The following is a 54,436-nucleotide window of genomic DNA, read 5'->3' on the forward strand; positions in this document are numbered from 1 at the left end:
CGTTGCGCGAGATGAGCGTCGAGGTGTCGACCGCGTTGGGCAGCACTTCGGATGCGCCCGGCAGCAGCAGCACGTCGTCGTATGTCAGCCCGAGCGTCGCGAATTTCTCGGGCACTCCGTCGACGTTTGCAGTCATGACACCTTCCCCAAATGGCCTTGATCGGTGCGGATGTCCATGCTAACGGCCTCGGGAGGCGTCTCATTCCACGAGCAAGATCACCCGCAGGTTCTGTAGCTTCCTACGGTTGTGGCCCACGTCTCCGAGGGGCCCAACCCACCGCCGGGCTCACTGTTCCGCGAGGGCCCGGAGGCGGCTCAGCGCCCGGTGCTGGGCGACCCGGACGGCGCCCGGGGACATGCCGAGCATCTGGCCGGTCTCCTCGGCGGTCAGCCCGACGGCGACGCGCAGCACGAGCAGTTCGCGCTGGTTCTCCGGAAGGTTGGCCAGGAGCTTCTTGGCCCAGGCGGCGTCGCTGCTGAGGAGCGCGCGCTCCTCGGGCCCGAGCGAGTCGTCGGGACGCTCCGGCATCTCGTCGGAGGGCACGGCCGTCGAGCCGGGATGCCGCATCGCGGCGCGCTGGAGGTCGGCCACCTTGTGACCGGCGATGGCGAAGACGAAGGCTTCGAAGGGCCTGCCCGTGTCCTTGTAGCGCGGCAGCGCCATCAGGACGGCGACGCAGACCTCCTGCGCCAGGTCCTCCACGAAGTGGCGGGCGTCACCGGGCAGCCGGTTCAGCCGGGACCGGCAGTAGCGCAGGGCGAGCGGGTGGACGTGGGCCAGCAGGTCGTGAGTGGCCTGCGCGTCGCCCTCGACGGCGCGGTGCACCAGGGCACCGATCACCGTCGTCCCGTCGTCGCGCATCGAACCATGGTGCCCCGGCCCCGCTTCATCCGCGGCACCGCGTCCGTAGTTGTGCACCGAAGCGTTATGAGCGGGTGCGCCGGAAGTCATGTCCTGCGCCCTCCCCTTCCGCTCGACCGAATCGTTCCCGAGGAACTCCACGTCTCAAGGATGCGGCATCGGCCGGGAAGCGTCACATACCGCCGGATCGGCGGGGTACGGCGGCTCGCGCCGCACCCCTGTCCGGGCCCGCGGGCCCGGGCCGACTGTCAGCGCACCAGGCCCCACCGGAAGCCCAGGGCCACCGCGTGGGCGCGGTCCGAGGCGCCGAGCTTCTTGAAGAGCCGCCGGGCGTGCGTCTTCACCGTGTCCTCGGAGAGGAACAGCTCGCGGCCGATCTCCGCGTTGGAGCGGCCGTGGCTCATCCCCTCCAGCACCTGGATCTCGCGCGCCGTGAGCGTGGGCGCCGCACCCATCTCGGCCGACCGCAGCCGACGCGGGGCGAGCCGCCACGTCGGGTCGGCCAGCGCCTGGGTGACGGTCGCCCGGAGCTCGGCCCGGGAGGCGTCCTTGTGCAGATAGCCGCGGGCACCGGCGGCGACCGCGAGCGCGACGCCATCCAGGTCCTCGGCGACGGTCAGCATGATGATCCGGGCGCCCGGGTCGGCGGAGAGCAGCCGGCGGACCGTCTCCACCCCCCCGAGCCCGGGCATGCGTACGTCCATGAGAATCAGATCCGAACGGTCGGCGCCCCAGCGGCGGAGGACTTCCTCGCCGTTGGCGGCCGTCGTCACCCGCTCGACGCCGGGCACGGTCGCGACCGCGCGACGGAGCGCTTCTCGGGCAAGCGGGGAGTCGTCGCAGACGAGGACGGAAGTCATGACCGCCCTCCGCAGCTGATGCGCGTCACCTTGAGCCTCCAGGCTGTTACAAGTCGTCACCTGTGCGGTTGACGCTCTCGGACATCTGCCCGATCGCTCTTTCTGCCAACCGCCTCCGCACTCTCAACGATGGTCACTCGAAAGAGTTACGGGTCGGAAGACCGAGTTCGGCACTCTACGTGAGTAAGCGCTCACGGAGGAGAGCGCCACGGGTCGTCCAGTTGTCAACCGAAACTTTTGGCGGCTCCGTGCCCCATTTAGCGGGATTTCTTCCCTTTTGGTGGTGTCTGTGGCTAGATTCGCAATCAGTCATATTTACATCTACTAACACCGTAGATGTACGGTCTTGTACGCGGTCATCGACGAGCACCCACCCACGACGAACACGACGTTTCCGACTCAGCACGGTTTCGAGGGGACAAGCAATGGCCGATTTCTCCCGACTTCCCGGACCCAACGCCGATCTGTGGGACTGGCAGCTGCTGGCGGCCTGCCGCGGGGTCGACAGCTCCCTCTTCTTCCATCCCGAGGGGGAACGCGGAGCGGCTCGGAGCGCGCGTGAGACCTCCGCGAAGGAGGTCTGCATGCGGTGCCCCGTACGCGCGGAGTGCGCGGCGCACGCCTTGGCCGTCCGCGAGCCCTACGGGGTGTGGGGCGGGCTCACCGAGGACGAGCGCGAGGAGTTGATGGGGCGTGCGCGCAATCGGCTGATCACGGCCGCGGCGCCGGCGTCGCCGCCGGGGCAGGGGTGACCTTCGCTGCGCGCATCGGGGGAAAAACGTTTCTGCACCCCACCCCGCCCCTTCCCGAAACCTGGGGCTCCGCCCCCGGGCCCCCGCGCCTCAAACGCCGGCGGGGCTTGAGGTGGCGCCGGAAGAGGCCAGTGCCAGATGGTCCAGGGTGGCCGCCACCGCCGGGACCCTTGCCAGGTCGGGCAGGGTCAGGGCGACGATCTCGCGTTCGATGGCCGGTGCCACCGTGAGGGTCCTGGCTCCCCTCGGGCGTACCGACTCGATGGCCAGGGCGGGCAGTACGGCGACCCCCAGGCCCGCGCCGACCAGGCCGATCACCGCGGGGTAGTCGTCGGTGGCGAAGTCGATGCGCGGGGTGAATCCGGACTCCTCGCACACCTCCACCAGCTGCCTGCGGCACCGGGGGCACCCCGCGATCCAGGACTCCCCGGCCAGCTCCGCGATGCCGACCTCGTCCCGGTCCGCCAGCGGGTGCCCTTCGGGGACCAGGCCCGTGAGCCGGTCGGTGAGCAGGGGGCGGACCACCAGGTCGTCCCATTCGGCGCCCGGCTCCCCGTAGCGGAAGGCGAGCGCGATGTCGCAGTCGCCGTCGCGCAGCATCTCCACCGACCGGGGCGGCTCGGCCTCCACGAGGGAGACCCGGGTCCCGGGGTGGGCGGCGCGCAGGGCGGCGAGGGCGCCCGGGACAAGCGAGGAGCTGCCGCTCGGGAACGAGACGAGCCGGACCCGCCCGGCCCGGAGCCCGGCGATCGCGGCGACCTCCTCCTCGGCGGCGGTGAGCCCGGCGAGGATGCCCGACGCGTGCCGCACCAGTGCCTCGCCCGCCTGGGTCAGACGCATCTCGCGGCCGGTCCGGATGAGCAGCGTGGTCCCGGCGGAGGACTCCAGGGCCTTCATCTGCTGGCTGACAGCGGGCTGGGTGCAGCCCAGCTCCCGGGCGGCGGCGGAGAAGGAGCCGGTGGAGGCGACGGCGCGCAGGACGCGGAGGTGGCGGGCTTCGATCACCCTTCCAGCATAAGCAACGCTTGGGGCGATCGCGGGATATTCACGCGCGGCTTTGGGGTGGGCTTGGATACCGTTCCGGTATGACCGCGATGACTGTGCTGACCGTGAACGCGGGGCGCCCCACGGCGGCGTCCTACACCGACGCCCCGGGCGGCATGACCGGGATCGACAAGCACCCCGTGGAGGGGCCGGTGCTGGTGTCGGACCCCGGGCCCAGGGGCGAGGGCGGCAGCGGGGTCGCCGGGGACGCGGTGTGCGACCTGCGCCACCACGGCGGTTCCGACCAAGCGGTGTACGCATTCGCGCGCGAGGACCTGGATGCCTGGGAACGGGAGCTGGGCCGCCCGCTGCCCAACGGCTCGTTCGGCGAGAACCTGACCACGGCGGGGCTGCGGGTCGGCGAGGCGCTGATCGGCGAGCGCTGGCGGATCGGCACGGAGCTGGTGCTGGAGGTCGCGTCGGGCCGCATCCCGTGCCGCACGTTCCAGGGACACCTCGGCGAGGCCCGCTGGGTGAAGCGGTTCACGCGGGCGGCGGCGCCCGGGGCGTATCTGCGGGTGGTCGTGCCGGGGTCCGTCCGGGCGGGCGACCCGGTCGAGATCGTGCACCGGCCGGACCACGAGGTGACGGTGGAGCTCCAGTTCCGGGCCGTCACCACCCGGCGCGACCTGCTGCCGCTGCTCCTCCCGGCCGGCGAGGCGCTGACTCCGTCGACGCTGCGCAAGGCGCGCGCGTACGCGGCGGAGCTCACCGCGTCCTGAGCCCGCGGGAGCGCCGGGAGGCGCCGTTTCTGGATGCTCTACCGTGCCGCGTATGACGACTGCACTGATCACGGGCGCGACGGCGGGTATCGGTGCCGCCTTCGCCCGGCGGCTCGCCGCCGACGGGTACGACCTGGTCCTGGTGGCCCGGGACGCGGAGCGGCTGCGCGAGCAGGCGACCGAGCTGCACGACCGGCACGGCATCGAGGCGGAGGTGCTGCGGGCCGACCTGTCCGAGGACCTGGGCATCCGCGCGGTCGAGGAGCGCCTCGGGGACGCCCGGCACCCGGTGGACCTGCTGGTGAACAACGCGGGCTTCGGCAACAAGGGGCGCTATCTGGAGGTCCCGATGGCCGACGAGCTGTCGATGCTGAAGGTGCACTGCGAGGCGGTGCTGCGGCTGACCTCGGCCGCGGCGGCCCCGATGCGGGAGCGCGGCCGGGGCGGCATCGTCAACGTTGCCTCCGTCGCGGCGTTCGTCCCGCGCGGCACGTACGGCGCCTCGAAGGCGTGGGTCGTGCAGTTCAGCCAGGGCGCGGCGAAGGACCTGGCCGGGTCCGGGGTGCGGCTGATGGCGCTGTGCCCGGGCTTCGTGCGTACGGAGTTCCACCAGCGGGCCGGGATGGGCACGGACAACATCCCGGGCTGGATGTGGCTGGACGCGGACAAGCTGGTGACGGCGGCGCTCGCGGACCTGGCGCGCGGGAAATCGGTGTCGATCCCGGACCCGCGCTACAAGGTGCTGATGGGCGCGGTGAAGCTGGCCCCGCGCGGCCTGCTCGGAGGGCTGACCTCGCGAACAGGCCGCAAGTACGGGCCGCAGTAGGGCCTTTCCTTTGGGCCCTACTTCACGCCGGGCCCCGCGTAGGCGCCGATGTTGGGGGCGCCGGGCTTCAGGCGGTTGCCGAAGTAGTCCTTGCCGCCGTTGTCCGCGACGACCGCTCCGGCGGCGAGGGCCGGGGAGCCTGCGCCGAGCCGGAAGTCGTCCCGCAGCAGCGGGTCGGCGGTGATGCCGCCCGGGTTCGGGCGGGTCATCTCGGCGCCGTGGAAGGCGTTGTGGTCGAAGGCCAGGCCGGGGGTCGGGCTGGTGAAGCCGTAGCCGCCGGTGCCTTCGCTCACGAAGAGGTTGTTGGTGATGTGCTGCTCGTGGACGGTGGTGCCGGGGCTGCTGTTGTCGTCCTGGACCAGGTACTTCGGCACGGTGTCCTTCGAGTTGACGAAGGTGTTGTTGTAGACCTGGGTGTTGAGGATCGGGCCCCAGCAGTTCTGGAGCAGCCGCTCGCCGTCGTTGCGGCTCACGTTGTAGCGGGCGACGGTGTCGACGGTCCTGGCACCGCTGTACGGGCAGACCAGCAGGAAGCCGCCCTTGTTGTCGTGGCTGTAGTTGTACTGGAAGACCGTGTGCCGCGAGGCGCCGTCGGCGTCGAAGGACATGCCGTCGTGGGTGTTCCCGCCGCCCGACACCTCGTTGTACTCGATGGTGGTGTCGTCGGTGTTGAAGGTCCAGATGCCCGCGTTGGCGGAGGGCGAGCGCAGCTGGAAGCCGTCGACCCGGTTGTGGTCGACACGGGCACCGGCGGTGGTGTCGAGCTTCATGCCGTCGCCGCCGATGGACCGCAGGGTGTTGTACGAGATCCGGACGTGCGTGGAGGGCGTCCAGTCGCCGGGGTAGGCGGCGGGGTCCTGCTGGTTGCCGACCAGGTCGCGCTTGGAGTAGGTCGACTTGAAGTAGACGCCCTCGCGGTCGACGTCCTCGATGAGGTTGTGGTGGATGTCGAGGCCGTCGTAGCTGCTGGCGCGGGTCGTGCCCTCGACGGCGATGTGGATGGCGCTGGACCCGGTGAGGGTCTTGGAGTCGCCGCCGCGTACGTCGTGGATGTAGAGGTGGTCGAGCTCGAAGCCGCGCGCGGTGCCGTAGTCGGTGAGGCGCAGCCGGATGCCGTTGCGCTCGGTGCCGGGGTCGGCGGCGTTGGTGATCTCCAGGTCGGACACGCGGTAGTGCTGGGTGTCGGCGAGGAGGATCGCGTCGTGCGCTCCGGCGCCGTCGATCACCGCGCGGGAGGCGTGGGCGCTGCCGTAATCGGAGATGGTCACCGGCGCCGAGGCCGAGCCCGCTCCCCGGGGCGCGAGCGTGCCGGTGCAGGTGGAGCCGCGGTGGAAGAGGAGGCGGTCGCCGGGGCCGAAGGTGTGGGCGTTGGCGTCGGCGAGGCCGGTCCACGGGTGGTGGCGGGAGCCGTCGCCGGGGGCGGTGGCCGCGCAGTCGACGTGGAAGGTGCCGGGCCGGTGGTGGGCGGCCTGGGCCGGGGCTGCCAGTGCGGTGGCGGCGAGGGCGGTGAGTGCTGCGGTCGCGAGAAGGGTGCGTCGGCGGCTCATGATTCCTCTGATTCCTCCGGAAGGTGGAGTACGGCGGTGGTGCCGTCGTGCCAGGTCACATGGATCTCGTGGGGGCTCGGTACGCGGATGGCCGCGAGGGCGTCGACGGGGGCCGGGTCCGCCTCGCCGGTGAGCGAGGCGAGCGCGACGAAGAGGGACCGGGGTCCGGCCGTGACGCCGTCCACGGCGAGGAGTTCGGAGGTCTCGTCGAACATGGTGTCCCCGCCGGGCAGTTCGCGGACCCCGCCCTCGTAGCCGTGGACCGGGTGGAGCTGGGCGGTGAGTCCGGGGTCGCCCGTCGCCCACCCCGTCTGGCGGACGGGCGTGCCCTCGGGCGCGCCGATGACCAGGTGCGCGCGGACCTCGGCGCGGCCGTGGGCGAGGGTGGCGGAGACGACGCGGACGCCGGGGAGCGGGGTGTGCGCGGAGGCGGCGGGGCCGAGCGGGTCGGCGGTGCGGCGGGCGGTCGCCGTCCCGTCGGGGAGGAGCGCGAAGTGGTTGTCGCGTGCGGCGTCCCCGTGCGTGGGGCCGGTCCGGGTGGAGTACGCGAAGCGGGCGTAGCCGGGGTCCTCCTCGTCGCCCACGTGGTTCGAACCGTGGTTGTGGAGCCGGACGAGGCCGTCCGCCGCGGTGGACTGGAGGAGCATCCCGGTCGGGCCGAGGACGGTCACGGCGTCCGCGGTCTCGGCGGGCAGCGGCTCCTCGGGGTCCGTCCAGACGGGGTGGTCCGGGGGCATCAGGAGTCCGAGGAAGCCCTTGGCGGCCCAGTACGGGGAGGCGGGGCCCGAGTAGCTCTGGAGCATGGGCGCGTACGGGCGGTGCCAGCCGAGGGTGAGGAGGCCGTCCCGGTCGACGGCGCCGTGGTCCAGGAAGTGGCGGAGGGTGCCGGAGGCGAGGCGGCGGGTCGCGCCCGGGGTGAGCGGGGTGTGGCCGGTCATCGCGCCGAGCCAGGGGGCGGCCGCGGCGGCGAAGCGGTAGATGAGGGAGCGGCCGAACGGCATGGGTGCGCCGTCCGCGCCGAACATGCGGCCGTAGTCGTCCAGGTGGCGGTGCAGGCGGGGGCCGTAGCGGTCCAGGAGGTCCCGGTCGCCCGCCAGGTGGGCGTGCAGGACGGGGTAGAAGTGCATCGCCCAGGCGTTGTAGTGGTCGAAGGAGCGGTTCGGGCCGTCGCTGTACCAGCCGTCGCCCAGGTACCAGTCCTCGACGTGCTCCAGCGCGCGGTCGATGGTCCGCCCGGCGCGGTCGGTCTCGATGCCGGCGTCCTGGAGGAAACCGGCGACGGTGAGGCCGAAGAACCACCAGTTGTTGTTCACCGGGGGTGCGCCGAGGGCGGGGAGGAGCCAGTCGACGGCGCGCTGCCGGGTGGCGTCGTCCAAGGCGTCCCAGAGCCAGGGGCGGGTGAGGCGCAGGCCCAGGGCGATGGACGCGGATTCCACGATGGCCTGGGGGACGTCCGCGATGCGGGGCCAGGCGTCGGGGCTGCCCGCCGGGTCCGACGTACCGGCGGCGAGCCCTTCGGCGTACCGCCCGAGGAAGCCGTGCGGGTCCTCGCCGCCCGCCCCGGCGGTCCGCAGCGCGGCGAGCAGCCAGGTGCGGGCGTAGCCTTCGAGGCCGTCGGAGAGGGGCCCGGACCAGCTCGGCCGGGGGCCGGGGAGGCCGATGAGGCCGTGGCGGGGCGAGGCGTGGGGGCGTACGGCGAGCAGGAGCCGGTCGGCCGTGCGCTCCCAATCGGCACGGGTGTACCCCGTGTACGGACTCGTCGTGGGCATGATGCTCCCAGGGGAGGCGGACTTCGGCGTCGCCGGGAATCCTGAACCGCTGATTGATCGAACGTCAAGGTTTGGCGTAGCGAATGATCGAAACTTCCGTCGATCGATCAAAGTGGATTAGGGTCTGGCGAGCCGAGCCACCACATCGCGATTTACAAGGGGACTGCCGCCGTGCGCGAGAGTGCAGCTGAACGTCACGACCGACTTCTGGCCCTGGTGCGGGAGCGCGGCTCGGCCCGTGTCTCCGACCTGGCCGGCCTGCTGGGGGTCTCCCCCGTCACGGCCCGCCGCGACGCCGAGGCGCTGGCCGAGCGCGGCCTGCTGGACCGGGTCCACGGCTCGGTCTCCTGGCCCCGGGACGCCGCGTCCCCCGCCGGTCCCGGACCCGGTGCCGGCCCGGTGCTCGGGCTGATCGCGCCCTCGGCGACGTACTACTTCGCGGAGGTCATCCGGGGCGCGCACGAGGCGGCCGCCCGCGCCGGGGGCCGCCTGGTGCTGCGGATCTCCGACTACCGGCCGGAGGGGGACCGGGCGCGCGCCGAGGGGCTGCTCGCCGCCGGGGCGGAGGGGCTGCTCATCGCCCCGGGCTGGCGGGGCGCCGAGGACCAGGCGGCGTACGGGGACTGGATGGCCGGCCTTCCGGTGCCCGCCGTGCTCCTGGAGCGCACCCCAGCGCCCGGGTCCCCGCTGGACGGTCTGGACCGGGTCTGCTCCGACCACCGGCACGGGGTGCTGCTCGCGGTGCGCCATCTGATCGGCCTCGGTCACGGCACCCCCCTCCTGGTGGCCCGCGCCGACAGCCCGACCGCACTCGCGGTGCGCTCCGGCTACGAGGACGCGCTCGCGGTGCTGGGGCTCGCCGAGGGCGCGCCCGCGATGATCGGGACGTCCGGGCCCGAGGTGGACCCGGCCCGCTTCGAGGAGGCGGTGCGCGAGGTGCGCGAGGCGGTGGGCTCCGGCCGGGCCACGGCGGCGCTGGTGCACAACGACGTGGACGCGATCCACCTGGTGCAGCGCCTGTCCGAGCTGGGCGTGCGGGTGCCGGAGGACCTGGCGGTGATCGCGTACGACGACGAGGTGGCGGCGCTGGGCGACATCCCGCTCACCGCGGTCAGCCCGCCCAAGCGGCACGTCGGGCGGTACGCGACGGAGCTGCTGACCGGGCGGCTCGGGGCCGGGCGGGACGGTTCGGGGCCGGACGCCGACGAGCCGGGACGGCATCTGGCGCTGCTGCCGCGGCTGCGGGTCCGGGCGTCGACCGCTCGATAACTTTCTGATCTTTTCTCGATCAATCAATCTTTCGCTCTTGACTTCGGTCATCGGTGGACCAAGGATCACGCCCAACGTCCCTGTCACCGTCGACTCAGGAGCCCGCCGTGAACCGCAGTTGGAGCAGAACGACTCTTTCCATAGCCGGAGCCGTCACCGCCCTCGCCGTCGTCACTGCCTGCGGCGGGAGCGGGGACGACGGCGAGGGCGGCGGCACCGGCAGCGCCGCCAAGCCCGTGACCATCACCTTCTGGGGCTGGGCCAAGGGCACCAAGGAGGTCGTGGACGCGTTCAACGCCTCGCACAAGAACATCCGTGTGAAGTTCGAGGAGACCCCGTCCGGGAACGCCGGCGGCTACGCCAAGATCTCCAACGCGATCAAGGCGGGCAACGCCCCGGACCTGGTCTCCGTCGAGTACCCGCAGCTCCCCGAGTACGTCAGCCAGGGCGGCTTCCAGGACATCGGCAAGTACCTCACCGACGACGTCAAGAAGAAGTTCCTCCCGCAGGCGATCGAGCAGACCACGCTCGGCGGCAAGAGCTGGGCGGTGCCCTTCGACGCCGCACCGCAGGCGTTCTTCTACCGCAAGGACCTCTTCACGAAGTACGGCATCGACGTCCCCAAGACCTGGGACGAGTTCAGGTCCGCCGCCGAGAAGGTGAAGAAGGCCGACTCCAAGGCCCGCATCGGCACCTTCTTCCCGGACGACCCGACCACCTTCGAGGCGATGGTCTGGCAGGCCGGCGCCCAGTGGTTCAAGGCCGAGGGCGACACCTGGAAGGTCGACACCACCGACGCCGCCACCACCAAGGTCGCCGACTACTGGCAGGGCCTGGTGAAGGACGGCCTGGTCCGCTCCGACGCCTCCTTCTCGCCCGCCTGGACCAACTCCCTGAAGACCGGCGGCACCATCGGCTACCTCGGCGCCTCCTGGGGCGGCGGCGTCCTCGGCTCCACGCTGCCCGAGCAGAGCGGCAAGTGGGCCGTCGCCCCGATCCCGACCTGGGACGGCGAGCCCGCGGGCGGCATGCTCGGCGGGACCACCTTCGCCGTGCCGAAGAACAGCGAGAAGGCCGCGGCCGCCGTCGAGTTCGCGACCTGGATGACCACCACGGAGGAGGGCATCGAGGCCCGCATCTCCTCCGGCACCTCCAGTGCCTTCCCGGCCGCGCTCGCCCTGCGCCCGGCGGCCAAGAAGGCGTTCGACACCAAGTTCTACGGCGGCCAGGACATCTACCAGGTCTTCGAGGACGGCGGCGCCGCCATCAAGCAGGGCTGGACCTGGGGCCCCGCGATGGGCACCACCAACACCACGCTCAAGGACCGCTTCGGCAAGCTCGCCGGAGGCGGCACCACCATCCCCGACGCCGTGAAGGCCGCCCACGACGCGACCGTCGCGGAGCTGTCCAAGCGCGGACTGAAGGTCGAGGGCTGACCGGATGAAAGCCCGCACCCGCGCCGCCGCGATCCTGCTGACCCCGTTCTTCGTCCTGTTCACCGCCGTGATGCTGATCCCGATCGGTTACGCGGTCTGGCTCAGCCTCTTCACCGAACAGCAGTCGGGGCTCGGCTTCGGCGGCTCCGAGACGGTCTTCACCGGGCTCGGCAACTACACGGCGGCGCTGGGTGACCGGGTCTTCCGCGACGGCTTCCTCGTCCTCCTCGGCTACTGCGCCGTCTACATCCCGCTGATGGTCGGCGGCGCCCTCGGGCTCGCCCTGCTGCTCGACTCGGCGCTCGCCCGCGCCCGGCGCTTCTTCCAGCTCGCGCTGTTCCTGCCGCACGCCGTGCCGGGCATCATCGCCGCGATGATCTGGCTGTACCTCTACACGCCGGGCCTCAGCCCCGTCGTCTCCGCGATGCACTCCGGCGGCATCGGCTTCGACTTCTTCTCGCCGGGCGGCGCGCTGCCCTCCGTCGTGAACATCGCGCTGTGGGAATGGCTCGGCTACAACATGGTGATCTTCTACGCCGCCCTTCAGGCCATCGACCGCTCGGTGCTCGAAGCGGCCACGGTGGACGGGGCGAGCGGCGGGCGCATCGCGTTCAGCATCAAGCTCCCGCTGATCCGGTCCTCGGTCGTGATGGTCGTGCTCTTCACGATCATCGGCTCGCTCCAGCTCTTCACCGAGCCGCTGATCCTCAACACCGGCTCCGGGTCCGCCGTCTCCTCCTCCTGGACACCGAACATGTACGCCTACACCGCGGCCTTCGCCCGCAACGACTTCGGGCTCGCGGCCGCCGCCTCCGTGCTCCTGGCGCTCACCGCGGCGCTGCTGTCCTTCGTCGTCACCCGCCTCACCGGCCGGAAGGGCGCGCACGCATGAGCACCACGACCCGCAAGAACCCCTGGCTGTCCAAGGCGGCCGTCAACGGAGCGCTGCTCCTGGCCGTCCTCTACATGCTCTTCCCGCTCGTCTGGCTGGTCACCGCCGCCACCAAGGACACCGGCTCGCTGCTCGCCGGGGACACCTTCTCCTTCGAGGGCTTCGACCTCTCGAAGAACCTCTCCGACATCGCCTCGTACGGGGACGGCGTCTACTTCCGGTGGTACGGGAACAGCCTGCTGTACGCGGGAGTGGGCGCCGCGGTCTGCTCGCTGATCTGCGTCGCGGCCGGTTACGCCTTCGACAAGTACGAGTTCCGGGGCAAGGAGAAGCTGTTCGGGCTCGTCCTGCTCGGGGTGCTCGTGCCCACGACCGCGCTGGCCCTGCCGATGTACCTGCTGGCCAGCAAGCTCGGGCTCGTCAACACGTACTGGTCGGTGCTCATCCCCGTACTGGTGAACCCGTTCGGCGTCTATCTCGCCCGGGTGTTCTCCGCCGGATACATCCCCGGCGAGGCGCTGGAGGCCGCGCGCATCGACGGGGCGGGCGAGCTGCGCACCTTCTTCTCCATCGGGCTGCCGATGATGATGCCGGGGTTCGTCACCGTCTTCCTCTTCCAGTTCACCGCGATCTGGAACAACTTCTTCCTTCCGCTGGTGATGCTCTCCGACCGCGAGCTCTTCCCGCTGAGCCTCGGCCTGTACTCCTGGAACACCAACACCCACAGCGAGCCGGGCTTCTACCCGCTCGTCGTCACCGGGTCCCTGCTCGCCGTCATCCCGCTGATCGTCGCCTTCGTCTCCCTGCAACGGCACTGGAAGGCCGGACTCACCGCCGGCAGCGTCAAGTAGCGCCCACCACGAGGGAGTCGTTCACCCCATGCAGCCCACCACCGATCCCCGGCCGTCCGTCCTGCTCGCGATGGGCCCGAACATCTACGAGCGCCTCTTCGAGCCGCGCCACCGCGTCCGGCTCGCCGCCCTCGCCCGTACGGACCCGGCCCTCGTCGCCCACGACCTGGCCGACCCGGACCCCCGCGTCGCCGCCGCGCTCGCCGAGGCCGACGTCCTGTTCACCTGCTGGGGCGCCACCCGGCTCACCCCCCGGGTCCTGGCCGCCGCGCCCCGGCTCAAGGCGGTCGTCCACGCGGCCGGCTCCGTCAAGCACCACATCACCGACGCCTGCTGGGAGCGCGGCCTCGCCGTCTCGTCGGCGGCCGGGGCCAACGCGCTGCCGGTGGCCGAATACACCCTGGCCACGATCCTGCTGGCCAACAAGCGCGTCCCGCACTCCGCCCACGTCTACCGCGAGGTCCGCGCCGACCACGACTGGCGCGCCGAGCTGGACGGGGCCGGCAACTACCGCCGCACGGTGGGCATCGTCGGCGCCTCCCGCATCGGCCGCCGCGTCATCGAGCTGCTGCGCCCCTTCGACCTGGCGGTCCTGCTGTACGACCCCTTCGTCACCGCGTCCGAGGCGGCCCGCCTGGGCGTCGAGCCGGTCGCCCTGGACGAGCTGTGCGCCCGCGCCGACGTCGTCTCCGTGCACGCCCCCCAGCTCCCCGAGACCCACCACATGATCGGCGCCCGCCAGCTGGCGCTGATGCGGACCGGCTCGACGCTGATCAACACGGCCCGGGGCTCCCTGCTCGACGAGGCGGCCCTGCTGCGGGAACTGGTCCCGGGCCGCCTGCACGCCGTACTCGACGTGACGGACCCCGAACTGCCTCCCGCCGACTCCCCGTTGTACGACCTGCCGAACGTCCTCCTGACCCCGCACGTGGCCGGCTCCCTCGGCAACGAGCTGCACCGCATGACCGACCACGCCCTGGACGAGCTGGAACGGTACGCGCAGGGCCGGCCGTTCGCGGACCCGGTGCATCCGTCGGCGCTGGACCGGTCGGCCTGAAATCCAGCCCCTCCGGCGCTTGAGGAGCGGGGGTCCGGGGGCAGCGCCCCCGCGCAAACAGAGAGGCCCGGCCCCACATGGGGACCGGGCCTTCCGCTTGCGCGGAGCGCTACGCGTCAGTGCGAGTGACCGTGGCCGTGGCCCGCGGCCTCCGGCTCCTCCTCGGCCGGCTTCTCGACGACCAGGGTCTCGGTCGTGAGCAGCAGCGACGCGATGGACGCGGCGTTCTCCAGGGCGGAGCGGGTGACCTTGACCGGGTCGATGACGCCGGCCTTCACCAGGTCGCCGTACTCGCCGGTCGCGGCGTTGAAGCCCTGGCCCTTGTCGAGCTCGGAGACCTTCGAGGTGATGACGTAGCCCTCGAGGCCGGCGTTCTCGGCGATCCAGCGCAGCGGCTCGACGGCGGCGCGGCGGACGACCGCGACACCGGTGGCCTCGTCGCCGGTCTTGCCGAGGTTGCCCTCGAGGACCTTGACGGCGTGGACGATGGCGGAGCCACCACCGGAGACGATGCCCTCCTCGACCGCGGCGCGGGTCGCGGAGATGGCGTCCTCCAGACGGTGCTTCTTCTCCTTGAGCTCGACCTCGGTGGCGGCACCGACGCGGATCACGCAGACCCCGCCGGCCAGCTTCGCCAGGCGCTCCTGAAGCTTCTCGCGGTCCCAGTCGGAGTCCGTGGCCTCGATCTCGGCCTTGATCTGGTTGACGCGGCCGGCGACCTCGTCGGACTTGCCGCCACCGTCGACGATGGTGGTGTCGTCCTTGGTGACGGTCACGCGGCGGGCGGTGCCCAGCACGTCCAGACCGGCCTGGTCGAGCTTGAGGCCGACCTCCTCGGCGATGACGGTCGCACCGGTGAGGGTGGCGATGTCGCCGAGCATGGCCTTGCGGCGGTCACCGAAGCCCGGCGCCTTGACGGCGACGGCGTTGAACGTGCCGCGGATCTTGTTGACGACCAGGGTCGACAGGGCCTCGCCCTCGACGTCCTCGGCGATGATCAGCAGCGGCTTGGAGCCACCGGCCTGGATGACCTTCTCGAGGAGCGGCAGCAGCTCCTGGATCGAGCCGATCTTGCCCTGGTGGATCAGGATGTACGGGTCGTCGAGGACGGCCTCCATGCGCTCCTGGTCGGTCACCATGTACGGGGACAGGTAGCCCTTGTCGAAGGCCATGCCCTCGGTGAAGTCGAGGTCCAGGCCGAAGGTGTTGGACTCCTCGACGGTGATGACACCGTCCTTGCCGACCTTGTCCATCGCGTCCGCGATGAGCTCGCCGACCTGCGGGTCCTGCGCGGAGAGCGCGGCGACGGCGGCGATGTCGGACTTGTCGTCGATCGGGCGGGCGGTCGCGAGGAGCTCCTCGGACACGGCCTTGACCGCGGCGTCGATGCCCTTCTTCAGGGCGGCCGGGGAGGCGCCGGCGGCGACGTTGCGCAGCCCCTCGCGGACGAGCGCCTGGGCGAGGACGGTGGCGGTGGTGGTGCCGTCACCCGCGACGTCGTTGGTCTTGGTGGCGACCTCCTTCACCAGCTGGGCACCGAGGTTCTCGTACGGGTCGTCCAGCTCGACCTCGCGCGCGATGGTGACACCGTCGTTGGTGATGGTGGGGGCACCGAACTTCTTGTCGATGACGACGTTGCGGCCCTTGGGGCCGATCGTCACCTTGACCGTGTCGGCAAGCTTGTTGACGCCGCGCTCAAGGGCGCGACGGGCGTCCTCGTCGAACTTCAGGATCTTCGCCATGGAGCTGAACTGTTCCTCTCAAAACAAAGAACTGCGCCCCTGCCGCCCGGCTGGTTAGTTCGCAGGGGGCCAGGGGCGCAGAACAGAAGCAAACGTGGGTGAATTACTTCTCGATGATCGCGAGGACGTCGCGCGCCGAGAGGACGAGGTACTCCTCGCCGTTGTACTTCACCTCGGTGCCGCCGTACTTGCTGTACAGCACGACATCGCCGGTCTTGACGTCGAGCGGCAGGCGCTCGCCGTTCTCGAAGCGGCCCGGGCCCACGGCCAGGACGACGCCCTCCTGGGGCTTCTCCTTGGCGGTGTCCGGGATAACCAGGCCGGAGGCCGTGGTCTGCTCGGCGTCGAGCGGCTGGACCACGATGCGGTCCTCGAGCGGCTTGATCGCAACCTTGGAGCTGGCGGTCGACACGATCCGGTCTCCCCCTTCGGAGATCTCACGGGGTTTAACAGTCTTTGGGGTGGCGACCAGGTGAGCCCGTCGTCGCGGGTGCCGGACCTGCCGGTCGCACAGTACTGCTGGCACTCTCCAGTGGGGAGTGCCAGCACTGAGACTATGACCGTGATTAGCACTCGGTCAAGCGGAGTGCCAATTCACGCCCCTCGTGGCGTACCCGGGGGCCGTACGGCTGCGGCCGGGCAACGTTCCGGACACCGTAGGGACAACGCCGGGGCCGCCCGGACCGTTCCGGTGGACGGTGGGGGCATGCGCATACGAACCTCCGGCCGCCCGGCCCCCTCGCGCCCCGGCCCGGTGCTGACCGGCTGCCTCGACGCGGTGCTCGGCCTGCTGCTCATCGCGCTGGAGGCGGTGGTCAGCGGGGTCCTCTTCTATGCGTACACGGGCTCCGACCCCCGGCCGCCGAACCCGGACATGGCGGAGGCCGGACCGCCCGGGACGGACTGGTCCGGCACTCTCGTCCTGGCGGCCATCACGGCGGTGGCCTGCCTGATCGGCGTGGTGCTGCTGCGCCACGGGCTGCCGATCGCGGGGGTCGTCCAGCTGACCGGCGCGTGCCTGCTGCTGGTCCTCACGCTGACGGCCTGGCACAGCGCCCGCGAGGACGCGCACCGGGAGCCCGGGGCCGCCCGCGCGTACGCCGCCTCCTATACGTAGTCCTCCAGGCGGGCGACGGAGTAGCCCTGGTCCGTGATGACCTTCATGACGGAGCGGATCAGGTCGGGCATGCTCCCCTTCCAGTCCGCCTTGCCGCGGAAGTGCGTGAGGATGATGTCGCCGGGGTGCAGCTTCCGGTCCTCCTCGCGCCACTCCATGTGGTCGGGGAACGCCTCCGCCTCCCACAGCGGCACGGCGGTGATGCCGCAGGACTTGGCGACCTTCAGCGTGTCGGTGTTGTAGTTGCCGTACGGCGGCCGGAAGAGCCGGGGCCGCTTGCCGAACTGCTCCTGCAGGATGTCCTGCTGGTCGCAGATCTCGCGCTTCTGCTCGTCGTGGGAGAGGCCCGGCAGGTAGCGGTGGTTGAGCGTGTGGTTGCCGAGCACGGTCCCGCGCGACTGGGCGTCCTTGAAGTACGTGTAGTCGTCGCGCACCAGATAGTCGGTGAGGAAGGCGCTGTACGGGATGTTCAGCTCCGACATCATCTTCAGCAGCTCGGGGTCCTTGTCGTCCCCGTCGTCCATGGTCAGGAAGACGACCTTGTCCGTGGTGGGGACCCGGGTGAAGACCGGCGGCAGCGAGTCGTCCTGGCCGGAGACCTCGAAGCCCTTGCGGGTCGTGATGTGCGGCTTCTTCGCGGGCGGCACGGGCGCCGCGAGCGGCGTGCTCGCCAGGCCCCACTTCTTGGCGGCGACCGCACGGGCCGCCTGGGCCAGCTTCGCCCGCTCCGCCTGCGCCGCGCGGGTGCCGAGCGCCCCGGCCGCCGGTTCCGCCTGCGGGCCCGCCTGACCGGCCTGGCCGGCCTGGAGCTTCGCGCTCCGGGCGGCGGTGTCCGTGTCGCCCCCGGCCGCGCAGCCGGACGCGGCGGCGGCGACCAGGAGCGCGGCGAGAACCGCGTAACCCGGTCTGCGCCGCAGGCGGTCCCGCCCTCGCCGCCGCACGCCCGTCACTGCACCCGTTTCACGCCCATTCATGGCCAATTTGTCCTTTTGTCGTACTGGCTGCATGGCGCCGGATCCTGCCAGTACGTGACGGGGCATCGGCTCCGACACCGCCGCCGGGCGCGCGCGGTCCCCCGGCTGGCTCACACCGGGGCGGCCGAAAGGCCTTCAGCGGTGGGCGCCGCCGCCCTGCGCGACCGGCGGGGGCGGTGCGCTCGCCCCGGCCAGCGTCCGCACGATCCAGCGCCGGTGCCAGAACGCCTTGAAGACGCCGACGAGCCCGACGAGCCAGGCCAGCAGCCCGAGCCCCATGATCAGCGCCATCAGCCCGTACGTGTCCTCGCCCCGGACCGCCCCCGCGGGCACGACGACGCAGAGGTAGAGGCCCAGCGCGCCGAGCGCGAAGGAGGGCAGCAGCCACCCCAGCGTCGTGCCGGGGAGCCGGAGTCCGGCGTCGCGGGCGGGGTCGCGGTCCAGCTCGCCCCACTGCGTGAGCAGCCGGCGCAGCGCCACGTCCCGGCGCAGTCCGGACACGAGCAGGATCACCGCCGGGATCAGGGCGGCGGCGCCCATCGCGAGCAGCACCACGCCCAGGATCGCGCTGATGAAGTCGTACGACTCCTCGAAGGTGATGATCGCCGTCCCGATGAACGACCAGCCGATCGCGCCGAGCGCCCCCCACAGCCACAGCATCCCGAGCCGGCCCGGTCCGGTGTGCGCCTTGACCAGCACGCCGAGCAGGAAGGACCGGTCGGCGAGCAGCGCGTCCCGGTCGGGCCAGGAACGTATCTCCACGGGCGGCGGGGGCGGCGGCAGCACGAAGCGGGGCGACATGGGGCCGACCCTATCGAGCACCCCTGGCCCCAATTGCCGGGCGGGGATCAGGCGTTGCGGATGGCCTCGATGTCCAGGCGCTTCATGCCGAGCATGGCCTTCATCGCGCGGGCGGCCTTCTCCGGGTCCGGGTCGCCCAGGGCCTCACCGAGGCCCGGCGGGACGATCTGCCAGAAGAGGCCGTACTTGTCCTTGAGCCAGCCGCACTGGATCTCCTGCCCGCCGCCGGAGGTGAGCTCGTCCCACAGCCGGTCCACCTCCTCCTGCGAGTCGCACTCGACGGAGAGCGAGGCGGCCTCGTTGAAGGTGAACTCGGGCCCGCCGTCGAACGCGACGTACTCCGCGCCGTCCAGCTGGAACCTCACGGTCATCGCCTTTCCGGCCTCGCCGGGGCTCGCGGCGGTCCAGCGGGTGGTCTCCAGGACGCGCGAGTCGCCGCCGATGACGGAGACGTAGTAGTCGGCCGCTTCCTCGATCAGGTCCTTCGGGAACCACAGGAACGTGGTGACCTTCTGCATGGTCCTCTCCTCACGTACAGGGGCAAAGTGCCGTGAAGGGTAGACCGCGGAAGCGTCCGGAACTCATCGACCTGCCGGGTCCCCCAGCGATTCGAAGCGCCAGCGGTGGACCGGCCGGGTGACGAGGCCCGGATCGGGCTCGGGCAGCTCCGGCAGCTCGTCGGCGTACGAGCCCCGCCACCAGGTGATCACGAGGACCCGGTCCTGCGGGGCACGCAGCAGCTCGCTGCGGAGCGGGGGGCGGGGCAGCCCGGCGGCGCGGGCGCGGGCCCACTCCGCCAGCTCGCCGCCCCGGCCCTCGGCGGCGCGGGCCTCCCACATCAGGGCGGTGACCGGGGCGCTCATGAGTAGAGGTTGTCCTTGCTGATCTCGTGCACGTGGTCGTGGTCGTGCGTGTGGGCGCCCGGGACGTGGGTCTCGGTGACGGGGAGCGAGGAGTCGGCGGACAGCTCCAGGTCGGAGGCGGGCCGGTTGCGGGCGACCATCTCGGCGCCGAGCGCGGCGACCATCGCCCCGTTGTCGGTGCACAGCTTGGGGCGGGGCACGCGCAGCCGGATGCCGGCCCGCTCGCACCGCTCCTCGGCGAGCGCGCGCAGCCGGGAGTTGGCCGCGACGCCGCCGCCGATCATCAGGTGGTCGACGCCCTCGTCCTTGCAGGCGCGGACGGCCTTGCGGGTGAGCACGTCGACCACGGCCTCCTGGAAGGACGCGGCCACGTCCCGGACCGGCACGTCCTCGCCGGCCGCCCGCTTGGCCTCGATCCAGCGGGCGACGGAGGTCTTCAGGCCGGAGAACGAGAAGTCGTACGCGGGGTCGCGCGAGCCGGTGAGCCCGCGCGGGAAGGCGATGGCGGCCGGGTCGCCCTCGCGGGCGAGGCGGTCGATGACCGGGCCGCCGGGGAAGCCGAGGTCGAGGACCCGGGCGATCTTGTCGAACGCCTCGCCCGCCGCGTCGTCGATGGTCGCGCCGAGCGGCCGCACGTCGTTGGTGATGTCCGGCGCGAGCAGCAGCGAGGAGTGCCCGCCGCTGACCAGGAGCGCCATGGTGGGCTCGGGCAGCGGGCCGTGCTCCAGCTGGTCGACGCAGATGTGGGAGGCCAGGTGGTTGACCCCGTACAGCGGCTTGTTCAGCGCGTACGCGTACGCCTTGGCGGCGGAGACGCCGACGAGCAGGGCGCCCGCGAGGCCGGGTCCGGCGGTGACCGCGATGCCGTCGAGGTCGCGGCCGCTGACCCCGGCCTCCTTCAAGGCGCGCTCGATGGTGGGGACCATCGCCTCCAGGTGGGCGCGGGAGGCGATCTCGGGGACGACGCCGCCGAAGCGGGCGTGGGTGTCGACGCTGGAGGCGACGGCGTCCGCGAGGAGCGTGGTCCCCCGGACGATGCCGACCCCGGTTTCGTCGCAGGAGGTCTCGATGCCGAGTACGAGGGGTTCGTCAGCCATCAGTGGGTCCCGTTTTCTTCTGCTTCTTCGTGTACGTGGAGGCGCATGACGAGCGCGTCGATGTTGCCCGGCTGGTAGTAGCCGCGGCGGAAGCCGATCGGTTCGAAGCCGAAGCGTTCGTAGAGCTTCTGGGCGCGGGTGTTGTCGACGCGGACCTCCAGCAGCACCTCGGCGCACTCGAAGGCCGTGGCGTGCCGGAGCAGGTCGGTCAGCAGCTCGGAGCCGAGCCCGCCGCCCCAGTGGTCGCGGGCGACCGCGATCGTCTGTACGTCGGCGAGGTCACCGGCGGCCGCGAGGCCCGCGTATCCGACGATCCGGCCGGTGCCCGGCTCCTCGGCGACGACGTAGCGGCGGGTGGCCGCCGGGCCGCGCGCGTGGGCCAGCTCGGACCAGAACATGCCCGCCGACCAGGCGTCCTCCGGGAACAGCTCGTGCTCCAGGGCGAGCACGGGGTCGATGTCCCACCAGCGCATCTCGCGCAGCACCGCGGTCGTGACGGTCACTTCGGGGTGACCACCTTGTAGTTCTTCGGGACCTGCGCGTCGGGCCTGCGGAGGTAGAGCGGCTGCGGCGGCAGCAGCTCCTCGCCGGCCGCGAGGCGTTCGGCGGCGAGGCCCGCGAGGGCGCCCGCAGCGAGGTGTTCCGGGCCGCGCGCGTCCGGGAACGCCTCCGGATAGAGCACCGCGCCCGCGCCGACGACCGGGAGGCCCGCGAGCTGGTCCGCAATGTCGGCGGGCCGGTCGACCGAGGGCCCCGCGGTCCGGGTGCGGGCGTCCTCGTACCGCGCCCAGTAGACCTCCTTGCGGCGGGCGTCCGTGGCTACGGCGAACGGACCGTCGAGTCCGGAGCGCCCGGCGGCGTACGCGAGGCCGTCCAGGGTGCACAGGCCGTGCACGGGCACGGAGAGCGCCGAGCCGAAGGTGGCGGCCGTCACCAGGCCGACGCGCAGTCCGGTGTACGGGCCGGGGCCGACGCCCACGACGACGTCCGTCACGGCGTCGAGTTTCACCCCGGCGTCGGCGAGGACCCGGTCGACGGCGGGCAGCAGCAGCTCCCCGTGCCTGCGGGCGTCGACCTGGACGGACTCGGCGACGACGCGGGTCCCGTCGTGCAGGGCGACGGTGACGGCGGGAGTGGCGGTATCCATTGCGAGCAAGAGCACGCAAACAGCCTACGGCTCCGGCGCGGCCCGCCCCGCGCCCCGTACGGCATCCCGGCCCGGGCGGCCCCGGCTGCTACCGTCACCGGGTATACGCGGAGTACGTGTAAACGCTTGTACGACTTACGGTCCGCGTACGACTTACGGTTCGCGCCTTACGGCACACGACAGCGAAAGAGGCACGCACGGTGGCAAGGGGCAGCTCGGGAATCGTGGCCGCGCTCACCGCGGCGGCCGTCGCGGTGGTCGGCTTCCTGGCGTACCAGGCTTCCGCGCATGTGCCGGACGACCTGGCGGCGAAGCCGAAGGCGTCGAGCAGCGCCTCGGCGTCGGCCCCGGCCGGGGAGCACGGCAAGGCGAAGCCGAAGAAGGACCCGCTGGCCGTTCCCGCCGAGTCCGGCAGCGGCATGCGGGTCGTATACGCGCTGAAGGACCGCCGGGTGTGGCTGGTGGACGCGAAGGGCAAGGCGTCCCGGACGTTCAAGGTGATGCCCAGCTCGGTGAGCGCCGTGCCGGGCACCTACGCGGTGACCTCGCGGTCGGGCAGCGTGAAGGGGTCGGACGGGGTGCCGATCGAGCACGTCGTGCGGTTCGCCACCGTGAACGACGTGACGATCGGCTTCAGCGCCGCGCAGGACGGGTCGATGGAGGAGCCGGACCCCACGGTGAAGGCGGGGGGCGTACGGATGTCCCGGGCCGACGGGGACGCGGTGTGGCGGTTCGCCACGGTGGGGGCGAAGGTGGTCGTGGTCCCGTAGCCGGGGGCGTCCTCAATCGCCGGACGGGCTTGACTGTGCGGGCCGTCGTCGGCCCGCGTCAAGGATGTCCTCAATCGCCGGACGGGCTTGATTTTGCCGCCCGTCCGGATTTTGCCGTGCGGGCGGAGGGGTTGATACCGCGGTTGCCGCCGCCGTCGCGGCCAGCAGGGTGCTCGTCGGCACCGCCGCTCGCGGCGGGCCGGTCTTTCGGTCGGATGTCGGCATGGCGCCTCCTGGGGCTCCGGCTCCGGTGGGGCGTGGTTAGGTAGACCTAACTACGCTCTCGTCCTCCATGTCACCATGCCCGCCCCGTCCCGCGCAACATTTTGCCGACACCGCGTCGGAAACCGTGGGTCCGCTCAGCCCCAGGGCGCCCAGGACTCGTTGCGCAGCCCGGCCCAGCGCGCCCCGACGCCCACCAGGGTCACCGTGCGGCGCTCGTCGTCGGTGTCCCCCACCGCGCGGTCGATGTACACCTGGAGCCGGTCGTCCGAAAGCTCCTCGACCTTGCCGTCGCCCCACTCCACGACCACCACGGACTCCGGCAGCGAGACGTCGAGGTCCAGGTCCTCCATCTCGTCCAGACCGCCGCCCAGCCGGTACGCGTCGACGTGGACCAGCGCGGGCCCCCCGGAGAGCGACGGGTGGACGCGGGCGATCACGAACGTGGGGGACGTCACCGCGCCCCGCACCCCCAGGCCCTCGCCGAGCCCCCGGGTCAGGGTCGTCTTGCCGGCGCCCAGCTCACCGGTGAGCATCACGAGGTCGCCGGGGCGCAGCGCGGCGGCGAGCCGGCGGCCCAGGGCCCGCATCTGTTCGGGGGATTCGAGGGCGAGGCGCACGCTGACGGCGCCGGGGACATGTCCGTACGCGGTGGCCTCAGTGGCCGCCGGGCTGTTCTGCGGTTCCATGCCCGCCAACGTTAGAGGACTCCGGTACGGCCCCGGCCCGCACCAGCAGGTCCGCGAGCCGGTCGGTCACGGTCTCGGGGTGCTCCAGCATCACCAGGTGCCCGGCGTCCGGCACGATGACGAGTTCCGCGTCGGGCAGCAGGTCCGCGATGGCCTCGCTGTGCGAGCTGGGCGTCACGAGGTCCTTGTCACCGGCCAGGACGAGGACCGGGATGTCGCGGAAGAGGGGCAGGGCCGCGCTCTTGTCGTGCTCCGCGAAGGCCGGGTAGAACTCGGCGACCACGTCGATCGGGGTGGACTCGATGAGCCGTTCCGCGAACCGCGCGACGGCCGGGTCCACGTCCCGGGAGCCGAAGGAGTACCGCTTGATCAGCCCGGCGAACAGGTCGGCGGTCGCCCGGCGCCCCCGCTCCACCAGCTCCGCCTGCGAGCCGAGCGCCCGCAGCACTCCGGGGAGGACGCGCCGCACGACGTTGACGCCCATCACGGGCAGCCCGAAGCTGACCTCGTCGAGCTTCCCGCTCGACGTGCCGACGAAGGCGACGGCGACGACCCGGTCGCGGAGCAGCTCCGGGTACTGGTCGGCGAGCGCCATGATCGTCATGCCGCCCATCGAGTGGCCGACGAGGACGAGCGGGCCCTCGGGGGCGGCGGCGTCGATGACGGCCTTGAGGTCGCGGCCGAGCTGGTCGATGCCGACGGGCACCCCGCCCCCGGCGCGGGCCTGGGCCCGGCCGCGCTCGGAGCGGCCGTGGCTGCGCTGGTCCCAGTGGACGGTGCGCACGATGCCGCGCAGGGCGGCGCGCTGGAAGTGCCAGGAGTCCTGGCCCAGGCAGTAGCCGTGGCTGAAGACGACGGTGACGGGGGCGGGCGCCTTGCGTCCGAAGAGGCGGCGCCTGCGGGAGCCCGTGGGGGCGGGGTCCTCGGGCGTACCGGCCTCGTCCACCTCGTAGTACAGCTGGGTGCCGTCGTCGGCGGTGGCCCGGCCGGGCGCCCCGCGCAGCGAGCCGTACGGGCCGGTGGCGTCCAGGGCGAGGCGGGCGCGCTTGCGCATGCCCCGGCCGACGGTCAGCCGCTCCACGGCGACCCCGGCCGCGGCCCCGGCGGCGAGCACGCCTATGGCGGCACCGGCGATGCCCGCCCGGCGCCAGCCGGCCCCCGAGGCGGCCGCCGTCGCCATCACGTCGCCCGTGCTGATGTCGCTCACCCGTGCCCCGCTCCTCGTGGGTCGTGTCAGTCCGTCCCGGCGCCCAGATGGACGCGCGGCACCCGGCCGCCGATCCGGGTGACGATCTCGTACGCGATGGTGCCGGCGGCCTCCGCCCAGTCCTCGGCGCTCGGCTCGCCCCGGTCGCCGGGCCCGAACAGCACCGCCTCGCTGCCCGCCGCCACCTCGTCGCCGTCCAGGTCCACGACGAACTGGTCCATGGCGACCCGGCCGGCGACGGTCCGCCGCACCCCGCCGACCAGGACCGGGCCCCGGCCGGACGCGTGGCGCGGGATGCCGTCGGCGTAACCGAGGGGCACCAGGCCGAGGGTGGTCTCGCGGGGCGTCGTGTAGTGGTGGCCGTAGCTGATGCCGTGGCCGGCCGGGACCTGCTTGACCAGGGCGACGGACGCGGCGAGCGTCATCACGGGGCGCAGCCCGAAGTCGGCGGAGGTGCCCAGCTCCGGGCTGGGCGAGATGCCGTACATCGCGATCCCGGTCCGCACCAGGTCGAAGTGGGACTCGGGGACGGTCAGGGTCGCCGGGGAGTTGGCGATGTGCCGCACCTCGGGCTCGACACCGGCCTTCTCGGCGTACGCCACCATGTCGCGGAAGGTGTCGAGCTGGGCGGTGATCGAAGGGTGGCCCGGCTCGTCGGCGCAGGCGAAGTGGGACCAGAGGCCGGTGACGCGGACGGTGCCCGCGCGCTCGGCGGTGCGGGCGGCGGCGACCAGCCCGGGCCAGTCGGCGGGCTGGCACCCGGCCCGGCCGAGTCCGGTGTCTGCCTTGAGGTGGATCCGGGCGGTCCTGCCCGCCGCCGCGGCGGCCTCGGTGACCTCGTCCAGCGCCCACATCCCGCTGACCGACACGTCGACGTCGGCCTCGATCGCCTCGCGCCAGGGCCCGCCCGGCGTCCAGAGCCAGCACAGCATCGGGCCGTCGAGCCCGGCCGCGCGCAGGGCCAGCGCCTCCTGCGGGGTCGCGGTGCCCAGCCAGGCGGCGCCCGCCTCCCGTGCGGCGCGTGCGCAGGGGACCGCGCCGTGCCCGTAGGCGTCGGCCTTGACCACGGCCATGAGTTGCGCCCCGGCCGCCCGGGCACGCAGGACGCGCACGTTGGCGCGGAGTGCGGCGAGGTCGATCTCGGCACGGGCTCGCAAGGACGCTGTCTCGTTCATATCGCGCCCAGTCTCTCAGAGCCGCCCGCGCGGGCCGGTCCGGCGGGGCGCGTCAGCGGTGGCGCAGCTCGTGTTCCAGATGGTCGGCGAGGACCGGTACGTGGCTGTGCTCGACGTCCTTGACCGCCGTCACGAGCGTCACCGGGCCGCCCTCGCGGACCAGCCCGGCCAGCTCGTCCACGGCCGCCGACTCGGCCGGACCGGCGAGTTCCGCGCGGTAGCGCTCGACGAAGGCGTCGTAGCGGGTGGCGGAGCGGTCCTCGTGGTACCAGGAGCGCAGCTCGTCGGACGGGGTGAGGTCCTTGAGCCAGCGGTCGATCGCGGCCTTCTCCTTGGACACCCCGCGCGGCCACAGCCGGTCCACCAGGACGCGGGTGCCGTCGCCCTCCTCCACCCCGTCGTACACCCGGCGTACGCGCACGTCACCGCAGCTGCTCACGGCCGGTCACCTCTCCTCGGACGGTCGGGCTCCCCTCAGCTTCGCTCAGGCCCGGACGTCCCGCCACGCCCCGGGGATCGCGTCGGCGACGTCCATCGCGGCGAGCGGGGAGCCGTCGGCGGCGCGCCGGGCGGCGAGCCCGTGCAGGTAGGCCCCGGCGGAGGCGGCGTCGAGCGGGGCGAGTCCGGCGGCGAGCAGGGAGCCGGTGAGGCCGGAGAGCACGTCGCCGCTGCCCGCGGTGGCCAGCCACGGGGTGCCGGTCGGGTTGACCCGGACCGGGGTGTGCGGGGCGTCCGTAGCGATCAGGGTGGTCGAGCCCTTGAGCAGCACCGTGGCGCCGAACCGCCCGGCCAGCTCCCGGACGGCGGCGAGCCGCCCCGCCTCGACCTCCTCGCGCGCCACGCCGAGCAGCGCGGCGGCCTCCCCGGCGTGCGGGGTGAGGACGGTGGGCGCGGTGCGGCCGCGCACCACGTCCGGGTCGAGCAGCCGCAGCCCGTCCGCGTCGACCAGCACCGGCACCTCGGTGGCCAGCACGTCGGAGACGGCCTCCACCGCCTCGGTGCCGTCGCCGAGCCCGGGGCCGACGACCCACGCCTGCACCCGCCCGGCCTCCGAGGGGCGGCCCCCGTGGACCAGGGCTTCCGGATGGCGGGCGATGACCGCGTCGCCGCCGGGGCCCGCGTAGCGCACCGCGCCCGCCCCGCCGCGCAGCGCCCCGGAGACGGCGAGCACGGCGGCGCCCGGATAGCGCGCCGATCCGGCGGCGATGCCGACGACCCCGCGCCGGTACTTGTCGCTCTCGGCGGCCGGTACGGGCAGCAGGGCGGCCACGTCCGCGTACTGCAGCGCTTCCAGGTCGGGCACGGCGGGGAGTTCGGGCCCGAGGCCGATGTCCACGAGGCGCAGTGCCCCGGCCCGTTCGGCGGCCGGGTCCACGAGCAGCGCGGGCTTGTACGCGCCGAAGGTGACGGTGGCGTCCGCGCGCACCGCGTCGCCGGTCACCTCGCCGGTGTCCGCCTCGACCCCGCTGGGCAGGTCGACGGCGACGACGGGCGCGCCGTGCGCGGTGTACTTCCGGACCAGTTCGGCGGCCCCGGGGCGCAGTCCGCCGCGTCCGCCGATGCCGGTGATGGCGTCCACGACGAGGTCGATGTGCCCGGCCCAGTCCTCGTGGGCGGTGCTCGCGTCACCGTCGACCACGTGTCCCCCGGCCGCGAGCAGGGCCGCGCTGCCGCCCTCGTGGGCCCGGCCCGGGGTGACCCGCACGGCGACCACGCCCGCGCCGCGCCGGGCGAGCCGGGCCCCGGCGTACAGGGCGTCGCCGCCGTTGGCGCCGGTGCCGACGAGGAGGACGACGCGGGACCCGTAGACCCGCCCGGCCCGGCGCAGCAGGTCGGCACAGGCGGCGGCGAGCCCGGCGGCGGCGCGCTGCATCAGCGCCCCTTCGGGAAGCCGTGCCATGAGAGCCGCTTCGGCGGCCCGTACGGTGTCAACGCTGTAGGCAGTACGCATGCCTCCAACGTACGCAGGTCGAGCACCCCACGCAGGCGTCACATTCGAGCGACGACCGGCCACATCAAGCCCGTCCGGCGATTGAGGACGGAACCGGCACGCCGGAGCACCCGAAGCCGCCGGAACCGGCCGCCCCGGTCACCCCTCCGCGATGACCACCGCGGACGCGACCCCCGCGTCGTGGCTGAGCGACACGTGCCAGCTCCGCACCCCCAGCTCGGCGGCGCGAGCCGCCACCGTGCCGCGAACCCGCAGCCGCGGCTGCCCGCTCTCCTCCACGTACACCTCGGCATCGGTCCACAGCAGCCCGGCGGGCGCGCCGAGCGCCTTCGCCAGGGCCTCCTTGGCGGCGAACCGGGCGGCCAGCGAAGCGATCCCGCGCCGCTCCCCGCTCGGCAGCAGCAGCTCCGCCTCCACGAAGAGCCGGGCGGCGAGCTGCGGCGTACGCTCCAGCGCCGCGTCGAACCGCTCGATCTCCGCCACGTCGATCCCGACCCCGATGATCACGTTCCCACCCTCACTGTTTCGGCTCACTCCACGGTGACGGACTTCGCCAGGTTGCGCGGCTGGTCCACCTCGTTCCCGCGGGCCGTCGCGAGTTCGCAGGCGAAGACCTGCAACGGCACCGTGGCGACCAGCGGCTGAAGCAGCGTAGGCGTTGCGGGGATGCGGATGAGGTGGTCGGCGTACGGAACGACCTCGTCGTCGCCCTCCTCGGCGATGACGACGGTGCGGGCGCCCCGGGCCCGGATCTCCTGGATGTTCGAGACGATCTTGCCGTGCAGCACGGACCGTCCGGCCGGGGACGGGACCACGACGACGACGGGCAGCCCGTCCTCGATGAGCGCGATCGGCCCGTGCTTCAGCTCACCGGCGGCGAACCCCTCGGCGTGCATGTACGCGAGTTCCTTGAGCTTCAGCGCGCCCTCCAGGGCGACCGGGAAGCCGACGTGGCGGCCGAGGAAGAGCACGGTGTCGTGGGAGGCCAGGGACCGGGCGAGCTCGCGGACCGGCTCCATGGTCTCCAGGACCCGTTCGACCGAGCCGCTGATCTCGGAGAGCTGCCGGATCACGGTCCGGATCTCGTCGCCCCACTTGGTGCCGCGCACCTGGCCCAGGTAGAGGGCGACGAGGTAGCAGGCGACGAGCTGGGTGAGGAAGGCCTTGGTGGAGGCGACGGCGACCTCGGGCCCGGCGTGGGTGTAGAGGACGGCGTCGGACTCGCGCGGAATGGTGGAGCCGTTGGTGTTGCAGATGGCGAGGACCTTCGCGCCCTGCTCGCGGGCGTGCCGCAGGGCCATCAGGGTGTCCATGGTCTCGCCGGACTGCGAGATGGCGACGACCAGGGTGTGCGGGTCCAGGATCGGGTCGCGGTAGCGGAACTCGCTCGCGAGCTCTGTCTCGCAGGGGATGCGGGTCCAGTGCTCGATGGCGTACTTGGCGATCATCCCGGCGTGGTACGCGGTGCCGCAGGCGACGATCACCACCTTGTCGACCTCGCGCAGTTCGCCGCGCGTGATGCGGACCTCGTCCAGATGGAGGGTGCCCTCGGGGTCGATGCGGCCGAGGAGGGTGTCGGTGACGGCCTTCGGCTGCTCGGCGATCTCCTTGAGCATGAAGGACGCGTACCCGCCCTTCTCGGCGGCCGACGCGTCCCAGTCCACGTGGTATTCGCGCACCTCGGCGGGCCGGCCGTCGAAGCCGGTGACGAGGACGCCGTCCCGGCGCAGCTCCACGACCTGGTCCTGGCCGAGCTCGATCGCGGACCGGGTGTGCTCGATGAACGCGGCGACGTCCGAGGCGAGGAAGGACTCGTCGACGCCGAGGCCCACGACGAGCGGGGAGTTGCGCCGGGCGCCGACGACCACGTCGGGCGCGTCAGCGAAGACCGCGACCAGGGTGAACGCCCCTTCCAGGCGGCGGCACACCTGGCGCATGGCCTCGGCCGGCTCCCCGCTCTGGCTGTACGCCTCGGCGAGGAGGTGGGCGACGGTCTCGGTGTCGGTCTCGGAGACCAGGTCGTGGCCGCGCTCGCCGAGCTCGGTGCGCAGGGCGGCGAAGTTCTCGATGATCCCGTTGTGGACGACGGCGACGCGGCCGGCGTTGTCGAGGTGCGGGTGGGCGTTGGCGTCGGTGGGCCCGCCGTGGGTGGCCCAGCGGGTGTGCCCGATCCCGGCGGTGCCGGCCGGGACCGGGTGTTCGCCGAGCTCCTTCTCCAGGTTGACCAGCTTCCCGGCCTTCTTGGCGGCGGCGAGCCCGCCGTCGGCGAGAACGGCGATGCCGGCGGAGTCGTAGCCCCGGTACTCCAGCCGCTTGAGGCCCGCGACGACGACGTCCTGCGCCGACTGCCCGCCGACGTAACCCACGATTCCGCACATAGTGGTCCCTTCCTGGTCACAAGGCCCTGTTCTTCGCATAATCGCAGAGAACCGGTCCCACCCGCCGATTGAGCACCACGCGCCGCCACCCCTCACCCGGCCCGTACGGCCTCCGGCACGGCACCGCTCCCCGCGGCCTCCGGCGCGTCCGGCGCCTTCCGCTCCCCCTTCACCAGCAGCAGCACCGCGACGCCCGCGACGAGGCCCACCGCGCCCGCCACCACCGCGGCCGTGTTCAGCCCCGAGGCGAACGCCGTCCGCAGCGCGTGCTCCGGCATCCCCGCGGCCCGCAGCCCCGCCGCGCCGCCGCCCGCCAGCGCGTGGGACCTCGCGTCGCCCAGGCTCTCCGCCATCCGGGAGGTCAGCACCGTCCCGAGCACGGCGACCCCGAAGGCGTAACCGAGCTGGCGGAAGGTGTTGACCGCGCCGCCCGCCATCCCGGCCCGCTCCGGCGGGACCGCCGCGAGCGCCGCGCCCGCGATGGCCGGCGAGACCAGCCCCGTACCGATGCCCGCGAGCGCCAGGCCCGGGATCAGGGCGGGCCAGGAGGAGTCCGCGCCCAGGACCGCCTGGGCCAGGGTGCCGGCGCCGATGAGGGCGAGTCCGATGCCGATGGTGAGGCGCGGCTGCACCCCGTGCAGCAGCCGGCCGCCGGCGGCGGCGACCACGAAGGAGGTCGCGGCGAGCGGCAGGACCGCCAGGCCGCCCTGGACCGGGCTGAGCCCAAGGACCGTCTGCAGCCAGATCGAGGTGTACGGCAGCACGCCGAAGGCCGCCGTGTTGAAGGCCAGCGCCCCGGCCATCACCCCGGTGAACGCGGAGGTGCGGAACAGCGACAGGTCGAGCAGCGGATGCGCGACGCGCAGCTCCACGACGACGAAGCAGACCAGGGCGAGCGCGGCGATCGCGAACGTGGCCAGCGTCTGCCCGGACGCCCAGCCGGCGCTGCCCGCCCGCACGACGGCGTACGTGGCGGCCCCGGCGAACACCGCGAAGGCGGCGGTCCCCGCCCAGTCGGTGCGCCGGTCCCGCGCCCCGTGCGACTCGGGCACGGTCCGCAGGGTCAGCCAGATCGCCACGACGCTCACGGGCAGATTGACGAAGAAGATCCACCGCCAGCCGGGCCCCTCGGCGAGCAGCCCGCCGAGCACGGGCCCGATCGCGGCGGCGCCCCCGGCCACCGCGCCCCAGAGCCCGAGCGCCACGGACCGGTCCTTGCCCTGGTAGACCGAGGCCAGCAGCGGCAGCGTCGTCGCGAACATCGCGGCGGCCCCCACGCCCTGGACGGCGCGCGCCGCCACCAGCAGGCCCGGTGACGAGGCGAGCCCGCAGGCCAGCGAGGCGGCGGCGAAGAGCGCGACACCGACGACGTGGACCCTGCGCCTGCCGAGCCGGTCGGCCGCCGCGCCTATGCCGAGGAGCAGGGCGGCCAGCGCCAGGGCGTAGCCGTCGATGACCCATTGCAGATCGGAGAGCGAGGCGTCGAGCGCCCCCGCCATGTCGGGCAGCGCCACGATGACGATCGTGACGTCCAGCAGCAGCATGAACGTCCCCAGACAGACCGCGGTCAGCGGCCCCCACTTACGCATGTCCTTCGTCCTTCTCCCGTACGGATTCCGCGTGACCGGCGGCCACCCCCGTACGATCGGACCGGGCGGCCGGAATCCCCAGCCAGTGGCGCTCCGGCGCCGGAATCCGACATCGAGGGGGTCCGTGGCAGTGGAATCACCCACCCGGGGCGACGCCTTGGACCTGCGCATCCTGCACGCGCTGGAGCTGGACGCCCGCGCGCCCTTCAGCCGGATCGCGGCCGTCCTCGACGTCTCCGACCAGACGGTCGCGCGCCGCTTCCGCCGGCTGCGGGCGGAGGCGGGGCTGCGGGTGGTGGGGGTGCGGTGCGCGGCCTCCGAGGAGTCCGCGGTGCGCGGCCTCCGAGGAGTCGTTCGAGCACTGGTTGCTGCGGGTCCGGTGCGCGCCGGAGGGCGCTATGCCGATCGCGGAGGCCCTGGCCAAGCGCCCCGACACGTCGTGGATCGGGCTGACGTCGGGCGGCACGGAGGTGACGTGCACGGTCAACGTCCGCAGCCGGGACGACGCGGACGACCTGCTGATCGGCAAGCTGCCGCGCACCCCGCACATCGTGGACATCCGCGCGCACCAGCTGCTGCACCGCTTCTACGGCGGCCCGGCCGGCTGGCTGCACAAGAGCGGGGCGCTGACCCCCGAGGAGACCGCCGCCCTGACCCCGGCAGCCGCCCCGGCCCCGCCCGGCCCGGCCGTCATCACCGCCGACGACGAGCCCCTGGTCACCGCGCTGGAACGGGACGGCCGGGCCACCTACCCCGAACTCCAGCGCGCGACCGGCTTCTCCGAATCGGCGATCCGCCGCCGCCTCGCCCGCCTGGTGGCCTCCGGCGCGCTGTACGTGGACGTCGAATTCGACTCCGAGCACATCGGCTACCGCAACGCGAGCATGCTGTACGTCACCGCCGCCCCGCGCGCCCTGCACGCGGTCGGCACGGCCCTGGCCACGGACCGCGAGGTCGCCTACGCGGCGGCCACCACGGGCCCGTCCAACCTGGTCGCGGTCGTGATCACCCGCGACTCGGCCCACCTCTACCACTATCTCAGCGACCGCCTGGGCGGCCTGGACGGCGTCGAGCACGTGGAGTCGATGCCGCTGCTGCGCCGCGTGAAGCAGCTGACGTACCGGTCGTTCCGGGGGTAGCGAGGCGTCCACGCGGCCCGCCCGCAAGCTCAAGCGCGACCGCACCGCGGCACGCAGGGCCCTGACGCCCCGCACCGGCCTCGCCGCACCCAACTCGACTGTCGGCACCTATCGTTGAGCCCTCGCAGCCGCCGCTGGAAAAGAGGTTCCCGTGCACGACGCGAACGACGGGCCCGACGAGCCCATGCTGACCCACGTCCTGCCCGACGGGGTCGCCCCGGCCCAGGGCTACAGCCATGTGGTCCTGGGCGAGGGCCGGCTCGTCATGATCTCGGGGCAGGTCGCTCTGGACGAGAAGGGGAACGTGGTCGGGGAGGGTGATCCCGCCGCCCAGGCCCGCCAGGTCTTCGAGAACCTGAGGCGCTGTCTGGAAGCGGGCGGGGCGCGCTTCGCCGATGTCGCCAAGCTCAACTTCTACGTCACCGACGTGGCGTTCCTGCCCGCCGTCCGGGCCGCCCGGGACGCCCACATCGACGTGGCGCGGCCACCGGCCAGCACAGCGGTGCAGGTCGCCGCGCTCTACCGGCCGGAACTGTTCATCGAGGTGGAGGCGCTGGCCGTCCTGCCCCGGTGACCCGGTGCGCCACGGCTCTGCGCGCCGCCCCCCGGCGACCGCAGCCACCCCCCGTCCCGCGCCACCTCCCCCGCCGTACGCAGGAGCGGGGCGACCACCGGACGCGCGCCCCGGCCCCGGGTGAGCAGGTGGAGTTCGATGGCCGCTCCCCCGGTCAGCGGGCGCCAGACGAGGCCGGCGGGGAGGGTGGGGGCGGCGGAGTCCCCGACGATCGAGACCGCGTCGCCCCGGGCGACCGGGGTGTGGCCGGCGTCGAAGGACAGGGCGCGCAGCAGGAGCCGGGGCGCGGCGCCGGCCCGGTCCAGGATGCCGGTGATCGCGTCGTAGTGGCCCGGGTTGGCCTCGCGCGGGTGGATGAGGAGCGTTTCCCGGGACAGCTCCGCCGGGTCGACGGCGGGGCGCGCCGCGAGCCGGTGGCCGGCCCGCATCAGGACGCCCTGGGGCTCCAGCCGTACGAGCGTCCGCACCAGCTCCGGCGTCGGTGGCGGGCAGCGGACGAGACCCGCGTCCAGGGTGCCGTCGGCGACACCGGCCAGGATCTCGGCGGTGGACATCAGCCGGGTGTCGACGGTGATGCCGGGCAGCCGGTCCGCCAGGGCGGCGAGCAGCGCGGGGGCCGTCTCGTAGCTCGTACTCATGCTGTAGCCGAAGGCCAGCGTGCCGCTCCCGCCGCCGGCGAAGCCGCGCACGTCGCGCCAGAGGCGGTCCGCCTCTTCGCAGAGGGCCGCGCCGCGCTCCATCAACAGCCGCCCGGCCTCGGTGGGTTCGACGGAGTGCGTGGTGCGGTCGAGGAGCTGGACGCCCAACTCCTTCTCCAGCTCGCGTATCTGGCGGCTGAGCGCGGGCTGCGCGATGTGCAGCCGCTCGGCGGCGCGGGTGAAGTTCCGCTCCCCGGCCACGGCCAGGAAGTAGCGCAGGCGCCGCAGATCCGTCATGGCGAGCAGCATACGAGTGGGCGCCGGCCAGCGGTGATGCCGGACGGTTCTGGAGCGATCGGAAACAGGTCTTTCCCCGCGCCGCCCCGCACTCCCTAGCGTTCGGGCGTCAGGAAGAAGCAGTCACGGAAGGCCACACGACCATGAACAGCACCACCGCTCCCAAGGACGTCGTCCTCGACTACATGAAGACGCTCGCCTCGGGCGACCTGGACCGGCTGAGGGCGTTCTTCGACGCCGGCGTCACCTGGACGCTCGCCGGGGACCTGCCCGTCTCGGGCACCTGGACCGGCCCGGACGAGATCTTCGACGAGTTCGTGGCGACGATGACCGCCCGGCTGGTGCCGGAGTCGGTGGAGATCGAGTTCCTGGACGTGCTCGCGGAGGGCGAACGGGTCCTCGCGGAGTGGAAGACGCGCGGGCTGACCCGGAAGGGCGCCCGCTACGACCAGCACTGCCTGGCCGTTTTCACCGTGCGGGACGGCCGGATCGCCGCTGTACGGGAGCACTTCGACACCCTCCACGCCCACAACGTCGTCTTCGCCTGAGGAGTCCGCGATGCGCGCACAACTTCCCGGCGCCGAAGCGGACGGCACCGTTCACCTCGGCGACGCCCCCGAGCCCGTCCCCGCCGCCGACGAGGCCCTGGTCGCGGTGGAGGCGTACTCCGTCAACCGGGGCGAGACCTTCCAGCTCGACGGGCAGCTGGACCGCCGGTGGCCCGGCTGGCGGCCCGGCAAGGACGTCGCCGGCACCGTCGTACGGGCGGCGGCCGACGGCACCGGTCCGGCCGCCGGGACCCGCGTCGTCGCCCACCCGCCCGCGTACGGCTGGGCCGAGCGCGTCGCGGTCCCGACGCACAGCATCGCCGCGCTTCCCGACAGCGTCGACGCGGTGACGGCGGCGGCCCTCCCCCTCGCCGGGATCACCGCGCTGCGCCTGCTGCGCGCGGCCGGCCCGGTGGCGGGGCGGCGTGTCCTGCTCACGGGGGCGAGCGGGGGCGTCGGCCACTACGTCACCGAGCTGGCGGCGTCCTCGGGCGCGGCGGTGACGGCGGTCAGCGCGACCCGGGAGCGCGGGGCGCGGCTGCTGGAGCTGGGTGCCGAGGCCGTGGTGACGGCGCCGCAGGACGCGGAGGGCCCGTACGACGTGGTGCTGGAGTCGGTGGGCGGCGACTCGCTGCCGGCCGCTCTGGCCCGGCTGGCACCGGGCGGCCTGCTGGTCTGGTTCGGCCAGGCGAGCCGCACCCCGGTCACGCTGGACTTCTTCGCCTTCTTCGAGGGCCCCGCCGAGGCCCGTGTCGCCCACTTCGACTACACCCGCGCGGACACGACGTACGCCGATGAACTCGGCACTCTCGTACGGCTGGTGGCGAGCGGACGCCTGCACCCGGAGATCGGCTCGGTCCGCGACTGGTCCCGCACGGCGGACGTCGTCACGGACCTCCGGGCGCGCCGGGTGCGGGGGAACGCGGTCCTTACGGTGGGATGAGCAACCGGGACGGTGTACGGCGATGAGTCCGTCCCGTCCGGGGAGTCAACCCTCGCGTCGCCACCCATCACCGGGAGAAGAGCACCCATGACTCAGTTGCTGAAGGTCCAGAACTTCACCGTGTCCGCCGACGGCGTCGCCTGCGGGGAGAACCAGACCCTGGAGCGGCCCTTCGGCCATGTCGACCCGGGGCAGATGTTCTCCTGGGCCGGGGCGACGGCGAGCTGGCCGAACCGGACCGACCCGGGCGGCAGCCGGGGCCTGGACGACTACATGACGCGGGACTTCTCGCACAACATCGGCGCCGAGATCATGGGGCGCAACAAGTTCGGTCCGCAGCGCGGGCCGTGGGAGGACCACGAGTGGCAGGGCTGGTGGGGCGACGAGCCGCCGTTCCACACACCGGTGTTCGTCCTGACGCACCACCCGCGCCCCTCCTTCACGCTGTCCGACACCACGTTCCACTTCGTGTCCGGCGAGCCCGCCGAGGTGCTGGCGCAGGCCCGGGAGGCCGCGCAGGGCAAGGACGTCCGGCTCGGCGGCGGGGTGTCGACCGTCCGGGAGTTCCTGGACGCCGGTCTGGTCGACACCCTGCACGTGGCGGTGTCCCCGGTGACGTTCGGGACGGGCCTGCGGCTCTGGGACTCGCCGGACGACCTGCGCGACCGCTTCCACCTGGACGTCGTGCCGAGCCCGAGCGGGGTCACGCACCACCTGTTCTGGCGGAAGTAGGCCCGTGAGCCCTCAGTGGTAGGCGTGCACCACGGCGTGGCCCTTGCCGCGTCCGATCATCCAGCGGTTGACCGGTGTGGTGACGACGAAGGCGAGGGCCAGCGAGCCGGCGAGCGCGCCCCAGAAGAGCGGATCGGACAGGCCCGCGTCCATGGCCCCGGGGATGGTGACCATGACGGTGTTGTCGATGAGCTCCATGACCGCGATCGACAGCGTGTCGGCGGCCAGCGCCACCTTCAGCGCCTGCCGCAGGGGCACGTCCGCCTTCAGGACCCCGCGCATGGTCAGCGCGTAGCCGAAGACGAAGGCCAGGGCGATGGAGAGGGCCACGGTCGCACCGTTGTGCAGGCCGGCCGCGGTGCCGATCACCATGCCGAGGATCTCGCCGATCGCGCAGCCGGTGAGGCAGTGCAGGGTGGCCTGCGCCGCCATCCGCCAGGTGGCGTGACCGTGATGGTGATGGTGGGCGTGGTCCATCGCGTTTCCCTCCCTCGGGTAGCACGGGACGGGTTTCCCGTACCCACCACCTCAACCGTATACCCCCCTGGGGTATTCCGCGAGAGGGTTGCGAGACGGGTTGCGGGCGTACGTTGCATGATCATGCGAGATGATGCATAATCTTCCTATGTCCAAGGTCCTCACCTCCCTGCCCACCGGCGAACGCGTCGGCATCGCCTTCTCGGGCGGCCTCGACACCTCGGTCGCGGTCGCGTGGATGCGCGACAAGGGTGCCGTCCCGTGCACCTACACCGCCGACATCGGCCAGTACGACGAGCCCGACATCGCCTCGGTCCCGGGCCGCGCCAAGACGTACGGCGCCGAGCTCGCCCGCCTGGTCGACTGCCGCGCCGCCCTCGTCGAGGAGGGCCTGGCCGCGCTGACCTGCGGGGCGTTCCACATCCGCTCGGGCGGCCGGGCGTACTTCAACACGACGCCGCTGGGCCGCGCGGTCACCGGCACGCTCCTGGTCCGGGCGATGCTGGAGGACGACGTCCAGATCTGGGGCGACGGCTCCACGTTCAAGGGCAACGACATCGAGCGGTTCTACCGCTACGGCCTGCTGGCCAACCCGCACCTGCGCATCTACAAGCCCTGGCTGGACGCGGAGTTCGTGACGGAGCTCGGCGGCCGCAAGGAGATGTCGGAGTGGCTGGTCGCCCACGGCCTGCCCTACCGGGACAGCACCGAGAAGGCGTACTCCACGGACGCCAACATCTGGGGCGCCACCCACGAGGCCAAGACGCTGGAGCACCTGAACACCGGTGTAGAGACCGTCGAGCCGATCATGGGCGTGCGGTTCTGGGACCCGTCGGTCGAGATCGAGACCGAGGACGTCACGATCGGCTTCGACCAGGGCCGCCCGGTCACGATCAACGGCGAGAAGTTCGAGACGGCCGTCGACCTGGTCCTGAAGGCCAACGCCATCGGCGGCCGCCACGGCCTGGGCATGTCCGACCAGATCGAGAACCGGATCATCGAGGCCAAGAGCCGGGGCATCTACGAGGCGCCGGGCATGGCCCTGCTGCACGCCGCGTACGAGCGCCTGGTCAACGCGATCCACAACGAGGACACCCTCGCCCAGTACCACAACGAGGGCCGCCGCCTCGGCCGGCTGATGTACGAGGGCCGCTGGCTGGACCCGCAGGCGCTGATGGTCCGCGAGTCGATCCAGCGCTGGGTCGGTACGGCCGTCACCGGCGAGGTCACCCTGCGGCTGCGGCGCGGCGAGGACTACTCGATCCTCGACACCACGGGCCCGGCCTTCAGCTACCACCCGGACAAGCTGTCCATGGAGCGCACCGAGGACTCCGCCTTCGGCCCGGTCGACCGCATCGGCCAGCTCACCATGCGGAACCTGGACATCGCGGACTCCCGCGCCAAGCTGGAGCAGTACGCGGGCCTCGGCATGATCGGCACCGCGAACCCGGCCATCGGCGCGGCCCAGGCCGCCGCCACCGGCCTGATCGGCCAGCTCCCCGAGGGCGGCGCCGAGGCCATCGCCTCGCGCGGCGAGGTCTCGGACCAGGACGAGATGCTGGACCGCGCGGCGATGGAGGCCGGCACGGACTGACCGTCCCCGCTGCGCGACAGGGCCGGCCGGACACCTGCGAGGGTGACCGGCCGGCTCTTCTGCGTACGGCGGGAGTGCGCGGAGCCACGGTCAGGGGCGCCCCGCCGGTTCGAGGGTGTGCGCGGGCCCGCCCTCGGCGGGGGCCGCCACGGCCGGGGCGTCCTCCGTGAGGCCGTAGCTCGCCCTGACCGCCCGCTTCTCCTTCCACAGGTGGAAGACGGCGATCCCGAGGATGGCCGTGCCGACCGCGTTGGCCACGAAGTGCCACCAGATGCGGTACGTGGCCAGCGCCGGGCCGGGCTCGATGGCGCCGAACCAGGTCGACAGGCCGATGGCCCGGCTCGCGCCGAGCGCGACGGAGGCGGTCAGCACGATGTGCTCCAGGCCGTGGATGCCCTGCATCCAGACGCCCATCCGGGCCCACTTGCGGGACTTCAGCTGCCCGGCGACCCGGTGCGTGATCTGCACGATGCCGACCAGCCCGGCGAGGAAGATGAAGTTCCCGATCAGATGCAGGATCTCCATCCCGAGCGACGGCTTGCTCGGGTCGATCTGTCCGAACCCGCGGGAGAAGCTGTTGCCCCACGGCGTCATCCACGCCGGGTCGTAGGGGTGCGCGATCCAGTACGCGGCCTGGGCCACGTGCTCCTGGAAATGGCCGATCTGGCCGATGACACCGATCCCGATGAGCGCCACGGCGACCTTGTACACCCACGGCCGCACCGGCCGCCTGTTGCCGACCGCGAGCACGGCGACGGCGGCCCACATCGCGACGGCCCAGCCGACGAACAGGACGGCGCCCAGGGTGTCCACCGTCGACGCGGTGGACTCCATCCCGGGCATGCCCGTCATTCCTGGCATTCCTGAGTGATCCATACGAGGTCCCTTCGAGAAACACACACGTATCGAAGAGACTGCTGGCAAACCGCCCTTTTCCGCTTCTTCCGGATTGCTGAACCGGCACCGAAACGAATCGGGGCCGGATGCCCCGAAGCGCACCCGGCCCGCATCACCGCAGGTCACCAGGGCCGTGCGTGCATCTCCCTGACGAGGCCGCCCGCACCGCTCACATCGACGTAGTCACCGGCCGACACCGCGCTGCCCGTGGTGGACCAGCCGCCGAAGCTCCACCGCCAGTCCCCGTCGAGGGTCGCGGTGACCGTCGCCCTCAGCGCGCCCGTGGAGCTGGACCGCACGGTCTTCACGGTCTCGTACGAGGTGGTGCCCTTGGGCCGGAACTGGAGCTGGACGGACGCGTCCGCCACCCCGGTGTACGTGTGCTTCACCCAGTCCGCCCGCTTCAGCGTGCCGGTCACGGTGATCGGCTTGCCCTTCGCCACCGGCTCGGGCGCGGCGTTGACGGTGGCCTTGGCGTAACGGCGGACCTGGACCCGGCCGGACGTGCCCACGTGCTTCTCGGACTTGATGGCGTTGTCGTTGCCGAAGAGCACGACTCCGTAGCCGACCGTCCATGCGGTCGCGTCGCCGTTCGAGTCCAGGTCGTAGCGAGGATCGACGGACATGATGCCCGCACACTGCGCGGTCCTCACCGCCACCTCGTAGCAGCCGTATTCGCTCGGATAGATGCCGCCGCTGCTCGCCCCCTTGACGGCCGTGGTCCCGTGATACAGGTACGGCCCGGCGTTCCAGGTGTAGGGGTCAGCGGCGCTGTAACCGGCGGGAAGGTTGACCCGGTACGAGACCGGCACCCTCTTCACCTCCGCGGTACCCACCACGATGGGCTTGCCCCCGTTGACGACGATCTCCGTCACCGTGCCACTGGTGTCGGCGGCCGTCGCCGTCGGTGCCGTGAGCGCCGAGAGGGCCAGAGCCCCCGCGAGCGCGGCCACGGCGCCGGTTCTGCCTGATTTCATGCGCACCTCTTCCATCCGCAGGGAAAGACGGGGCGCGCAGGCTACCAGCACCCCGTAACCGCCCCCGCACCGGTGCGCCCTCTCCCCCACGTGACCGAGCCCACCCCCCGCTCCCGTGGAACTCCCGCGACAATGAACACGTGATCACTTCACCCGCACGGAGCCCGCGACGCGCCGAGCACGCGGCGACGCCGTACGTCGACCTCTCCCGGGCGGAGTGGAGCGCGCTGCGCGACAAGACGCCGCTGCCGCTGACCGCCGAGGAGGTGGAGCGGCTGCGCGGGCTCGGCGACGTCATCGACCTGGACGAGGTGCGGGACGTCTACCTCCCCCTCTCGCGGTTGCTGAACCTGTACGTCCAGGCCACCTCCGGGCTGCGCGGCGCGCTCAACACCTTCCTCGGCGACGCGGGCAACGGGCAGGGCGCGCAGCGCGGCACCCCGTTCGTCATAGGCGTCGCGGGCAGTGTCGCCGTGGGCAAGTCCACCACCGCGCGCATCCTCCAGGCGCTGCTGGCCCGCTGGCCGGAGCACCCCCGGGTCGAGCTGGTCACCACGGACGGCTTCCTGCTGCCGATGAAGGAGCTCCAGGCGCGCGGCCTGATGTCCCGCAAGGGCTTCCCGGAGTCGTACGACCGGCGTGCCCTCACCCGTTTCGTCGCCGACATCAAGGCGGGCAAGGACGAGGTCACCGCCCCGGTCTACTCCCACCTGATCTACGACATCGTCCCCGGCGAACGCCTCACCGTGCGCCGCCCGGACATCCTGATCGTGGAGGGGCTGAACGTCCTCCAGCCCGCCCTGCCCGGCAAGGACGGCCGCACCAGGGTCGGGCTCGCCGACTACTTCGACTTCAGCGTGTACGTGGACGCCAGGCCGGAGGACATCGAGACCTGGTACCTCAGCCGCTTCCGGAAGCTGCGCGAGACGGCGTTCCAGGACCCGTCCTCGTACTTCCGCAAGTACACCCAGGTCTCCGAGGCCGAGGCGATGGAGTACGCGGCCACCATGTGGCGCACCATCAACCGGCCGAATCTCGTGGAGAACGTGGCGCCGACCCGCGGACGTGCCACGCTGGTGCTCCGCAAGGGGCCCGACCACAAGGTCCAGCGGCTGTCCCTGCGCAAGCTCTGAACTCCGGAAGGGTTGCTCCGTGCTGCATCTGCGCCTGCTCGTCCCCGCCGACCGCACGGACGAGGTGACGGGCCTGCTGGAGCGGACCGTCGGCACCGCGCACCTCGCGGTGCTGCCGGGCGTCTCGCGCGACCCGGTGGGCGACGTGGTGCTGTGCGACGTGGCGCGCGAGGCCGGCGACGAGCTGATCGCCGAGCTGCGCCGGATCGGACTCGACGAGTTCGGGGCGATCACCGTCGAGAACATGGACCTGACGCTCTCCGCGCGCGCCGACCGGGCGGAGGAGGAGGCGCCGGGCGAGGGGTCGGACGCGGTGCTCTGGGAGGAGCTGGTCGAGGCCACGCACGACGACTCGACGTTCAGCGCCACCTACGTCGCGTTCCTCGCGGTGGCGACGATGCTCGCCGCCTGCGGGGTGATGCTCGACAACGCGATCCTGATCGTGGGCGCGATGGCGGTGGGCCCCGAGTTCGGGCCGCTCGCCGGGATCTCGACGGCGCTGGTGCAGCGCGCCCCGCGCCTGGTGGGGCGCTCGCTGATCGCGCTGATCGGCGGGTTCGCCGCGGCGATGCTGCTGACGGTGGGCTTCGCCTGGCTGATGGACGTCTTCGGGCTGTTCAACGAGGACATGATCGAGGCGGACCGGCCCAACACCGCGTTCGTCTGGCAGCCGGACTGGATGTCGTTCGTCGTGGCGTTCCTCGCCGGCATCGCCGGGACGCTCTCGCTGACCTCGGCGAAGTCCGGCGCGCTCATCGGGGTCGCCATCTCGGTGACCACCGTGCCCGCGGCCGCCAACGCGGCGGTGGCCTTCAGCTACCGGGACTACGGCCAGATGACGGGGTCCGTCCAGCAGCTGCTGGCGAACCTCGGCGGGATCGTGGCGGCGGGCACGCTGACGCTGCTGGCGCAGAAGGCGCTGTGGCGGACGACCCGCCGTCACCAGCGGGCCCACCAGCGCGCCCACACGAAGCCCACGGCACCGACGCGCTGAAAACAGCCACGGGAGGGGCGGGCGCACCGCGCACCCGCCCCCGGGAGCGTCAGCCCAGGGCCGACTTCACGACGTCCGCGAGCCGGCTCGCCACCGTGCGGGCCTGCTCGATGTCCGCCGCCTCGACCATGACCCGCACCAGCGGCTCCGTGCCCGAGGGGCGCAGCAGCACGCGGCCGGTGGCGCCCAGCTCGCGCTCGGCCTCCGCGACGGCGGCGGACACCTCCTGCGAGGTGTGCACGCGGGACTTGTCGACGTCCGGGACGTTGACCAGGACCTGCGGCAGGCGCTCCATGATCCCGGCCAGTTCGGCGAGCGAGCGGCCCGTCGCGGCGACCCGGGCCGCGAGCATCAGGCCGGTCAGGGTGCCGTCGCCGGTCGTGGCGTGGTCCAGGACGATGACGTGGCCGGACTGCTCGCCGCCCAGCGCGTAGCCCTCGGCCTTCATGGACTCCAGGACGTAGCGGTCGCCGACGGCCGTCTGGACGAGCTGGATGCCCTCGCGCTCCATGGCCAGCTTGAAGCCGAGGTTCGACATCACGGTGCCGACCACGGTGTCGCGGCGCAGCTGTCCGGCCTCGCGCATGGCGAGGGCCAGCACGGCGAGGATCTGGTCGCCGTCGACCTCCTCGCCCGCCGCGTCCACGGCCAGGCAGCGGTCGGCGTCGCCGTCGTGCGCGATGCCCAGGTCCGCGCCGTGCTCCACGACGGCGGCGCGCAGCAGCGCGAGGTGCGTGGAGCCGCAGCCGTCGTTGATGTTCAGCCCGTCCGGCTGAGCGCCGATCGTGACGACCTCGGCCCCGGCACGGGCGAACGCCTCGGGCGAGACGCGGGCGGCGGCGCCGTGCGCCTCGTCCAGGACGACCTTCAGGCCGTCGAGGCGGTTCGGGAGGACGCCGATGAGGTGGGCGACGTACCGGTCGAAGCCCTCCGCGTAGTCCGTGACGCGGCCGACGCCGGCCCCGGTCGGGCGGGTCCACGGCTCTCCGGTGCGGTGCTGCTCGTACACCGTCTCGATGCGGTCCTCCAGCTCGTCGGCGAGCTTGTGGCCGCCCCGGGCGAAGAACTTGACACCGTTGTCCGGCATGGCGTTGTGGCTGGCGGAGAGCATGACCCCGATGTCGGCGCCGAGTGCGCCGGTCAGGTAGGCCACGGCCGGGGTCGGCAGCACGCCGACGCGCAGGACGTCGACGCCCGCGCTGGCCAGGCCGGCCACCACGGCGGCCTCCAGGAACTCTCCGGAGGCGCGCGGGTCGCGGCCCACCACGGCCGTCGGCCGATGGCCCTCGAAGGTGCCCGCCTCGGCCAGTACGTGTGCCGCGGCCACCGAGAGGCCGAGCGCGAGCTCGGCCGTCAGGTCCGCATTGGCGACACCGCGCACGCCGTCCGTGCCGAAGAGTCGTCCCACTGGTGTCCTCCGAAAGTGCTCCGAAACGCAAAAGATCAGATCATGCAACCAACAAGCCTATGAACGCCTTATGTCGTTATATGCCCGAGGATGTCGATAAACGAACGCCCCGGCAGCACGAGAGGTGCCGCCGGGGCGAACGGTAACGCGGATGAGCAGGCGGTTTAGCGCTTGCTGTACTGCGGGGCCTTGCGGGCCTTCTTGAGACCGGCCTTCTTGCGCTCGACCGCACGGTCGTCGCGGGAGAGGAAGCCGGCCTTCTTCAGGGTCGCGCGGTTGTTGTCCACGTCCGCCTCGTTCAGCGCGCGGGCCACGCCCAGGCGCAGGGCGCCGGCCTGACCCGAGACGCCGCCACCCGCGATGCGGGCGATGACGTCGTAACGGCCGTCGAGCTCGAGCACCTTGAAGGGCTCGTTGACTTCCTGCTGGTGCACCTTGTTCGGGAAGTAGCTCTCGAGGGTGCGACCGTTGATCTTCCACTTGCCGGTGCCCGGAACGATCCGGACGCGGGCGATCGCGTTCTTGCGACGGCCCAGGCCGGCGGCGGGCTGCGGGTCGCCGAAGCGGCCGGCGAGCGACTCGGAGGTGTACTCACCCTCGACGGGGACCTCGGACTCGAAGGTGGTCACCTCGGCGAAGGTCTCCTCGCCCTCGGTGCCCTCGACGGTGTCAACAGTGGTCTCGGCCACGATTCTCCTCAGATCTTTCTTTATGTCTTTGGGGGGAGGCCGGGACTACTGCGCGACCTGGGTGATCTCGTACGGAACCGGCTGCTGCGCAGCGTGCGGGTGCTGGTCACCCGCGTAGACCTTCAGCTTCGAGATCATCTGGCGGCCCAGGGAGTTCTTGGGGATCATGCCCTTGATGGCCTTCTCGACGGCCTTCTCGGGGTTGTTCGCGAGGAGGTCGTCGTAGCGCACGGAGCGCAGACCACCCGGGAACCCGGAGTGGCGGTACGCCATCTTCTGGGTCCTCTTGTTGCCGGACAGGTGAACCTTGTCGGCGTTGATGATGATGACGAAGTCGCCCATGTCCATGTGGGGGGCGTAAATCGCCTTGTGCTTGCCTCGCAGGAGGTTCGCAGCCGTGGTGGCGAGACGGCCCAGGACGACGTCCTGCGCGTCAATGATGTGCCACTGACGGGTCACATCGCCGGGCTTGGGGCTGTACGTACGCACTTCGTAGCCTTCGCTTCTTCAGTGGATGGGGTCCAGACACACGACACCTCTGAAGCGATCATGCAGCTGGGGCACACAATGCCGGGACGACGCCCGTATGCGAGCCACTGGTAACTGCTCCAGAGAACTTACGCAGGGACTCGGCGCGTCACGAGGACGCAGCCCATGCGTATAACAAACGTCGACACTACCCGTCCGGCCCCGGACGGGTCAAAACGCGCCCCCTACCGCGCCCGCTCGACCCGTCGCTCGTCCCACACCGGCTCCGTGGTCTCGCGGACGACCCCGTCCGAGCCGAAGACCAGATAGCGGTCGAAGCTCTTCGCGAACCACCGGTCGTGCGTCACCGCGAGCACGGTGCCCTCGTACGCCTCCAGACCGTCCTGCAGCGCCTCCGCCGACTCCAGGTCCAGGTTGTCCGTCGGCTCGTCCAGGAGCAGAGCGGTCGTGCCGGACAGCTCCAGGAGCAGGATCTGGAACCGGGCCTGCTGCCCGCCGGACAGCTTCTCGAACGCCTGGTCCCCCTGCCGCTCCAGCTCGTAGCGGCGCAGCACGGACATCGCGCCGCCCCGGTCCTTCGCGTGCTCGGTCCAGAGGATGTCGACCAGTGTGCGGCCCAGCAGCTCCGGGTGCGCGTGGGTCTGCGCGAAGTGCCCGGGGACCACCCGCGCACCGAGCTTCCACTCCCCCGTGTGCGCGACGGGCTCGCCCGCGAGCAGCCGCAGGAAGTGCGACTTGCCGGACCCGTTGGAGCCGAGGACCGCGACCCGTTCCCCGTAGAAGACCTCCAGGTCGAACGGCTTCATCAGGCCGGTCAGCTCCAGGCCCTCGCAGGTCACCGCGCGCACCCCGGTCCGGCCGCCGCGCAGCCGCATCCGGATGTCCTGCTCACGCGGCGGCTCCGGCGGCGGTCCCGCCTCCTCGAACTTCCGGAACCGGGTCTGCATCGCGTGGTAGCGGCTGGCCATGTCGGGGCTGATCGCCGCCTGCTGGCGCAGCCGGTGCACGAGCGCCTTCAGCCGCTTGTGCTCCTCCTCCCAGCGCCGCAGCAGCTCCTCGAAGCGGGCGAACCGCTCCTTGCGGGCCTGGTGGTACGTGTCGAAGCCGCCGCCGTGCACCCATACGTCGCTGCCGGCCGGGCCGGGCTCCACGCTGACGATCTTCTGCGCGGCGCGGGACAACAGCTCCCGGTCGTGCGACACGAAGAGCACCGTCTTGCGGGTCTCCCTCAGCCGCTCCTCCAGCCACCGCTTGCCGGGGACGTCGAGGTAGTTGTCCGGCTCGTCCAGGAGCAGCACCTCGTCGGGGCCCCGCAGCAGCGCCTCCAGGACCAGCCGCTTCTGCTCACCGCCGGACAGCGTGCGCACCTCGCGCCACTGCGCCTTCTCGTACGGGACGCCCAGCGCGGCCATGGTGCACATGTCCCAGACCGTCTCGGCCTCGTAGCCGCGCGCCTCCGCCCAGTCGCTCAGCGCCTGCGCGTACGCCATCTGCGCGGCCTCGTCGTCCACGGTGAGGATGCGCTCCTCGGCCCGGTCCACGGCGAGCGCGGCCTCCCGGATGCGGGGTTGCGCGACGGAGACCAGCAGGTCACGGACGGTGCGCTCGTCGCGGACCGAGCCCACGAACTGGCGCATCACGCCGAGCCCGCCGCTCACCGACACCGAACCGCCGTGCGGCTGGAGCTCCCCGGCGAGCAGCCGCAGCAACGTGGTCTTCCCGGCGCCGTTCGCCCCCACGAGGGCGACGACGGCACCGTCGGCCACCCGGAACGAGGCATCGCCGAGCAGCACCCGCCCGTCCGGAAGGTAGTACTCAAGGTGGCCCGCTTCGAGATGTCCCATGCAGAGCATTGTCACGGGCACCGCGGGGTTGGCCCAACCGGATTACGTGGCGTCTAGGCCCTGTCGTCACATTCCCGTCTGCCGGGCGACGCCATGCACGCACTCTCGCCGCACCGGCCCGCCCCTGCGGGCGGACGACGGGAATGTGACGACAGGGCCTAGGATGCGCGGCATGAGCTTTGGGGACGGGGGGCCCTCCGAGGGGCCCGGGAACGGCGGCACTCCCGACTGGGAGGCCCTGGCCGACGCCTCCGCGGCCCGCGCCAGGCGCAAGAAGTGGCTGCTGATCGGCGGTGGCGCCCTCGCCACGGCGGCCGTCGCCGCGGCCGTGGCGACGGCGGTGATCTCCGCGAACGGCTCCGGCTCCGGGGACCGGGCCGGGAAGCACGCGAGCGAGCTGCCCACGGCGGACGAGCTGCCCACCGAGATCCCCGCGCCCGAGCCGTCCTTCTCGTCCGTGGCACCCCCGCCCCCTCCGGACCCCCGGGACTACATAGCCGACGTGAAGAAGGACCGGCTACCGGTCGACGTCGACGCCTTCTTCCCCGACGACCAGCTGACCGCCGGAGGCCGTACGTACGCCAGGGGCGCCACCCACCGCACCGGGCAGTGCGCGGCGACCACCCAGGGCGCGCTGGGCGCGATCCTCACCGCCAACGGCTGCGACCAGGTCATCCGGGCGACGTACAGCAGGGACGGCGTGGCGGTCACGGTCGGCATCGCGGTCTTCGACACGGAGGCCCAGGCGAAGCGGACCGCGCGGCTGGCGACCGGCGGGCTGGCCTCGCTGAGCGGGTCGGGCGTCCCGGTCTTCTGCCGCGACGGCGTGATCTGCCGCCGCACGGCGAATTCGTACGGCCGGTACGCGTACTTCACGGTCGGCGGCTTCACGGACGGCCGCGACGCCACCAAGGCCGACAAGGACGTGTACGCGACCGGCGACGCCCTGACGGACTACACCTTCGGACGCATCCGCCACCGCGGCGAGGTCCAGGCCTCGGCCGCCGCCGACATCACGACGACCTAGGGTCTTTCCTTTGGATCAGGCTGGATCAGGGAGCGGGGCGTGCCACGCCCCGCGAGCCCAGCATGATCCAAAGGAAGGGCCCTAGCAGCAACCCGTCCCCGGCAGCGTCCGCACATTCCGCGCCTCCACCGCACGCGCCGCCAGCAGCTCGTCCGCCGGATACGCGACCTCCTCCAGGGTCAGCCCGTGCGGCCGCACCACGTGCACCCCGGGGTCGCGCACCCCGGCGGCCAGCACCTCGGCCGGCCACGGGTCGGGGCGCCGCCCGTCGCCGACGAAGAGCATCGCCCCGACGAGGGCGCGCACCATGTTGTGGCAGAAGGCGTCCGCCTGCACGGTGCCGGTGATGATCCCGGTCTCCGCGTCGCGCACCCAGTGCAGCTTCTGGAGCGTCCGGATGGTCGTCGCGCCCTCGCGCTTCTTGCAGTACGCCGCGAAGTCGTGCTCCCCGGTCATCCGCGCCGCCGCCGCGTTCATCGCGGCCACGTCCAGCGGCCGGTCGTGCCAGAGCACATGGCCCCGGACGAGGGGGTCGACGCCGCCGGGGCGATCGGCGACGCGGTACGCGTACCGGCGCCACAGGGCGGAGAACCGGGCGTTGAACCCCGGCGGCGCCTCCGCGATCCGCCAGACCCGCACGTCGGGGGCCATCCGCCCGGCGAGCCGCCTCAGCAGCTTCTCGGCGTGCTCGGCCCACACCTCTTCCGGCAGGTCGACATGGGCGACCTGGCCCCGGGCGTGCACCCCGGCGTCGGTGCGGCCGGCCACCGTCAGGTCGTACGTGCGCGAGGAGCGGGTCACGGTCCGCAGCGCATCCTCGATCTCGCCCTGGACCGTCCGCCGCGCGGTCTGCTTCGCCCAGCCCGAGAAGTCCTTGCCGTCATAGGCCAGGTCCAGCCGTACCCGTACGGAACCGGGCTCCACCTCGTCACTCACCAGCGCATCCTCTCAAGATCCCGCACAGCCGAACGGGCCCGCACCGCCCCGGAGGGTGATGCGGACCCGTTCAGTGGTTCCGGAACGCTCAGGCGTCCTGCGCGTCCTCGACGGACTCGACCGGGGTCTCGTCCTTCTTGGCCGCGTCTTCCTTGACCGCACGCTTGGTGGCGGCCTCGGCCTCACCGGTGGCCTGCTGGGCCACGGTCAGCGCCTCGACCAGCTCGATGACGGCCATCGGGGCGTTGTCACCACGACGGTTGCCGATCTTGGTGATGCGGGTGTAACCACCGGGGCGGTTCTCGTAGCGCGGGGCGATCTCGGTGAAGAGCGTGTGGACGACGCCCTTGTCCGTGATCGACTCCAGCACCAGGCGACGGTTGTGGATGTCGCCCTTCTTCGCCTTGGTGATGAAACGCTCCGCGACCGGACGCAGGCGGCGGGCCTTGGCCTCGGTCGTGGTGATGCGGCCGTGCTCGAACAGCGACTTCGCGAGGTTGTTGAGAAGAAGCTTCTCGTGCGCGGCGCTGCCGCCCAGACGGGCACCCTTGGCGGGCTTCGGCATGGGTTTCTCCTTGTGTGCTGCACCGGCCGTATCAGGTACCGGTGTCAGTTCCCACACGACGGTCGTCGCGCGGAAGTGTGTGACCGCGGCGGGCGTTCAAGCCCGTCCGGCGATTGAGGACAAAAGCCCTCGCCCGGACCGGGGCACCCAAGAACGGGCACCCCAGCCGGGAGACGTACTAGTACTGCTCGGTCTCCACGAACCCGGCGTCCGCGTCGTCATCGGCGCCGAAGGCGTCGGCGGCGGCGGTCGGGTCGAAGCCGGGAGGCGAGTCCTTGAGCGCCAGGCCCATACCGGCCAGCTTCGCCTTGACCTCGTCGATCGACTTCGCACCGAAGTTGCGGATGTCGAGCAGGTCCGCCTCGGAGCGGGCCACCAGCTCGCCCACCGAGTGGATGCCCTCGCGCTTCAGGCAGTTGTACGAGCGGACCGTGAGCTCCAGCTCCTCGATCGGCAGCGCCAGGTCCGCCGCGAGCGCGGCGTCCGTCGGCGACGGGCCCATGTCGATGCCCTCGGCGTCGATGTTGAGCTCGCGCGCCAGACCGAACAGCTCGACCAGGGTCTTACCGGCCGAAGCCATCGCGTCACGCGGACGCATGGCCTGCTTGGTCTCGACGTCGACGATCAGCTTGTCGAAGTCGGTGCGCTGCTCGACACGGGTCGCCTCGACCTTGTACGTGACCTTGAGCACCGGCGAGTAGATGGAGTCGACCGGGATGCGGCCGATCTCCTGGCCCACCTGCTTGTTCTGGACGGCGGAGACGTAGCCGCGACCGCGCTCGACGGTCAGCTCCATCTCCAGCTTGCCCTTGCCGTTCAGCGTGGCGAGGACCAGGTCCGGGTTGTGCACCTCGACACCGGCCGGCGGCGCGATGTCCGCGGCGGTGACCAAGCCGGGGCCCTGCTTGCGCAGGTACATCACGACCGGCTCGTCGTGCTCCGAGGAGACGACCAGCTGCTTGATGTTGAGGATGAGGTCGGTCACGTCCTCCTTGACGCCCGGCACGGTGGTGAACTCGTGCAGGACACCGTCGATGCGGATGCTGGTGACAGCGGCACCCGGAATCGAGGAGAGGAGCGTGCGGCGCAGGGAGTTGCCGAGCGTGTAGCCGAAGCCCGGCTCCAGCGGCTCGATGACGAACCGCGAACGGAATTCGTCGACGACCTCTTCGGTCAGCGACGGACGCTGAGCGATAAGCATGCTGTGATCCTTCAGTCGGGGGCACCCACTATTTGATGCCCGACAGATGTAACAAGGGTACGGGCGGTACGCCTCCGAAGAGGTGTACCGCCCGGACCCGGCGCTACTGGCGCACGGCCGTCACCGGCCGTGACGACTCAGACGCGGCGACGCTTCGGCGGACGGCAGCCGTTGTGCGGCGTCGGGGTGACGTCCTGGATCGAACCGACCTCGAGGCCCGTGGCCTGGAGGGAGCGGATCGCGGTCTCGCGGCCGGAGCCCGGACCCTTCACGAAGACGTCGACCTTGCGCATGCCGTGCTCCTGCGCGCGGCGGGCGGCCGACTCGGCGGCCATCTGCGCGGCGAAGGGGGTGGACTTGCGCGAGCCCTTGAAGCCGACGTGGCCGGCGGAGGCCCAGGAGATCACGTTGCCCGTGGGGTCCGTGATCGAGACGATCGTGTTGTTGAACGTGCTCTTGATGTGCGCGTGGCCGTGAGCGACGTTCTTCTTTTCCTTGCGACGCACCTTCTTGGCTGCGCCCTGACGACCCTTGGGGGGCATGTCTTGACTCCAGATGGAGAGGGGAGGTGATCGGTCCTACAGCGAAGACCGCTGGTTGCTGCGGAGGCCGGATGTGCCGGTCGCCCGCAGTGCGTCCGCTGAGGACTACTTCTTGCCGGGCTTCTTCTTGCCGGCGATCGCGCGACGCGGACCCTTGCGGGTACGGGCGTTGGTGCTGGTGCGCTGGCCGTGGACCGGCAGACCGCGGCGGTGACGGAGACCCTGGTAGCAGCCGATCTCGACCTTGCGGCGGATGTCGGCCTGGATCTCGCGGCGGAGGTCACCCTCGGTGCGGAGGTTGGCGTCCACGTACTCGCGGATCTTGACCAGGTCCTCTTCGGCCAGGTCGCGAACGCGGGTGTTCGGGTTCACGCCGGAGGCGGCGAGGATCTCCTTGGACCGGGTGCGCCCGATACCGAAGACGTAGGTGAGGGCAACCTCCACGCGCTTTTCGCGCGGGATGTCAACACCTGAAACGCGTGCCATTCAATGGCTCCAGTTGTTAAGTCGGGGGTCTTCCGCAGAACCACTCCCGACCGCCGACCCCTCGCTGGGAGAGGTGGTACGTCCGGGTCCCCGGCCCCCGCCGGAGGTGCCGTCAGCCGTGGCTTGGACGGATTCTGCGTATGTACGTGTTACGTGCGTCGCGCGAACTGCGAGATGCAGGGGGTCGTGCGTCAGCCCTGGCGCTGCTTGTGGCGCAGGTTGTCGCAGATGACCATGACCCGGCCGTGACGGCGGATCACCTTGCACTTGTCGCAGATCTTCTTGACGCTCGGCTTGACCTTCATGGGATGTCAGGTTCTCCGGGTCAGTGCCCACGCCCGCACGGAAGCGGACGGCGGCAAGATCTACTTGTAGCGGTAGACGATCCGGCCACGCGTCAGGTCGTACGGAGAGAGCTCCACGACGACCCGGTCATCCGGGAGGATGCGGATGTAGTGCATACGCATCTTGCCGCTGATGTGCGCGAGGACCTTGTGACCGTTCTGGAGCTCCACCTTGAACATGGCGTTCGGGAGGGACTCGATCACGGTGCCCTCAATTTCGATGGCACCTTGCTTCTTGGCCACGCTTCGCCCTTCGAATCGGCTACCTTGATCGACTTTCGTTCCCCGCATGCGGACACACGGATGCACGAGAGCCGACGAGTCAGTCTACGTCAGCGGACTCCCAAAGGCGAATCCGTCAAGTTTGCCCAGCCGGGGAGATCCTTAGACCTCCCCGCGGGCTCCAATCAGCCGAGGGGGTCCGGCGCCGCCTCCACGCCGTACTGGGCCAGCTTCTCGCGGCCGCAGTCCGGGGCGGTGAGGACCAGCGGGCCCTGCTCCGTGAGGGCGATGGAGTGCTCCCAGTGCGAGGACCAGGTGCCGTCCGTGGTGATGACGGTCCACTCGTCCTCCAGCACCTCGGTGTGCGGGGTGCCCAGCGAGACCATGGGCTCGATCGCCAGGCAGACGCCCGGGACCAGCTTGATGCCCTTGCCGCGCTTGCGGGAGACGTAGTTCAGCAGGTGCGGGTCCATGTGCATCTCGGTGCCGATGCCGTGCCCGCCGTAGTCCTCGATGATCCCGTACTTGCCGGTGGCGGGGCGGGGCTGGCGGCGGATGTAGGACTCGATCGCCTTCGAGATGTCGATCAGCCGGTTGTTGACCTTCATCGCGGCGATGCCGGCCCACATCGACTCCTCGGTCACCCGGGAGAGCTCGATTAGCTCCGGCGCGTGCCCCGTGCCGACGAAGGCGGTGTACGCGGCGTCGCCGTGCCAGCCGTCCACGATCGCCCCGGCGTCGATGGAGATGATGTCGCCGTCCTTGAGGACCGTCCTGTCGTCCGGGATGCCGTGGACGACGACCTCGTTGACCGAGGTGCAGATGGTCGCGGGGAACCCGCCGTACCCGAGGAAGTTCGACTTCGCACCGTGGTCGGCGATCACCTTGCGTGCCACCTGGTCCAGGTCGCGGGTGGTGGCGCCGGGCACCGCCGCCTCACGGGTGGCCGCGTGGATGGCAGCGACCACCAGCCCCGCCTCGCGCATCTTCGCGATCTGCTCGGGGGTCTTGATCTGCACCATGCTGCGGCGCCTTTCCGGTGGGACGGTGACGGGGGACGGGTCTTCCACGATACGCGGCGGCACGCAGTCGGCCGCGGCGTCCGAGGACGCCGCGGCCGGCTCGTACTGCGTTACTGCAGGGGTGGGCGCTCAGTCCTCCGCGGACTTCTTCAACGCCTCCATGGCCCGGTCGGTCACATCGGTGACCTTGCCGAGCGCGGAGATGGTGACCACCAGGTCCTGCGCCCGGTAGTAGTCGATGATCGGCTCGGTCTGCGTGTGGTAGACCTCCAGCCGGGTACGCACCGTCTCCTCGCTGTCGTCGTCGCGCTGGTACAGCTCGCCGCCGCAGGTGTCGCAGACGCCCTCGGTCTTCGGCGGGTTGTACGTGGCGTGGAAGACGTGCGCACTGTCGTTGCGGCAGATGCGGCGACCCGCGATCCGCTTCACGACCTCGTCCTCGGGGACCTCCAGGTCGAGCACGGCGTCCAGCTTCACGCCCTCGTCCTTGAGCATCACGTCCAGGGCTTCGGCCTGACCCACGTTGCGCGGGAAGCCGTCGAGCAGGAAGCCGTTGACCGCGTCCGGCTGGGACATGCGGTCCTTGGCCATCCCGATCGTCACCTCGTCCGGCACCAGCTGCCCCGCGTCCATGAAGGCGCGGGCCTGCTTGCCAAGGTCGGTGCCCTGGCTGATGTTGGCGCGGAAGAGGTCGCCCGTGGAGATGTGCGGAATCGACAGGTTCTTGGCAAGGTACGCGGCCTGCGTTCCCTTGCCGGCACCCGGCGGGCCGACGAGGACGATTCGCATCAGCGGAGGAACCCTTCGTAATTGCGCTGCTGGAGCTGACTCTCGATCTGCTTCACGGTCTCCAGACCCACACCCACGATGATGAGGATGCTCGTCCCGCCGAACGGGAAGTTCTGGTTAGCGCCACCGAAGCTTGCCAACGCCATCGTCGGCACCAGAGCGATCAGACCCAGGTACAGCGAGCCCGGCCAAGTGATCCTGTTGAGCACATAGCTCAGGTACTCGGCAGTAGGTCGACCAGCCCGGATACCCGGGATGAAGCCACCATACTTCTTCATGTTGTCGGCGACTTCCTCGGGGTTGAACGAGATCGCCACGTA

59 protein-coding genes and 1 pseudogene (2 of these 60 running past the window's edge) are annotated in these 54,436 nt (G+C 71.8%); 19 read left to right on the forward strand and 41 right to left on the reverse strand.

Annotated elements, in window-relative coordinates; translation table 11 throughout:
* The 3 genes from guaB to AB0L33_RS07060 all read right to left on the reverse strand — a co-directional run.
* Positions 1–136 carry the 5' end (the start) of an IMP dehydrogenase gene (guaB, locus tag AB0L33_RS07050; RefSeq protein WP_365678471.1) on the reverse strand. 1,367 nt of this gene lie to the left of the window's left edge, so the window shows 136 of its 1,503 coding nt (coding positions 1–136); its start codon is at positions 134–136; the stop codon falls past the left edge of the window.
* Between the two features lie 150 nt (positions 137–286).
* Positions 287–862, reverse strand: a complete 576-nt coding sequence (locus tag AB0L33_RS07055; RefSeq protein ID WP_018101160.1) for a sigma-70 family RNA polymerase sigma factor — start codon at positions 860–862, stop codon at positions 287–289.
* A gap of 248 nt (positions 863–1,110) precedes the next feature.
* On the reverse strand, positions 1,111–1,722 hold the full coding sequence (locus AB0L33_RS07060) for a response regulator transcription factor (protein ID WP_003948568.1): 612 nt from the start codon (positions 1,720–1,722) through the stop codon (positions 1,111–1,113).
* 425 nt (positions 1,723–2,147) lie between these two features.
* On the opposite strand from AB0L33_RS07060, the gene AB0L33_RS07065 reads away from it, so the two are divergent.
* Positions 2,148–2,474, forward strand: a complete 327-nt coding sequence (locus tag AB0L33_RS07065) for a WhiB family transcriptional regulator (protein WP_365678473.1) — start codon at positions 2,148–2,150, stop codon at positions 2,472–2,474.
* A 90-nt stretch (positions 2,475–2,564) separates the two neighbouring features.
* Here AB0L33_RS07065 and AB0L33_RS07070 read toward each other — a convergent pair whose 3' ends face one another.
* Positions 2,565–3,479, reverse strand: a complete 915-nt coding sequence (locus AB0L33_RS07070; protein ID WP_365678475.1) for a LysR family transcriptional regulator — start codon at positions 3,477–3,479, stop codon at positions 2,565–2,567.
* An 89-nt stretch (positions 3,480–3,568) separates the two neighbouring features.
* Here AB0L33_RS07070 and AB0L33_RS07075 point away from each other — a divergent pair, with 89 nt between their 5' ends.
* A complete protein-coding gene (locus AB0L33_RS07075; RefSeq protein ID WP_365678681.1) occupies positions 3,569–4,240 on the forward strand; it encodes an MOSC domain-containing protein in 672 nt (223 codons plus the stop codon).
* Positions 4,241–4,292: 52 nt separating this feature from the next.
* On the forward strand, positions 4,293–5,066 hold the full coding sequence (locus AB0L33_RS07080; protein WP_365678477.1) for an SDR family oxidoreductase: 774 nt from the start codon (positions 4,293–4,295) through the stop codon (positions 5,064–5,066).
* Between the two features lie 17 nt (positions 5,067–5,083).
* Here AB0L33_RS07080 and AB0L33_RS07085 read toward each other — a convergent pair whose 3' ends face one another.
* Both AB0L33_RS07085 and AB0L33_RS07090 read right to left on the reverse strand, forming a co-directional pair.
* Complete coding sequence (locus tag AB0L33_RS07085) at positions 5,084–6,613, reverse strand: right-handed parallel beta-helix repeat-containing protein (protein ID WP_365678479.1); 1,530 nt, start codon at positions 6,611–6,613, stop codon at positions 5,084–5,086.
* On the reverse strand, positions 6,610–8,382 hold the full coding sequence (locus AB0L33_RS07090; RefSeq protein WP_365678481.1) for a DUF2264 domain-containing protein: 1,773 nt from the start codon (positions 8,380–8,382) through the stop codon (positions 6,610–6,612). The genes AB0L33_RS07085 and AB0L33_RS07090 overlap by 4 nt, the downstream gene beginning before the upstream one ends.
* 171 nt (positions 8,383–8,553) lie before the next feature.
* On the opposite strand from AB0L33_RS07090, the gene AB0L33_RS07095 reads away from it, so the two are divergent.
* From AB0L33_RS07095 to AB0L33_RS07115, 5 genes are all read left to right on the forward strand, one after another.
* The gene (locus AB0L33_RS07095; RefSeq protein WP_365678483.1) at positions 8,554–9,651 is read left to right on the forward strand and encodes a substrate-binding domain-containing protein; all 1,098 of its coding nucleotides are present in this window, start codon (positions 8,554–8,556) and stop codon (positions 9,649–9,651) included.
* 107 nt (positions 9,652–9,758) lie between these two features.
* Positions 9,759–11,087, forward strand: coding sequence for a sugar ABC transporter substrate-binding protein (locus tag AB0L33_RS07100; protein WP_365678485.1), 1,329 nt, complete (start codon positions 9,759–9,761; stop codon positions 11,085–11,087).
* A gap of 4 nt (positions 11,088–11,091) precedes the next feature.
* The gene (locus tag AB0L33_RS07105) at positions 11,092–11,979 is read left to right on the forward strand and encodes a sugar ABC transporter permease (protein ID WP_073964391.1); all 888 of its coding nucleotides are present in this window, start codon (positions 11,092–11,094) and stop codon (positions 11,977–11,979) included.
* Positions 11,976–12,830 carry a carbohydrate ABC transporter permease gene (locus AB0L33_RS07110; protein ID WP_365678487.1) on the forward strand — a complete coding sequence of 285 codons (855 nt, stop codon included), beginning with the start codon at positions 11,976–11,978 and terminating at the stop codon, positions 12,828–12,830. Before AB0L33_RS07105 ends, AB0L33_RS07110 begins: the two co-directional genes overlap by 4 nt.
* A 28-nt stretch (positions 12,831–12,858) precedes the next feature.
* Complete coding sequence (locus AB0L33_RS07115) at positions 12,859–13,887, forward strand: hydroxyacid dehydrogenase (protein ID WP_365678489.1); 1,029 nt, start codon at positions 12,859–12,861, stop codon at positions 13,885–13,887.
* Positions 13,888–14,003: 116 nt separating this feature from the next.
* Here AB0L33_RS07115 and groL read toward each other — a convergent pair whose 3' ends face one another.
* Both groL and groES read right to left on the reverse strand, forming a co-directional pair.
* On the reverse strand, positions 14,004–15,629 hold the full coding sequence (groL, locus tag AB0L33_RS07120; RefSeq protein WP_365678491.1) for a chaperonin GroEL: 1,626 nt from the start codon (positions 15,627–15,629) through the stop codon (positions 14,004–14,006).
* 103 nt (positions 15,630–15,732) lie between these two features.
* Positions 15,733–16,041 (reverse strand): co-chaperone GroES, encoded by a 309-nt coding sequence (gene groES, locus AB0L33_RS07125; protein WP_018101172.1) that lies wholly within the window; start codon positions 16,039–16,041, stop codon positions 15,733–15,735.
* A 294-nt stretch (positions 16,042–16,335) separates the two neighbouring features.
* Here groES and AB0L33_RS07130 point away from each other — a divergent pair, with 294 nt between their 5' ends.
* Positions 16,336–16,746, forward strand: a complete 411-nt coding sequence (locus AB0L33_RS07130) for a DUF6234 family protein (protein ID WP_365678493.1) — start codon at positions 16,336–16,338, stop codon at positions 16,744–16,746.
* Here AB0L33_RS07130 and AB0L33_RS07135 read toward each other — a convergent pair.
* The 7 genes from AB0L33_RS07135 to tsaB all read right to left on the reverse strand — a co-directional run bounded on the left by AB0L33_RS07135 (position 16,737) and on the right by tsaB (position 21,628).
* Positions 16,737–17,753, reverse strand: coding sequence for a polysaccharide deacetylase family protein (locus AB0L33_RS07135; protein WP_365678495.1), 1,017 nt, complete (start codon positions 17,751–17,753; stop codon positions 16,737–16,739). The two genes, AB0L33_RS07130 and AB0L33_RS07135, sit on opposite strands and share 10 nt — an antisense overlap.
* Before the next feature lie 102 nt (positions 17,754–17,855).
* Positions 17,856–18,521 (reverse strand): hypothetical protein, encoded by a 666-nt coding sequence (locus AB0L33_RS07140; protein WP_365678497.1) that lies wholly within the window; start codon positions 18,519–18,521, stop codon positions 17,856–17,858.
* Between the two features lie 47 nt (positions 18,522–18,568).
* Positions 18,569–19,039: a VOC family protein gene (locus tag AB0L33_RS07145; protein WP_365678499.1), complete on the reverse strand. Its 471-nt coding sequence runs from the start codon at positions 19,037–19,039 to the stop codon at positions 18,569–18,571.
* 63 nt (positions 19,040–19,102) lie between these two features.
* Entirely contained in the window at positions 19,103–19,384 is a 282-nt protein-coding gene (locus tag AB0L33_RS07150) for a hypothetical protein (RefSeq protein ID WP_365678501.1), read from the reverse strand.
* Positions 19,381–20,481, reverse strand: a complete 1,101-nt coding sequence (gene tsaD, locus AB0L33_RS07155) for a tRNA (adenosine(37)-N6)-threonylcarbamoyltransferase complex transferase subunit TsaD (RefSeq protein ID WP_365678503.1) — start codon at positions 20,479–20,481, stop codon at positions 19,381–19,383. Before tsaD ends, AB0L33_RS07150 begins: the two co-directional genes overlap by 4 nt.
* Entirely contained in the window at positions 20,481–20,984 is a 504-nt protein-coding gene (rimI, locus tag AB0L33_RS07160) for a ribosomal protein S18-alanine N-acetyltransferase (RefSeq protein ID WP_365678505.1), read from the reverse strand. Before rimI ends, tsaD begins: the two co-directional genes overlap by 1 nt.
* A complete protein-coding gene (gene tsaB / locus AB0L33_RS07165; protein WP_365678683.1) occupies positions 20,981–21,628 on the reverse strand; it encodes a tRNA (adenosine(37)-N6)-threonylcarbamoyltransferase complex dimerization subunit type 1 TsaB in 648 nt (215 codons plus the stop codon). Before tsaB ends, rimI begins: the two co-directional genes overlap by 4 nt.
* A gap of 224 nt (positions 21,629–21,852) precedes the next feature.
* Between tsaB and AB0L33_RS07170 the strand changes: the two genes are divergently transcribed.
* Complete coding sequence (locus AB0L33_RS07170) at positions 21,853–22,398, forward strand: hypothetical protein (protein ID WP_365678685.1); 546 nt, start codon at positions 21,853–21,855, stop codon at positions 22,396–22,398.
* A 359-nt stretch (positions 22,399–22,757) separates the two neighbouring features.
* Here AB0L33_RS07170 and tsaE read toward each other — a convergent pair whose 3' ends face one another.
* From tsaE to AB0L33_RS07210, 8 genes are all read right to left on the reverse strand, one after another.
* Entirely contained in the window at positions 22,758–23,309 is a 552-nt protein-coding gene (tsaE, locus tag AB0L33_RS07175) for a tRNA (adenosine(37)-N6)-threonylcarbamoyltransferase complex ATPase subunit type 1 TsaE (protein WP_365678507.1), read from the reverse strand.
* Positions 23,278–24,516, reverse strand: coding sequence for an alpha/beta hydrolase (locus AB0L33_RS07180; RefSeq protein WP_365678509.1), 1,239 nt, complete (start codon positions 24,514–24,516; stop codon positions 23,278–23,280). Before AB0L33_RS07180 ends, tsaE begins: the two co-directional genes overlap by 32 nt.
* A 26-nt stretch (positions 24,517–24,542) precedes the next feature.
* Positions 24,543–25,691 carry an alanine racemase gene (gene alr / locus AB0L33_RS07185; RefSeq protein ID WP_365678511.1) on the reverse strand — a complete coding sequence of 383 codons (1,149 nt, stop codon included), beginning with the start codon at positions 25,689–25,691 and terminating at the stop codon, positions 24,543–24,545.
* A gap of 52 nt (positions 25,692–25,743) precedes the next feature.
* Positions 25,744–26,130, reverse strand: a complete 387-nt coding sequence (locus tag AB0L33_RS07190) for a DUF488 family protein (protein WP_365678513.1) — start codon at positions 26,128–26,130, stop codon at positions 25,744–25,746.
* A 45-nt stretch (positions 26,131–26,175) separates the two neighbouring features.
* Positions 26,176–27,642: an NAD(P)H-hydrate dehydratase gene (locus AB0L33_RS07195; RefSeq protein WP_365678515.1), complete on the reverse strand. Its 1,467-nt coding sequence runs from the start codon at positions 27,640–27,642 to the stop codon at positions 26,176–26,178.
* Between the two features lie 138 nt (positions 27,643–27,780).
* Entirely contained in the window at positions 27,781–28,149 is a 369-nt protein-coding gene (locus AB0L33_RS07200; protein ID WP_365678517.1) for a holo-ACP synthase, read from the reverse strand.
* A gap of 23 nt (positions 28,150–28,172) precedes the next feature.
* The gene (gene glmS, locus AB0L33_RS07205) at positions 28,173–30,020 is read right to left on the reverse strand and encodes a glutamine--fructose-6-phosphate transaminase (isomerizing) (protein ID WP_365678519.1); all 1,848 of its coding nucleotides are present in this window, start codon (positions 30,018–30,020) and stop codon (positions 28,173–28,175) included.
* A gap of 92 nt (positions 30,021–30,112) precedes the next feature.
* A complete protein-coding gene (locus AB0L33_RS07210) occupies positions 30,113–31,609 on the reverse strand; it encodes an MFS transporter (RefSeq protein WP_365678521.1) in 1,497 nt (498 codons plus the stop codon).
* A gap of 130 nt (positions 31,610–31,739) precedes the next feature.
* Between AB0L33_RS07210 and AB0L33_RS07215 the strand changes: the two are divergent.
* Together AB0L33_RS07215 and AB0L33_RS07220 are read left to right on the forward strand one after the other, a co-directional pair.
* Positions 31,740–32,748: pseudogene (locus AB0L33_RS07215) on the forward strand (Lrp/AsnC family transcriptional regulator).
* Positions 32,749–32,932: 184 nt separating this feature from the next.
* Positions 32,933–33,322, forward strand: coding sequence for a RidA family protein (locus tag AB0L33_RS07220; protein ID WP_365678687.1), 390 nt, complete (start codon positions 32,933–32,935; stop codon positions 33,320–33,322).
* On the opposite strand, the gene AB0L33_RS07225 is transcribed toward AB0L33_RS07220, so the two are convergent.
* Positions 33,268–34,257, reverse strand: coding sequence for a LysR substrate-binding domain-containing protein (locus AB0L33_RS07225; protein WP_365678523.1), 990 nt, complete (start codon positions 34,255–34,257; stop codon positions 33,268–33,270). The two genes, AB0L33_RS07220 and AB0L33_RS07225, sit on opposite strands and share 55 nt — an antisense overlap.
* Before the next feature lie 143 nt (positions 34,258–34,400).
* On the opposite strand from AB0L33_RS07225, the gene AB0L33_RS07230 reads away from it, so the two are divergent.
* From AB0L33_RS07230 to AB0L33_RS07240, 3 genes are all read left to right on the forward strand, one after another.
* Positions 34,401–34,805 (forward strand): nuclear transport factor 2 family protein, encoded by a 405-nt coding sequence (locus AB0L33_RS07230; RefSeq protein ID WP_365678525.1) that lies wholly within the window; start codon positions 34,401–34,403, stop codon positions 34,803–34,805.
* A gap of 10 nt (positions 34,806–34,815) precedes the next feature.
* On the forward strand, positions 34,816–35,748 hold the full coding sequence (locus AB0L33_RS07235; protein WP_365678527.1) for a zinc-binding dehydrogenase: 933 nt from the start codon (positions 34,816–34,818) through the stop codon (positions 35,746–35,748).
* 87 nt (positions 35,749–35,835) lie between these two features.
* On the forward strand, positions 35,836–36,480 hold the full coding sequence (locus AB0L33_RS07240) for a dihydrofolate reductase family protein (RefSeq protein ID WP_365678529.1): 645 nt from the start codon (positions 35,836–35,838) through the stop codon (positions 36,478–36,480).
* A gap of 12 nt (positions 36,481–36,492) precedes the next feature.
* Here AB0L33_RS07240 and AB0L33_RS07245 read toward each other — a convergent pair whose 3' ends face one another.
* A complete protein-coding gene (locus tag AB0L33_RS07245; protein ID WP_365678531.1) occupies positions 36,493–36,957 on the reverse strand; it encodes a DUF4396 domain-containing protein in 465 nt (154 codons plus the stop codon).
* Between the two features lie 148 nt (positions 36,958–37,105).
* Here AB0L33_RS07245 and argG point away from each other — a divergent pair, with 148 nt between their 5' ends.
* Positions 37,106–38,551 carry an argininosuccinate synthase gene (gene argG, locus AB0L33_RS07250; RefSeq protein ID WP_018101198.1) on the forward strand — a complete coding sequence of 482 codons (1,446 nt, stop codon included), beginning with the start codon at positions 37,106–37,108 and terminating at the stop codon, positions 38,549–38,551.
* Positions 38,552–38,641: 90 nt separating this feature from the next.
* On the opposite strand, the gene AB0L33_RS07255 is transcribed toward argG, so the two are convergent.
* Positions 38,642–39,412, reverse strand: a complete 771-nt coding sequence (locus AB0L33_RS07255; RefSeq protein ID WP_365678534.1) for a DUF6008 family protein — start codon at positions 39,410–39,412, stop codon at positions 38,642–38,644.
* A gap of 158 nt (positions 39,413–39,570) precedes the next feature.
* Positions 39,571–40,425 carry a hypothetical protein gene (locus AB0L33_RS07260; RefSeq protein ID WP_365678536.1) on the reverse strand — a complete coding sequence of 285 codons (855 nt, stop codon included), beginning with the start codon at positions 40,423–40,425 and terminating at the stop codon, positions 39,571–39,573.
* A 140-nt stretch (positions 40,426–40,565) separates the two neighbouring features.
* Here AB0L33_RS07260 and coaA point away from each other — a divergent pair, with 140 nt between their 5' ends.
* Both coaA and AB0L33_RS07270 read left to right on the forward strand, forming a co-directional pair.
* A complete protein-coding gene (gene coaA, locus AB0L33_RS07265) occupies positions 40,566–41,558 on the forward strand; it encodes a type I pantothenate kinase (protein WP_365678538.1) in 993 nt (330 codons plus the stop codon).
* 19 nt (positions 41,559–41,577) lie between these two features.
* A complete protein-coding gene (locus tag AB0L33_RS07270; RefSeq protein WP_365678540.1) occupies positions 41,578–42,552 on the forward strand; it encodes a DUF389 domain-containing protein in 975 nt (324 codons plus the stop codon).
* A 49-nt stretch (positions 42,553–42,601) separates the two neighbouring features.
* On the opposite strand, the gene glmM is transcribed toward AB0L33_RS07270, so the two are convergent.
* The 4 genes from glmM to AB0L33_RS07290 form a co-directional block, all read right to left on the reverse strand.
* Positions 42,602–43,960 carry a phosphoglucosamine mutase gene (gene glmM / locus AB0L33_RS07275; RefSeq protein ID WP_365678542.1) on the reverse strand — a complete coding sequence of 453 codons (1,359 nt, stop codon included), beginning with the start codon at positions 43,958–43,960 and terminating at the stop codon, positions 42,602–42,604.
* A gap of 164 nt (positions 43,961–44,124) precedes the next feature.
* Positions 44,125–44,649, reverse strand: coding sequence for a 30S ribosomal protein S9 (gene rpsI, locus AB0L33_RS07280; protein ID WP_361023621.1), 525 nt, complete (start codon positions 44,647–44,649; stop codon positions 44,125–44,127).
* A gap of 45 nt (positions 44,650–44,694) precedes the next feature.
* Entirely contained in the window at positions 44,695–45,138 is a 444-nt protein-coding gene (rplM, locus tag AB0L33_RS07285) for a 50S ribosomal protein L13 (protein ID WP_018101206.1), read from the reverse strand.
* Positions 45,139–45,362: 224 nt separating this feature from the next.
* The gene (locus AB0L33_RS07290) at positions 45,363–46,991 is read right to left on the reverse strand and encodes an ATP-binding cassette domain-containing protein (protein WP_365678689.1); all 1,629 of its coding nucleotides are present in this window, start codon (positions 46,989–46,991) and stop codon (positions 45,363–45,365) included.
* Positions 46,992–47,154: 163 nt separating this feature from the next.
* Here AB0L33_RS07290 and AB0L33_RS07295 point away from each other — a divergent pair, with 163 nt between their 5' ends.
* The gene (locus tag AB0L33_RS07295) at positions 47,155–48,009 is read left to right on the forward strand and encodes a hypothetical protein (RefSeq protein ID WP_365678545.1); all 855 of its coding nucleotides are present in this window, start codon (positions 47,155–47,157) and stop codon (positions 48,007–48,009) included.
* Between the two features lie 81 nt (positions 48,010–48,090).
* On the opposite strand, the gene truA is transcribed toward AB0L33_RS07295, so the two are convergent.
* The 10 genes from truA to secY all read right to left on the reverse strand — a co-directional run.
* Entirely contained in the window at positions 48,091–48,945 is an 855-nt protein-coding gene (gene truA / locus AB0L33_RS07300; RefSeq protein ID WP_365678547.1) for a tRNA pseudouridine(38-40) synthase TruA, read from the reverse strand.
* 88 nt (positions 48,946–49,033) lie between these two features.
* Entirely contained in the window at positions 49,034–49,510 is a 477-nt protein-coding gene (gene rplQ / locus AB0L33_RS07305; RefSeq protein ID WP_365678549.1) for a 50S ribosomal protein L17, read from the reverse strand.
* A 178-nt stretch (positions 49,511–49,688) separates the two neighbouring features.
* The gene (locus tag AB0L33_RS07310; RefSeq protein WP_003966937.1) at positions 49,689–50,711 is read right to left on the reverse strand and encodes a DNA-directed RNA polymerase subunit alpha; all 1,023 of its coding nucleotides are present in this window, start codon (positions 50,709–50,711) and stop codon (positions 49,689–49,691) included.
* A gap of 137 nt (positions 50,712–50,848) precedes the next feature.
* Complete coding sequence (gene rpsK / locus AB0L33_RS07315; protein ID WP_003948617.1) at positions 50,849–51,253, reverse strand: 30S ribosomal protein S11; 405 nt, start codon at positions 51,251–51,253, stop codon at positions 50,849–50,851.
* A gap of 105 nt (positions 51,254–51,358) precedes the next feature.
* Complete coding sequence (gene rpsM, locus AB0L33_RS07320; RefSeq protein WP_018101211.1) at positions 51,359–51,739, reverse strand: 30S ribosomal protein S13; 381 nt, start codon at positions 51,737–51,739, stop codon at positions 51,359–51,361.
* A gap of 191 nt (positions 51,740–51,930) precedes the next feature.
* Positions 51,931–52,044, reverse strand: a complete 114-nt coding sequence (rpmJ, locus tag AB0L33_RS07325; RefSeq protein WP_003956441.1) for a 50S ribosomal protein L36 — start codon at positions 52,042–52,044, stop codon at positions 51,931–51,933.
* Positions 52,045–52,104: 60 nt separating this feature from the next.
* On the reverse strand, positions 52,105–52,326 hold the full coding sequence (gene infA, locus AB0L33_RS07330; RefSeq protein WP_003956442.1) for a translation initiation factor IF-1: 222 nt from the start codon (positions 52,324–52,326) through the stop codon (positions 52,105–52,107).
* A gap of 164 nt (positions 52,327–52,490) precedes the next feature.
* Positions 52,491–53,327, reverse strand: a complete 837-nt coding sequence (gene map, locus AB0L33_RS07335; protein WP_365678552.1) for a type I methionyl aminopeptidase — start codon at positions 53,325–53,327, stop codon at positions 52,491–52,493.
* A 129-nt stretch (positions 53,328–53,456) separates the two neighbouring features.
* Positions 53,457–54,116: an adenylate kinase gene (locus AB0L33_RS07340; protein ID WP_365678554.1), complete on the reverse strand. Its 660-nt coding sequence runs from the start codon at positions 54,114–54,116 to the stop codon at positions 53,457–53,459.
* Positions 54,116–54,436: the final stretch of a preprotein translocase subunit SecY gene (gene secY, locus AB0L33_RS07345; RefSeq protein ID WP_365678556.1), read on the reverse strand. It continues 999 nt past the right edge of the window; 321 of the gene's 1,320 nt are visible here — the last part of the coding sequence; its start codon lies off the right edge, out of view — the gene reads right to left on this strand; it ends in the stop codon at positions 54,116–54,118. The genes AB0L33_RS07340 and secY overlap by 1 nt, the downstream gene beginning before the upstream one ends.

Source organism: Streptomyces sp. NPDC052299 (assembly GCF_040679335.1).
GTDB lineage: Bacteria > Actinomycetota > Actinomycetes > Streptomycetales > Streptomycetaceae > Streptomyces.

Excerpts from the sequence above, each read along its gene's own strand:
- groL (WP_365678491.1), bottom strand. The coding sequence starts at position 15,629 with ATGGCGAAGATCCTGAAGTTCGACGAGGACGCCCGTCGCGCCCTTGAG.
- AB0L33_RS07210 (WP_365678521.1), bottom strand. The coding sequence starts at position 31,609 with ATGCGTAAGTGGGGGCCGCTGACCGCGGTCTGTCTGGGGACGTTCATG.
- AB0L33_RS07075 (WP_365678681.1), top strand. The coding sequence starts at position 3,569 with ATGACTGTGCTGACCGTGAACGCGGGGCGCCCCACGGCGGCGTCCTAC.
- AB0L33_RS07220 (WP_365678687.1), top strand. The coding sequence starts at position 32,933 with ATGCTGACCCACGTCCTGCCCGACGGGGTCGCCCCGGCCCAGGGCTAC.
- alr (WP_365678511.1), bottom strand. The coding sequence starts at position 25,691 with ATGAACGAGACAGCGTCCTTGCGAGCCCGTGCCGAGATCGACCTCGCC.
- AB0L33_RS07130 (WP_365678493.1), top strand. The coding sequence starts at position 16,336 with ATGCGCATACGAACCTCCGGCCGCCCGGCCCCCTCGCGCCCCGGCCCG.
- AB0L33_RS07260 (WP_365678536.1), bottom strand. The coding sequence starts at position 40,425 with ATGAAATCAGGCAGAACCGGCGCCGTGGCCGCGCTCGCGGGGGCTCTG.
- AB0L33_RS07065 (WP_365678473.1), top strand. The coding sequence starts at position 2,148 with ATGGCCGATTTCTCCCGACTTCCCGGACCCAACGCCGATCTGTGGGAC.
- glmS (WP_365678519.1), bottom strand. The coding sequence starts at position 30,020 with ATGTGCGGAATCGTGGGTTACGTCGGCGGGCAGTCGGCGCAGGACGTC.
- tsaB (WP_365678683.1), bottom strand. The coding sequence starts at position 21,628 with ATGGATACCGCCACTCCCGCCGTCACCGTCGCCCTGCACGACGGGACC.
- tsaE (WP_365678507.1), bottom strand. The coding sequence starts at position 23,309 with ATGGAACCGCAGAACAGCCCGGCGGCCACTGAGGCCACCGCGTACGGA.
- AB0L33_RS07310 (WP_003966937.1), bottom strand. The coding sequence starts at position 50,711 with ATGCTTATCGCTCAGCGTCCGTCGCTGACCGAAGAGGTCGTCGACGAA.
- AB0L33_RS07295 (WP_365678545.1), top strand. The coding sequence starts at position 47,155 with ATGAGCTTTGGGGACGGGGGGCCCTCCGAGGGGCCCGGGAACGGCGGC.
- AB0L33_RS07255 (WP_365678534.1), bottom strand. The coding sequence starts at position 39,412 with ATGCCAGGAATGACGGGCATGCCCGGGATGGAGTCCACCGCGTCGACG.
- AB0L33_RS07150 (WP_365678501.1), bottom strand. The coding sequence starts at position 19,384 with ATGAGCGCCCCGGTCACCGCCCTGATGTGGGAGGCCCGCGCCGCCGAG.
- AB0L33_RS07245 (WP_365678531.1), bottom strand. The coding sequence starts at position 36,957 with ATGGACCACGCCCACCATCACCATCACGGTCACGCCACCTGGCGGATG.
- AB0L33_RS07340 (WP_365678554.1), bottom strand. The coding sequence starts at position 54,116 with ATGCGAATCGTCCTCGTCGGCCCGCCGGGTGCCGGCAAGGGAACGCAG.
- AB0L33_RS07110 (WP_365678487.1), top strand. The coding sequence starts at position 11,976 with ATGAGCACCACGACCCGCAAGAACCCCTGGCTGTCCAAGGCGGCCGTC.
- AB0L33_RS07195 (WP_365678515.1), bottom strand. The coding sequence starts at position 27,642 with ATGCGTACTGCCTACAGCGTTGACACCGTACGGGCCGCCGAAGCGGCT.
- map (WP_365678552.1), bottom strand. The coding sequence starts at position 53,327 with ATGGTGCAGATCAAGACCCCCGAGCAGATCGCGAAGATGCGCGAGGCG.
- AB0L33_RS07135 (WP_365678495.1), bottom strand. The coding sequence starts at position 17,753 with ATGCAGCCAGTACGACAAAAGGACAAATTGGCCATGAATGGGCGTGAA.
- AB0L33_RS07055 (WP_018101160.1), bottom strand. The coding sequence starts at position 862 with ATGCGCGACGACGGGACGACGGTGATCGGTGCCCTGGTGCACCGCGCC.
- tsaD (WP_365678503.1), bottom strand. The coding sequence starts at position 20,481 with ATGGCTGACGAACCCCTCGTACTCGGCATCGAGACCTCCTGCGACGAA.
- rpsM (WP_018101211.1), bottom strand. The coding sequence starts at position 51,739 with ATGGCACGCGTTTCAGGTGTTGACATCCCGCGCGAAAAGCGCGTGGAG.
- AB0L33_RS07115 (WP_365678489.1), top strand. The coding sequence starts at position 12,859 with ATGCAGCCCACCACCGATCCCCGGCCGTCCGTCCTGCTCGCGATGGGC.
- argG (WP_018101198.1), top strand. The coding sequence starts at position 37,106 with ATGTCCAAGGTCCTCACCTCCCTGCCCACCGGCGAACGCGTCGGCATC.
- AB0L33_RS07235 (WP_365678527.1), top strand. The coding sequence starts at position 34,816 with ATGCGCGCACAACTTCCCGGCGCCGAAGCGGACGGCACCGTTCACCTC.
- rpsK (WP_003948617.1), bottom strand. The coding sequence starts at position 51,253 with ATGCCCCCCAAGGGTCGTCAGGGCGCAGCCAAGAAGGTGCGTCGCAAG.
- AB0L33_RS07080 (WP_365678477.1), top strand. The coding sequence starts at position 4,293 with ATGACGACTGCACTGATCACGGGCGCGACGGCGGGTATCGGTGCCGCC.
- AB0L33_RS07290 (WP_365678689.1), bottom strand. The coding sequence starts at position 46,991 with ATGCTCTGCATGGGACATCTCGAAGCGGGCCACCTTGAGTACTACCTT.
- AB0L33_RS07090 (WP_365678481.1), bottom strand. The coding sequence starts at position 8,382 with ATGCCCACGACGAGTCCGTACACGGGGTACACCCGTGCCGATTGGGAG.
- AB0L33_RS07230 (WP_365678525.1), top strand. The coding sequence starts at position 34,401 with ATGAACAGCACCACCGCTCCCAAGGACGTCGTCCTCGACTACATGAAG.
- AB0L33_RS07060 (WP_003948568.1), bottom strand. The coding sequence starts at position 1,722 with ATGACTTCCGTCCTCGTCTGCGACGACTCCCCGCTTGCCCGAGAAGCG.
- AB0L33_RS07145 (WP_365678499.1), bottom strand. The coding sequence starts at position 19,039 with ATGCAGAAGGTCACCACGTTCCTGTGGTTCCCGAAGGACCTGATCGAG.
- AB0L33_RS07140 (WP_365678497.1), bottom strand. The coding sequence starts at position 18,521 with ATGTCGCCCCGCTTCGTGCTGCCGCCGCCCCCGCCGCCCGTGGAGATA.
- AB0L33_RS07225 (WP_365678523.1), bottom strand. The coding sequence starts at position 34,257 with ATGACGGATCTGCGGCGCCTGCGCTACTTCCTGGCCGTGGCCGGGGAG.
- AB0L33_RS07105 (WP_073964391.1), top strand. The coding sequence starts at position 11,092 with ATGAAAGCCCGCACCCGCGCCGCCGCGATCCTGCTGACCCCGTTCTTC.
- AB0L33_RS07085 (WP_365678479.1), bottom strand. The coding sequence starts at position 6,613 with ATGAGCCGCCGACGCACCCTTCTCGCGACCGCAGCACTCACCGCCCTC.
- rplQ (WP_365678549.1), bottom strand. The coding sequence starts at position 49,510 with ATGCCGAAGCCCGCCAAGGGTGCCCGTCTGGGCGGCAGCGCCGCGCAC.
- rpmJ (WP_003956441.1), bottom strand. The coding sequence starts at position 52,044 with ATGAAGGTCAAGCCGAGCGTCAAGAAGATCTGCGACAAGTGCAAGGTG.
- AB0L33_RS07240 (WP_365678529.1), top strand. The coding sequence starts at position 35,836 with ATGACTCAGTTGCTGAAGGTCCAGAACTTCACCGTGTCCGCCGACGGC.